Genomic DNA, 56,977 nt, shown 5'->3' with positions numbered 1-56,977 from the left:
GAAGAAGGCACGGGAGAAAAAAAGGAGCTATAACTAAAAGCCACCTTAGAGGCAGGTACCTCTAAGGTGGCTTTATATAGGATATACTTATGAGGGCATTTGCCAGAATCAAGGAAGTTATTGGTCTGCAAAGCATTGAAAATCAGGCGCGTATTTCGTGGGATAAAACTCAATGATTTCATAGCTCGCTATCGCATTTACATGAAATGGGTCTTCTGAAATAATTTCTTTCATTTCAGCTTCATCTTTTGCATTGAACAAAATTACTCCGCCAACACGAGGATTTTTTCTGCCGGAACAGATGAATTTCCCTGCATGATAATACCGATCCAGATACGCAATATGCGCTTCGAGATATTTCTCAACTTCTGATAATGGTTTTAGATAAGTTAAATTTGCGATAAACATTTTTGTATCCCCTCGTATTTGCTTCTCGGTCAACGTCATCTTCTATCCTGAAAAATAGAATCGTCATTGTTTTCCAGTGTGCTTTTTTTCACCAGCTTCCCCTGATAGAACACATATTCAGGTTCAGAGGGCTGTTTCTCCGTTGTGTTCTCTATTTCTGCACTCTCTTCCCCACCTTCCGGCGGTTGAGTGCCTGAAGGCTTTAGTGCCGGGTGAATCATCAGCTTTTCAATCAACGGATAAACGGAAAAGTTGACCAAAAAAGAAGAAAAAGAAAACGCAAAAAACAGTACAAGGAATCCGTTGATCAGAAGAACCAGAGTAGGATTCATATAGTACAGAAAATAATTAAGGAACAGAACCACACCAAAAATAGCCGTTAATAAAATGTTGCGCCACAAGCCGACAATGGCAAAAATAAACGCGTTTTTATATATTTGCTTCAAACTCAGATCAAATGTTACAATCATCAGCGGAATATAGTATTGCATGAAAATGAACACCAGAAATACCGCGATGCTGATTCCGAAGAGAACCATAAACAGCGTACCCTGTGATGCTGCCAGTGTGTAATAAAAGCGGATACAGAAGATAATCAGACTGGCCAGAACATAACAGATGATACCATGAATTGAAAACTGTTTCCAGTTGAGTAAAACGGCGTCTTTAAAATCAGATGCGATGAAAGCATGCTCTTCCCTGGCATAGTTGCGGGTGACAAAAGTAAGACCCGCCGCAAAGGGACTGAGCAAAACGAATGGCAGATTCCACAGAAAAGCCTGCCCGGTTAAGCGGCCTACCAGATAAGAAAGGATGCTCACTGCCGCAAACGGAACTAGAAACAAGAGGTTCAGCTTTACCAGCTCAAAAAATTTGCGAAACAGTATTTCAAAAAATCTTTGTACCGGCGGCTTTTGAGGCGTGTCCTTACTTACGCCGGGCCCCGGCTTCTGGTAGCCGCCGAACAGAGAAAATCCTGACAAGTAGCGTCACTCCTTTTGTGTTACCCTTCTTGCGGGTTCCGTCGTTCTAGCTTACCCCCACCTTAGCCTTGGGATGACAATGGTTGTAAACCTCTTTAAAATGATCGTTCATTAACTGAACATAAACCTGTGTGGAAGAAATATCCGCATGCCCCAGCATCAGTTGAATATCTTTCAGGCTCGCGCCGTTTTCCAACAGATGCAGCGCAAACGAGTGCCGCAGTGTATGTGGAGTAATCTCTTTCGTGATTTGAGCGTGCTCCGCGTATCCTTTAATGATCTTCCAGAAGCCTTGCCTGGTCAGACGCCTGCCGTTCAAGTTGGTAAACAAAGCCTGTCCGCTGTCTGCGCGGATCATCACGCTTCTAACACGGAACAGATAATCGGAGACCGCAGCAATTGCCTTGGAATAAATCGGGATCATCCGTTCTGTTTTTCCGTTTCCCCCACAGCACAGCATCGCCGTGTGCAGGTTAATATCCGTCACGTTCAGATCCACCAGTTCAGATACGCGAATGCCGGTGGCATACAACAGTTCCAGCATGGCTTTATCGCGGCAGCCCTTCGGCTCTGAAATATCTGGCTGATCAAACAAAAGCTCAATTTCTTCACTGCTCAGAATCTGTGGCAGCTTTTTTTGAACCTTTTCCAGCCGTATGTTTTTTGCGGGATTTTCAGACGCTTTTCCCGTCAGAATTAAGAACTGATAAAAACCACGGATAGAGGCCATGTTCCGTGTAACGGTCGATACGGAGCACTTACGGTTGCTCAGAGCTCTGACATATTCCTCCATAACAGACTCGGTCACCTGTTCCGGTCCCCGAAGGTTCTGCCCTTCTACATATTCTAAAAAATGCTCTATATCTCTGGTGTACGAGTCCAGAGTGTTCTGAGAAACCAATTTTTGAAAACGCAGATAGTCCCGGTAGTCGGAACAACATTCTTTCATCTCAATTGTACCCCCTATTTGGCTTTTGGACTCAAAAGGAAAACGCGCCGGTAAAACATACGGTTGTAATCAGATCGATTGCAGCCGCAGCAGCGGAAAGAATTAGAATAGAGCCAAACTGAACCGCATACGCCTTTAATGAAAGCGTTTTGCTTTGCTCCCGTCTTAACGCTTCTAACAGGGCCTCTTTCGAAAATAACATGCCTTCCCTCGCCGCAAGAAGAATGGCAACCATTGATAAAAAGGCGCCCGGTAATACCACCACCGCATTGAATAAAACTCCCTCAAACCCATATGCCGCATACAGGTATCCGGAGGCCAGACCAAAGCCGAATCCTCGAAACAATGGAACGAGCGGGAGGACGAACGCTCCCCACAAAGACATTCCCAATAAAAAGCAAATTACAACAAAGAAAAAAGAAGAACCGAGCGACGCAACAAACGCTGAGCCGGAGGATTGTACGGCCCGGGCCTTAACATCGCTGACAAACATCAAATCAAGCTTCTGCATTACAGAGTCGTTAGCACCTCTGGCAAACAGCGCACCGGAAACAGTTCCAACAAGCAGCAAAAACGCCAGCACTGTCAGCAGAGGATTTTCACGAATCACCTGAAACATGCTTTGCAGATCAAACAGACGAACCCGTGGTTCGCGAACAGTCCGCGCTTTTTTGTGGAATCGATAAAACACCGGTATGATTCTTGTCCTTTTCATGCTCATACAAATCCTCCTGGGGGCAATTGCCTATCCAATTGTATGAGCCGAAAGAGCGTAATATGAATATCAATGAGCAGAACTCTGAGTGGAACTCTGCTTTCATTATGGAGCAAAAAATATCGTTTGAATCAAACCCTTTTGGAAAAGCTTATTTCCCAAGCTCTTCCGCCCGGTGCGTGCAGGCAATCATCGCTTCATCAATAATCGCCTCGAAGCTTCTGTTATAGAAAACATCCAGCGCCTTCAGAGTAGTGCCTCCCGGAGAAGATACCATTTTGATCAGTTCGTCGGGCGTATGGCCGGAATGCAGCAGCATTTCGGCGCTGCCAATCAGGGTCTGGCTGAACAGACGCAAAGCCGCATCTGCGGGGATTCCCTGGCGGTCTGCGCTTTCTGCCGCCGCTTTTGCAAACAGATATACATAGGCCGGGCCGCTGCCGTTGACGGAGGTCGCCACGTTGATCTGGTCTTCCCTCAGAATTTCGACCGTGCCGCATGCCTCAAAGATGGAACGTACGAACGCGAAATCCTCATTTGATACCTTCTCAGAACGGCACAATGCGGTAGCACCCTTGCCTATTAAAAGAGGGGTGTTCGGCATCGCGCGAATCACCGGGCAATCAAGACCCAGTGTGGAGGTAATATAATGAATCGAAATTCCGGCCGCGATGGTAACAAAACGGGTTTGCTCCGTCACCGTCTTTTTGGCATCTTCCAGTACCTCCGCAAAGTTCTGCGGTTTTACGGCAAGGAAAACAATGTCGGCGTCCTTCACAACTTCAGAAACGGATGCGGCGGCCCGCAGACCTTTTTGTTGAAACATCGAACGCTTTTCTTCACTGATGTCAAATACGATCATATCCTTCGCCGGATGAATCCCCGCGCGAAGAATTCCATTCATAATTGCACCGGCCATATTGCCGGCCCCGACAAACCCTACTACCATTACATTCTCATTCCTTTGCACATTAAAATCAAAACTTAAACACCATTTTTTTGACAGATCGGGCCAGTTTTGGCCTTTGATCCCCACTTTTGCGGTTATGAAATATAATATACTATAATACTTTTCCCGCCTCAAAGCAAGGAAAAACAGGAGTAAATGTAAAATTTATACAGTATGCAGAAAAACATGCATCTGAATTATGTAACCCTCTAAATATTATGTCAACTTAAGAGAAGATGCACAAATGCATAATTATGCACACGCCTGAATATTGCCAGCAAGCGTGTGCATAATGAGCGTTTCTATCACGTTTTCCGGGAAAGTTCACACAAAAAGATACCACTGAAAAAGAAGTGTTTACGGATGGGATTTACTCCGTATCCGCCAGAGCAGCTTTCATCATAATGGCACATTCCAAACGCTTTTTCTCCAGCTCGCATGAAATGGTGTGGGGCTTTAGAATATCTCCCTCATACTGCCAGCTGTTGGCATTACATCCACCGCTGCAGTAGAATTTGGCCCAACAGTTCTGGCAATCCTGCTTACTGTAAATATTATATTGTGCAAATTTTTCTTTCATCGAGCGGTCGAAGGTACCCTGCATAATGTTCCCCATCTTCCACTCGTCGTCGCCAACGAATTGGTGGCACGGGAAAATATCGCCCTCCGGAGTGACCGCAACATATTCGTTTCCGCAACCGCAGCCGCGCAATCGTTTGATTGCACAGGGCCCTTGGTCCAAATCAAGCATAAAGTGGAAGAAATTAAAGCCCTTCCCCTCTTTCCTGCGCTGAATGAGGAGCTTCGCCAGATGATCGTATTCCTCGAACACGCGTGGCAGATCCTTTTCTTTCAGGGAGTACTCGAGCTTTTCGTCCGACACCACCGGCTCGATGGAAAGCTGATCAAACCCCAGCTCCGCCATGTGCAGAACATCCTTGGTAAAGTCGAGGTTATGGGTTGTGAATGTACCGCGCACATAATAGTCCTTATCGCCGCGGGTGGAAACCAGCTTTTGGTAATTCGGAACGATCCGGTCGTAGCTGCCGCGACCGTCTGTGCGGACACGAAGCAGATCGTTGATCTCTTTGCGCCCATCCAGGGAAAGAACCACGTTGGACATCTCGCGGTTGATATATTCGATTTTGTCATCTGTCAGCAGAAGACCGTTCGTTGTGATCGTAAAGCGAAAGTTTTTGTTGTGTTGCTTTTCGATGCTGCGGGCGTAATCCACCACCTTCTTCACGACCTCAAAATTCATCAGCGGCTCGCCGCCAAAGAAATCGAGTTCCAGGTTGTGGCGCCCCTCAGACTGTTCAATCAAAAAATCAATGGCTCGCTTGCCAACCTCAAAGGGCATTAGCATCCGGCCGCGGCCAAAGTCGCCCTTGGCGGCAAAGCAGTATTCGCAGCGCAGATTACAGTCGTGCGCTACATTCAGGCACATGGATTTGACCGGGGCATCCCGCAGCATTCCACAGAACTGCTCGTACTCGTCTTTCGAATACAGCAGGCCGGAACGGTATAGCTCCAGCAACTCCTCATACGCCTCGTCTATTTCAGATTCCGAGAACCGCTCTGCCAGAGACTGCTTGATTTCCTCCGGCTGTTGTTCCGGAACGCTGTCCGCCAGATAATCCAGTATCAGGTAGGGCAGTTCGTCAAATACATGAACTGCTCCGCTGTGGGTATCCAGGACAATGTAATAACCGTTCAGGTAATATTTGTGTATCATTCTATCTTTCTCCATCCGCACAAAATTGAAGGGACAGAATTCTGTCCCTTCAATCATTTGTTCTTATCTGACCGCAGTATCTGTCAGAAATTACGCTCTCTGCGCGTTCTCACATTTCTGGTTTGCTACGGTGCAAGAGGTTTTGCAGGCGGACTGACAGGAAGCCTGGCACTCGCCGCAGCCGCCCTTCACAGCGCTCTCTTTCAGGTTGGCTTTATTCAAAGTTTTGATCTGTTTCATTTCAAAATCCCCATTTCACAAGTTTTAATTGCCAATATTATAGCACAAGAATGGAAACTTGAAAAGCCTATTTTCGCCTGGATTTTTTGTTTACCGACAAAATTCCGGCGATGGCACCGGTCAAAAGCATAATAAGGCCCTTTGTGAGCATGAAGGCCGAAACGCTTTCTCCCGTAACAGTGAGTCCTACCAAGAACAGAAGCCCAAACAGTAAAAATGCGGCACCGGAGCCGTACAGCATCCCGCGTTCACCAGACATGCGCGCCGCAATATATCCGGCACAAAACGCACCCAAGGCAGCAATCAGCACGGTAATCGGCTGCAGCAGGCTTTGGGGTATTTGCTTTGCGGCAACCAGGATCAGAGAAAGCACCAGAAGCAGAACAGTGCATACCACTGCTCCGGCCAGAGTGCCGAACACAATTGGACGAAGTATTTTCCAAACCGGATTTTGCATACGTTCTCTGTTTGATTTAACTCTTTTTGGCCTTTTCATATAAAATACCCCTCCTGCATGTTCTCTACATTTCATAGATATTCGCAGAAGGGGTAAAATATACTAGTTTTTCTTTAGCAAGAGAAGGATTGTTTATTTGTCATCCTCATGAACGGTATTGATCTTGCCCAGCGCCCAGCGCTTCACAATGATTTTGGTGCGGTCGATTCCAGTTTCCAGCACAAAACTTTCGCTCTCATCCTTGATGGCTACAATGCGGCCGACAATGCCGCCGATCGTCGTAATTTCATCGCCGATTTGAACGTTCTTGCGCAGAGCTTCCTCTGCCTTTTTCTTCTTCTGCTGCGGGCGGATCATAAAGAAATACAGCGCGCCGAATAACAGCGCGTAAATGACTATAACGCTCCACATAGAATTGCCGGAAGACGCAGCTGCGGTTGCCGCTAAAGGTAATAAATGATTCATAAGAAAACAGCACCTCCATATTAGTAATTCTGATTATATCAATAAAAAAGAAATCATGCAAGCGGAATTAGATTCTTTGTCCAAGTTTTTCAACGTTTTCAAGATAAAATGTGTCGAAGCTTCCCTGTTCTAAAGAGTAGCGAATTTTCTCCATCAGCGTATTGTAAAAATAGACGTTGTGCATTACCGCAAGTCGCATGGCAAGCATTTCACCGGCCTTGAACAGATGGTGCAGGTAGGCTCGGCTAAAGCTGCGGCATACCGGGCAGTCACACTCCGAATCCAGCGGGGTATCGTCCAATGCATATTTGGCATTGAGCAGATTCCGTCTTCCCTGCCAGGTGAACAGGTGGCCGTGGCGCGCGTTGCGGGTAGGCATGACGCAGTCAAAGAAATCGACCCCTCTGCGAACGGATTCCAGAATGTTGTCCGGAGTGCCAACTCCCATCAGGTAGCGGGGCTTGTCCGTGGGCATTTCCGGCTCAACGGCTTCAATTATCCGGTACATCTCATCGGCGCTTTCGCCTACCGCCAGACCGCCAATGGCGTAGCCCGGCAAATCCAGCTCGCGGATCTGCTTCATATGCTCAATACGCAGGTCTTCATATGTGCTGCCCTGATTGATTCCCCACAGCATCTGGTGCGGATTAATGGTATCCGGCAGGGTGTTCAGGTGATCCATTTCGTCTTTGCAGCGGTGCAGCCAGCGGGTGGTACGCGCGCAGGACTGCTTGGCGTAGTCGTATTCAGCAGGATTCTCTACGCATTCATCAAAAGCCATTGCAATGGTAGAGGCCAGATGCGACTGAATCCGCATGCTTTCCTCCGGCCCCATAAAAATCTTGTGTCCATCGATATGGGAGGAAAAGGTGACGCCTTCTTCCCGAATGTTGCGCAGCTTCGCCAGAGAAAACACCTGGAAGCCGCCGCTGTCTGTCAAAATCGGGCCATCCCAGCGGGTAAAGTGGTGCAGCCCGCCCAGCTTGTGAACGGCCTCGTCCCCCGGGCGCAAATGCAGGTGATACGTGTTGCAAAGCTGCACCTGACATTTCAACTCTTTTAGATCCAAAGCGGAAACAGCGCCCTTAATTGCCCCGGCGGTTGCAACATTCATAAAGGCGGGGGTCTGAACCGTACCATGCACGGTTTCAAATGAGCCGCGCCGGGCTCGCCCCTGTGTGGTTTGTATTTTCAGCATAGTGTCTTTATTCCTTTTCTTTGCTTAATCTGCGGCTCTGCACCGCGCAGCGCTATCTTTTACTGAATCAGCATCGCGTCGCCAAAGCTGAAAAAGCGGTATTTTTCCTGCACGGCAATCCGGTAGGCGTTCAAAACATGCTCCCGACCGGCCAACGCGGAAACCAGCATGATCAAGGTGCTTTCAGGCAGGTGGAAATTCGTAATCAGGCCATCCAGCACCTCAAATTGAAATCCGGGGTAGATAAAAATATCTGTAAAGCCGCCGCTTTCTTTGATGCAGCCCTCTTTTTTCGCAACGGATTCCAGTGTTCGGCAGCTGGTGGTTCCAACGGAAATGACTCTGCCGCCGGTTTTCTTCGTCTCATTGATCAAGTCGGCGGTCTCCTGCGGCAGCCAGTAATGCTCGGAGTGCATTTTGTGATCCGTGATTTTGTCCGCGCTGACGGGCCGAAAGGTGCCAAGCCCGACATGCAGTGTCACATACCCAATTTTGATTCCCTTTTCTCGAATTTTCTCCAAAAGCTCCTTGGTAAAGTGAAGCCCCGCTGTGGGAGCGGCAGCGGAGCCGACCTCACGGGAATAAACGGTCTGGTAGCGTTCCTGATCCTCAAGCTTCTTTTTAATGTAAGGCGGCAGCGGCATCTGGCCAATCTGATCGAGAACGGCATAAAAATTCCCCTGGTAAGAAAATTTGACCAGGCGGTTTCCACCCTCTATAATTTCCAGTACCTCGGCGGTCATGAGTCCGTCACCAAAGGTAAAACGGCTTCCGGGCTTGGCCCGTTTTCCGGGACCGGCCAGCACCTCCCACACATCTTCCCCTTGGGCGGCCAGCAGCAAGAATTCCACCCTCGCTCCCGTTCCCTCTTTAATTCCATATATTCTGGCGGGAAGAACGCGGGAGTCGTTCAGAATCAGGCAATCGCCCGGGTTCAGAAAATCGATAATGTCGTAAAAATGCCGGTGCTGGATTTCTCCGCTGTTTTTGTCTAAAACGAAAAGCCGGGAAGCGTCTCGCGGCTCTATGGGAGTCTGCGCAATGAGCTCTTCCGGCAGGTCGTAATCAAAGTCTTTCGTGTTTAAAGTGCTTTCCATTCTGTATCTCCTAGATTACTTCAGATTATTTTTCTGATTCTATTATAAATAAATTGACAACCGATAGCAACCCGTGCTATGATAAAGCAAGATAAAAATTAAGAAGATAGAGGTGCGTCTTTCAAAAGTAGCGGGATGTAGGTTGCCAAAACCGACGAGAGCCTGCGAAAGGGAAAGTCGCCGAAGGGAATGCCCCGGCAGGTATTCGCCTGGTTATGGCTGCGAACAGCAGTATGACTGTCATCATGAAAGTATGGTGGAGAGCTATCACAGATTACAAGCAGAAATTTCTGCATCTGGAATGCTTTTTATTATATTTGATTGATGACCGGTTTTCAACCGGTTTTTTTTATTTTTTATTCCATTTTCTTACATTAGGAGGAACATCCCATGAAACAGTATAAAGTCGGCATTATTGGAGCAACAGGAATGGTGGGACAGCGTTTTGCCACATTATTGGAAAACCATCCGTGGTTCCAGGTGACCGCGCTGGCCGCAAGTGCCCGTTCCGCGGGGAAAACATACCGCGAGGCGGTAGGCAAACGCTGGCTGATGCCTTCTTCCATGCCTGAGAAGATGGCTGATATGATCGTGCTCAATGCCGATACAGACGTAGAGAAAATCGCTTCCATGGTGGATTTTGTATTCTGCGCCGTCGACATGAAGAAGGAAGAAATCAAAGCACTGGAAGAAGCCTATGCCAAGGCGGAATGCCCGGTTGTTTCGAACAACAGCGCGCATCGCGGCACACCCGATGTTCCCATGGTGGTTCCGGAGCTGAACCCCGAGCATACTGAGATTATTGCGGCGCAGAGAAAGCGCCTTGGAACAAAGCGCGGCTTTATTGCGGTAAAGTCTAACTGCTCCCTGCAAAGCTATGTGCCGGCTCTGCATCCCCTGATGGATTTTGGCATTACAAAGGTTTTGGCCTGCACTTATCAGGCAATTTCCGGAGCGGGTAAGAATTTTGAAACCTGGCCTGAGATGATCGACAATGTGATCCCCTACATTGGCGGCGAGGAAGAGAAATCCGAGCAGGAGCCGATGAAGATTTGGGGCCACATTGAGGGCGACAAGATTGTCAACGCCACTTCCCCTTCGATCACTGCCCAGTGCCTGCGCGTTCCGGCAAGCGACGGTCATATCGCGGCTGTGTTTGCTTCCTTTGAGAAGAAGCCCGAAATCGAAGAGATTTTGAACCGCTGGAACAACTTTGCCGGCGTGCCGCAGCAGCTTCAGCTGCCCAGCGCCCCGAAGCAGTTCATTCACTACTTTGAGGAAAACGATCGTCCGCAGACCAAGCTTGACAGGAATCTGGAGGGCGGCATGGCTGTATCTGTTGGCCGTCTGCGCCCTGATTCTCAGTACGACATCAAGTTTGTCTGCCTTTCGCACAATACTCTGCGCGGTGCCGCCGGCGGTGCTGTTTTGCTTGCTGAGCTGCTCTGCGCTCAGGGATATATGGACTAAGCTTTTCCCTATCTTACTTTAAATTATTTGTATAATAGGAGGTTGCTACTATGAAAAAGGCACCTTTTCTCGGCTCCGGCGTTGCGATTGTAACTCCCATGAATCAAGATGGCTCTGTCAATTATGACATGCTGGGCCGTCTGATCGATTTTCAGATTGAAAACGGAACCGATGCGATCATCGCCTGCGGAACCACAGGGGAATCCGCAACATTATCTCATGAAGAACACTGCGGTGTTTTGGAATACTCCATCAAGAAGGTCAATCACCGCGTTCCCGTCATCGCCGGCACCGGCAGCAACGACACTGCTTACGCAGTTGAGCTGGCCGTGGAAGCCAAGCGCTACGGAGCGGACGCTCAGCTGAGCGTGACCCCTTATTACAATAAAACCTCTCAGGCAGGCCTCGTTAAGCATTTCACTCATATTGCGGATCAGACCGATTTGCCGATCATCCTGTATAATGTTCCCTCCCGTACCGGCTGCGGTATTCAGCCTGCCACCTATCTGGAGCTTTCGAAGCACTCCAACATTGTGGCAACGAAGGAAGCAAACGGAGATATTTCTTCTATTGCGCAAACAGCTGCTCTGTGCGGTGATAACCTGAACATTTACTCCGGTAACGATGACCAGACACTGCCGATCCTCTCTTTGGGCGGCAAGGGAATCATCTCGGTTATGGCGAACATCTGCCCCGCTTTGATGCACAATATTTGCCAAAGCTTTTTTGATGGCGACCTTGCGAAGAGCCGCGCGCTTTCTCTGGAATATCTTGACCTGATGAATGCTTTGTTTGTGGATGTGAACCCCATTCCTGTGAAGGAAGCGGTGAGTCTGATCGGATTTGAAAGCGGAGAATGCCGACTTCCCCTCGTGGCCATGAATGATGCAAACCGCGAAAAGATGGTTTCCGCTATGAAAAAGCATGGTCTGATCTGATTCTTTTCAAAAGTGAAAATCAGCATTTCTCCCCCGTCTACGGCGGGGGAGAAATGACAAGCAAATTAAGGATGGAATGATAAAATGACTAGATTTATCATAAGCGGGTGCAACGGAAAAATGGGCAATCAGATTGCCGCCGGGCTGAAGACCCGCCCCGACTGCATTACGGTTGCGGGAATTGACGCTTTTATCGGCGTGGAGAAGGAATTTCCTGTATTTTCTACTCCAGCCGAGATCAGCTGCGAGGCGGATGTTTTGATTGATTTTTCCAATCCCGCTCTTCTCTCTTCCCTGCTGGAGCTGGGGATTTCCCGCAAAATGCCGATGGTCATCTGCACCACGGGCTATTCGAAGGATCAGGTGGCTCAGATCAAAAAAGCCGCTGAAAGCATCCCGATCTTTTATTCCGGCAATATGTCCCTTGGGGTCAACCTGCTGATCGAGCTTGCGAAAAAGGCCGCGTCCGTACTGTGGGGCCAGTTTGATGTGGAAATCATCGAAAAGCATCATAACCAAAAGGTAGATGCTCCCAGCGGCACCGCACTGATGATTGCCGACGCAATTTCTTCCGTAGTAGAAGGCGAACCTCATTACGAATATGACCGGCATTCTCAGCGCAAGAAGAGAAGCAAAACAGAAATCGGTCTGCATTCTGTTCGAGGAGGCACCATTGTTGGGGAACATGAGGTTTTGTTCGCCGGCCCCGACGAGATTTTAAGCATCACCCATTCGGCGCAGTCCAAAGAGATTTTTGCGACAGGCTCTATCAATGCCGCTCTGTTCTTAATTGGTAAGCCTGCGGGTCTATATAATATGAGCGACCTGCTGGCCGATCATAAGGAGGAATCATAATGCCAGGAGCGACGGTTGCTTCGTCCAGTGAGATTACACTAATCACTTTACAGAATTGCTCAGCGAACATTGCCTTTTTGTCGGAAACCTTCGAGAAGATCGCGGCGCTGGGAGTAAATGTCGATATGATTTCCCTGTCCCCCACACAAGGTGCCTTCACCTCGCTTTCGTTTACAATTGCGGATGAAGATTTAGGAAGAATGCTGCAATTCACATCTGAACTGCAGTCTCGGCATGAAATTAAAATGATCGTCAGCAGCGGCAACAGCAAGATTACCGTTACCGATCAGCGAATGAAGCATACACCCGGAATTGCAGCTGCGGTGTTTGCGGCCGCCGCCCGTGTTTCGACCGATGTGCGGATTATCACCACGTCGGAAGAAGAGGTCTCTTTGCTGGTTACCTTTGCGGATTACCCGGAGACTCTGGCCGCCATTGAGCAGGCCATGAGAGAACCGCAGGATTAATTGTTCGGGAGAATTCCGGATTTAAAAATCAAAAAGCACTTGGAGCATCTTTTTTAAGGAAGCTTCAGGTGCTTTTCTTTGCAGTTCAGCTTCAGTTACATAATGGGTATCATTACAGATTCTATTCAAAACTATGCGTACAAGCACAAAACCCTTGCACTGCTATAATCCGCCGTTTTGGGAAAACTGAATACAGAGGAGGGATTTAAAGTGGAGATAAGCTTTGATGCGGTATATTACGAACCGGCAACACTTCATTATGAATTGGGAAAAATGCTCCAATCTAAATATGAAAGCTTGCCTTGGATTGAAATTGAGAGTCATAACCGAATACCGGAATTGACGGCAGCGGAAAACCGGGACTTCCCAAAGCTGAAACAGCATCTGATTATCGGCGTAAGAAAAACACATAAATATGTGCCGAATTCTAAAGTTTCTGACTGGCTGGTGCCATACACATCTTCCGGCTGCAGAGCCATGTGCCTGTATTGCTATCTGGTATGCAATTATAACAAATGTGCTTATCTGCGTTTGTTCGTTAATCGTGAGCAAATGCTGGACAGACTTCTAAAAAAGGATGCCGAAGCACCTGTGCCTCAGACCTTTGAAATTGGCAGCAACAGCGATTTGGTGTTGGAAAATGCTGTTACTGATAATCTGATTGATACTATAGAGCGTTTTGCGCGGGAAGGCCGAGGGCATCTTACCTTCCCTACAAAATTTGATCTGGTAAAACCATTACTGAGTCTTGATCACAAAGGCAAAACCATATTTCGCATGAGTATAAACCCGGAGGAGATTATACGCCGTATAGAGCTGGGTACCTCGCCGCTGCGCGAACGAATCCACGCACTGAATGAAATGGCGGATGCAGGATATCCGGCGGGGATGTTAATTGCGCCAGTCATTCTCGTTCCGGAATGGAAGCGGTTGTATGGGGAACTGATCGAACAGCTGGCAGAGGAACTGAGCCAAAGAGTCAAACAAAACGGGTTTATCGAAATCATACTGATGACTTACAGCTTCGTTCAAAATGCCATTAATACGGATGCGTTTCCCAATGGCGTAAAACTGCTTAATCGGGATACGATGACAGGACGTGGGCGTGGTAAATACTGTTATCGAAATGATATACGCGGAGAAGCTGAGCTTTTTTTGCGGGAAAAGCTGTCTAAAGAGTTGCCAAGTATGTCAATCTTATATATTTCATAGACTATTTACGATGAATGCTGACATTATGCCACCCGATTTTATTGTAGCCGAAAGGGCTTGTTGTCTGTGAAATGCAGACAACAAGCCCTTTCAGCTGCTGGATTTAAAATATCGGTCTCATTTTTAAGGGTCACTTCATTGCGAGTGGCCACTTTTATACGATTCCGTTCGATCATCTGTTTTTGTCGTTTTATCCATACTAAGATGAAAAGCGGCAGCCCTCTGCCCTGCTACCCGAATGCGTAAACAACAAGCGGGAACAGATAAATTCCGGTCAGAATCACAAAGAACAAAATTCGGTAAGCCCACAAAGCCAACGGCTCCATCGGCCTCAAAAAATGATAGCCTTCCCGCTTCAAAAGAATCCAGAATCCCACGAGAGTGAAGATGCCAAAAGCCGAAAGAAGAATGCCAAGTTTCAGGCCCTGCGGTACAAATGTTAGCTGTACCTTGTTTTCTCCCTGTTCCAAAGGAATGGCCATCATGTCGCCAAATACCTGGTATGCTTCGGCGGCCTTTCCGTTAACCTGAACCGAATATCCCTTCTGGTACGAGAGCGGCAGCAGCAAATAGGGATTTTCGCCCGAGGCCTGTACGGTTCCGGAAATGCAGTTCCCGTTTTGAGTCAACTGCACCTTGGGTGCAGAGGCTGCGGCTGTATCGAGCGTTTCCAGGTTCATACCGAATATGCCGAAGGATTTCGCATGGAAATCACGCAGAACCGTAACGCGGATGTCGACGGCTTGATCGGTGAAGGTACCAAGATTCAAAAGGCCGTTTTCCTGCTGAGTTGGGTATTGATACGCCACAGTTTCATCGTTGACCGAAACGCGCAGGCTTTTATAGGCCGGTTCGGTCAGATGGTTGGTGACCTGATCAAAGCAATCCAAATACAAGGTCTGCGTTCCCTCCACCAGTATGTGGTATTCCAAAACGCCGTCCTTTTCGGAATTTTCCCGTAACAGCTCCATCTGAGAGCCGGTGTCGTACATAAACAAATTGGTTGCGGAGGAAGATTCATATTCCTCCGTCAGCTGTTCCTCTGAACCAAATACCTTCGTAAAGAGGTATTGCTGAATCCCGCGGCGGGTCATGTTAGGCAGGTCCTTTAATTCGCTGATGTTGCCGGATTGAATCACAGTCCCAAAGGACAGCAGCTCTTTGTTCTTCACAAGAGCATAGCGATCGTTCTGGTAAATGACATTATCGCGATGGGTCGTTTCGTATTCTCGTTTGACGGTGTATCGGTTTCCCCACAAAGCATCCGTCAATTCGGTGCCGTCATGGGAGCTAACCTCCATCCAGTAAGAGGAATAGCCCATCCGTTTCATCGTGAACATAAAATCTTCGTCTGTCAGAGAAGTATAGTGATTGAGCGTCGGGTAATTGATCCCGCCCAGAAGGTTGACGTCAAAGTATTTATGGCCGTTTTTGACCCGGTACATACTTGTATCGTGTATTTTATCTTTCAGATCAAATACAGAGCTGTAAAAAGACACCGGATTTGCCGCCGAGCCGATAAAAACACTGCCGGAAAACAGGGATTCGCAGCAGGCCAGCAGCAAAAGAAACAGGGAAAAATACCGTTTGGTCAGATATTGGTGCCGGTACAAATACAAAACCAAATAATAGCACAGAATCGCCAGTATGGTGAATAATAGGAAATAGAACACGGCGGTTTCATCCAGCCAAAGGGTACGGGTGTAGATGCTCAGATCACGGTAGCGGTAATAGAGCAGTAGATACGCCACCAAAGACATGCAGGCCAAAAGGAAAACACCGATGCCGATCCCCGGCCAACCCTGATGAAGAAAGCGCCCCTCCTCCTGATTCAGGTCGGAAATCGCCTTGGCCAGAAATAGCAGGCCGAGAAGCGCCGTCATATACCCGTAGCGGGCCGGAAACGCCTGATAACTGCCTGTATGCCACATTTTGTTGATCGGTTCAATAAACAACGGAACAGTCAGAAGCACCCAAAGAATCAGCAGGCTGCGAATGTGAGAGTCGCGCCAGCATTTGACCGGGTTCAAGAATGCCAGTGCCGCAATCACTCCCGAGCTGCAAAGCAAAATGGGTAGTGTGGTATAAAAGCTGGTGAAAAAACTGCCGGAGGAAATGCTTTCGATCAGCCCCACAGCACGTGCGGATGATAGATACTGAAACAGAGATGGCAGCCAAACTGCACCGGTTACCAGAAGCGCGCAGACGGTGGAAATCCCCAATAGTAGAACAGATTGCTTTCTTTCTTCCGTTCTTTCCTGCGTCAGGCGCAGGTAAATCCCGAATGCCAGAACCACAAAGATAACAACCATGTAGGTTAGATAAAAATTCAGAACCATAATGGCTGCAAGGCTTAGTGTATAGCAAAGCGGCCTATGCTGCCGGATCAATCGATCCAACCCAATCATCAGAATGGGAAACATTGCCATTACATCGAGCCATACCATGTTTTGAAAATACAGCATGGTGTATCCGCCGAAGGCATACATGATCGAAAGAGCCAAAAGCTGCGTGGTATTGAGGCTTGAAAAGCGGTGTCGAAAAAAGATCGCTGCAGTCAGCGAACAGAGCGCCATTTTCAGTAGAACGAGGATGTTTGCGAACAAATACATCTGTTCTGCCGGAACCAGCAATACCAAAAATGTAAACGGACTTGAGACAAAAAAGAAGAAAACACCCAAAAAACTCATTCCACCCGCATTCTGCGTGTTTAAGAGAAAATCGGCGTTTCCATTTAATATATTCTGAAAATCGAGCAGAAAGGGAATCACCTGCTGCTTCATGTCACACCAGGCTAAAGTTTGATTCTCGAAAGGATACAAATGAAAGAGGAAGAACAGTAACAGAGTTAGTCCGGCCGTCGCAATCGGAGCGGGCCAGCAGCGTCGTTTCATGGTTCTTCCCCCGTTTCTGTTTCTAAAAATATTTTTCATTCAATACACCTTGTTTCTTCCCCTGCCGAAGGAAGAGGAAGAAACAGCAAATTAAAATGAAACGTTAGTTAGGTGGCTCTCTTTATTTCTGAAGAATAACCTTGTGGAACACTTTTTTGCCTTTTTTGATAATAACAAAGCCTTTTTCAAAATCAGAGGATGTCAGAACATGATCAATTGCGGTGATCTTCTGGTCATCTACCGCAACGCCGCCCTGCTGAATCAATCTGCGGCCCTCTCCCTTTGATGGGATTAAGCCGGATTTCATCATTACTTCCAAAATATTGATCGAGCCGTCTGTCAAATCAGAAACGGAAAGCTCCGTGCTGGGCATATTGTCTGAATTCCTTGTGCCGCCAAACAGGGCGCGCGCGGCCTCCTGTGCCTTTACGGCTTCCTCTTCCCCATGAATCAGCTTCGTCACTTCAAAAGCCAGCACCTCTTTGGCCTGATTCAACTCACTGCCGGTCATTGCCTCGTATTCCGCAATCTTAGAAAGCGGCAGGAAGGTCAGCAGCTTCATGCAGCGGATCACATCCGCGTCGTCAACATTGCGCCAGTACTGGTAAAAATCGAAGGGCGAGGTTTTTTCCGGGTCCAGCCACACAGCGCCTTTTTCCGTTTTTCCCATCTTCTTCCCCTCGCTGGTGGTCAGCAGCGTAAAGGTCATTCCATAGACTTCTTTGCTCTTCATCCGGCGCAACAGCTCTACGCCGCCAATAATATTGCTCCACTGGTCGTCTCCGCCCATTTCCAGAACGCAGTTGTGACGCTCGTTAAGCTCCAGAAAGTCGTAGCTCTGCATGATCATATAGTTTAGCTCAAAAAAGGACAATCCACTCTCGAGCCGCTGCTTATAACATTCCGCAGCCAACATGCGGTTAACAGAAAAATGCACGCCGACCTTACGCAGGAATTCGATATAATTGAGGTTCAGTAGCCAATCACCGTTATTCGCCATAATCGCTTTTCCACCGGAAAAATCGATCAGGCGGGACATCTGCTTTTGAAAACACGCAATATTGTGGTCAATATCCTCTTTGGTCAGCATTTTGCGCATGTCGCTCTTTCCGGAGGGATCGCCGACCATGCCGGTTCCGCCGCCGAACAGCGCGATCGGCGTATGACCTGCTCTCTGCATATGCGCCATCACCATGATCTGCACAAAATGCCCCACGTGTAGGCTGTCTGCCGTCGGATCAAAACCGATGTAAAAAGCGATTTTGTCCTCATTCAGCAGCTTTCTTACTTTTTCCTCATTCGTGATCTGGGCGATCATGCCCCTTGCTTCCAGTTCGTCAAATACTCCCATCTTAATTTCCTCCAATTCAGTTTGTAGGGGGAAAATAAAAAGCCCCCTGCGTTTTTCTCCTGCAGAGGGCGGAAATTCCGCGGTACCACCTCAGTTTACCGCAGCCTCACGGCGGCGGCCTCACGGGTAAAAGCTACCCAAACGCGTTAACGGGCGCAACCCGGACGAACCTAACTCCGGTAAAATTACCGCTTTCTCAGCCCGACAGCTCCGGAATGTATTTCTGGGAAGTCTCCGCCCCTGCTTGCACCAACCGCAGGTTCTCTGTGCCGGCTGTTTTCCCGTACTTTTTTCCTTCTTCGCCATTGATTTGCATTATAACGAATGTTTTTTGCGTTGTCAAGTCCTGGCGCTCCCCGGTGACTGCTTCGCGAGCCGAAGCATTTCGCGGGCATTTTCCCGCATCAGTTCCGTAACCGGGAAACCACCCATGATACGGGCCAGCTCATTGGCGCGGCCCTCGGCATCCAGCGGGGTGATTTCCGTAAAGGTGCGATCCTGTTGCTGCTGTTTTTGAATCAGCAGATGGTTCTGGGCCAGAGCAGCAATTTGCGCCAGGTGAGTCACACAGATCACCTGGCGACCCTTGGCCGCCTGGCGCAGCTTGAGGCCCACCTTTTGCGCGGCGCTGCCACTGATGCCCGTATCCACCTCGTCAAAAATCAGAGTATCTACCTCATCTTTCCCCGCCAGCACAGTTTTAATCGCAAGCATAATGCGCGACAGCTCGCCACCGGACGCAATTTTCGCAACCGGCTTTGGTGGTTCGCCCGGGTTAGTGGAAAGCAAAAACTGAATTTTGTCGCAGCCGGTTACATTTAGAGGGCAGCGCTCCTGCTCCACCTCAAAAGAAACTCCCGGCATATTCAAAAATTGCAACTCCTGCTTAACGCTTTCAATGAATCCGCCGGCAGACTTTTTGCGCTGTGCAGAAAGAAGCTTGGCCAGGCGAATCGCCTCTTCCTTGGCGCTTTCATATTCCTCATTCAGCTTGGCCAAACGTTCCTCAGAAAGCTCGATGTTCTGAAGCTCTGCGCGGCAGTTTTCAAGGTAGTTCAGCATATCCTCTTCGGTTTCGCCGTATTTCAGGCTGAGCCGGTACAGAAAATCGAGCCGATTCTCAATCTCTTCCAGCTCCGCGGGGTCATAGTCCAAAAGCTCCGCAGTTTTGTTGAGCTCTGCACTGCAATCCTGCAGCTCATATTCCACATTTTGAAAACGATCAGCCAGCGATTCGATCGACGGCAGATAACGCACAGCGTCGATTAAAGCGGAATTAATCTGCGACACGGCAGACAGAACGCCGCCCTCTTCTTCCCCATCGAGCAAAGCGCGGGCTCTCTGGAACTGCTCGGCCAAACGCTCGCTGTTGCGGTATAGCGTGCGCTTGGCCGCGAGCTGCTCCTGCTCGCCTGAGCGCAAAGCGGCTTCCTCCAGCTCTTGAATCTGGTATTTCAGCAAATCCATCCGGCGTTCCTTCTGCGATTCGTCCAGATCAAACGCCTGCAGTTCGTCTCGAATGCGGCACATATTCCGGTAAGCATGCTGGTATTCGTCGAGTAACGGCAGCAGTTCACCCACACGGTCTATGTAGCGGATGTGCAGATCTGGTGAAAGCAGCTGGTAGCTTTCATGCTGCCCGTGAATATTGACAAGGAACGGGGCAACCTCTTTCAGCACGGAAACTGTGGCCGGCCGGCCATTGATGCGGCAAGTGTTTTTCCCCGTTTGGCTGATTTCCCTTTGAATCAGGACATTTCCCTCTTCGTCGGCAGAATAGCCGAGCTCCGTGAGCTTTTGCAGTACATGGCCGTTCGGTGCGGAAAACACCGCGCTGACAAAAGCGGAGGAGGCCCCGGTGCGGATCAGCTCGCGCGAGGTTCTCTCGCCCAGAATCGCACCGATCGAGTCGATGAGGATGGATTTACCGGCGCCGGTTTCTCCGGTCAGCACATTAAAGCCGGCGTTAAAATCCAGCCCGCATTTTTCAATGACCGCAACATTTTCAATATATAGCTGCGAGAGCATCTGTTGTCACCTGCCAGCAATCAGTTTTTTGAGGTCCTCCGTCAGCTCGAGCGCTGTTTCCGGTGTTTTGCACACAACCAGTACGGTGTCGTCACCGGCCACAGTGCCCACCACCTTTTCCCAGCGCAGGCTGTCCAGCGCTGCGCAGACAGCGTTGGCCATTCCTGTCAGACACTTGACGACTACAAGGTTCATGGCGTTGTCTACATCCACGGCGGAATCCTCAAACAGCGAATAAAATTTTCCGGAAATATCTCGAGACGGCTCCTGGCTGTTTGCATAACGGTACTTTCCGTCTGCAGACAGAATCTTAACAAGGCGAAGCTCTTTAATATCTCTGGATACGGTGGCCTGCGTTACATCAAAGCCAGCCTCTTTCAGGCGGCGCAGGAGTTCCTCCTGCGTATCGATCTGATATTCGCTGATCAGTTCCAGAATTTTCGTATGACGTCTTGTTTTCATGTCACGCTCTCCGTTCTGAAAGTTTTTCGTTCACGACTTCATAAAAGGTTTGACATTTCAGGTCGATCAACCTGACCGACCGGGCAGACTTTTGGAAGCGCACGCATTCGTCCTCTGTTACAGGAATCGTTGTTTCGCCGTCGAGAGTTAAGAACATTTCACTTTGCCCATTCGGTACAGCGGTGATGTGAAAGGTGGTATCTTCACCGAACACGACCGAGCGTGTCAGCAGGGAATGCGGGCAAATCGGAGTCAGCAGCAGGCAGCGCATCGCCGGTTCGATCACCGGACCGCCAGCAGAAAGGGAATATGCCGTGGAACCGGTAGGCGTTGCGACAATCAGGCCATCCGCGCGGTAGTGGCAAAGATTGTTCCCATTATAAGAAACCTGAAAATCGAGAATTCTGCTTTGTGAGCCTCGGGAAATTACCCCTTCATTGAGCGCGTAATACACCTTTTGGTACTGCTCGCTTTTTAAAGAGGCCTCGAGCATTAAACGACGCTCAACCTTGTAGTTGCCATCCAGCAGCTGACGCAAACGGTGCAGTTGATTCGGCTCCAATCCGGCGACAAACCCGATTCTGCCGGCGTTGACGCCCAGAATCGGTTTGTCGGCTCGAGAGGCATGTTTGGCCGCGTGAATGATCGTTCCGTCGCCGCCTACGGCAATCACAAGGTCGCATGCAGCTATCATGCCGAAAAAGTCCTCAAAAAATTCAATATCGCGGTATGGAAAGCTGCTATACAGAGTGGCGTCCATACAGACGTGGATGCCTAAGCGGCGCAGCTCTTTGACCAGATCCTGCGTTACCTGATCCGCATTTGTTTTTGTCAGATTGGGGATGATTGCTGCAATCAATGTGTATCACCGCCGTTTAGCTGGATATGGGACTGCTCGACCAAGTCCGGCACAGACTGCCCTCTGAGGTCCTCCGGATGCTCCGATTTCTGCAAATAAATCAAATACTCAATATTCCCCTCCGGGCCTTTGACCGGGGAAAAAGTAAGTCCCAGCACGGAAAACCCGTGCGCAAGGACAAAATCTCGAATTTTTAAAATCACCTGTTCATGAACCGCCTTGTCGCGTACCACACCTTTTTTTCCGACATTTTCACGTCCGGCTTCGAACTGCGGTTTGATCAGGCAAAGTGCCCGCGCGTTTTCAGAAAGAAAGGTTCTGGCCACCGGCAGTACCAGAGTCAGAGAAATAAAGGATACATCCACACTAAAAAAATCAAGGATGTCCGGTACCTGCTCCGGTGTCAGGTAGCGCACGTTGGTTCGTTCCAGATTCACTACCCGGGGATCTGTGCGCAGCTTCCACGCCAGCTGACCGTAACCGACATCTACGGAATACACCTTTTCAGCACCGTTCTGCAGCATGCAGTCCGTAAAGCCGCCGGTGGAAGCGCCGATGTCCATACAAGTGAGGCCGGAAAGGTTGAGGGCATACAGCTCGATTGCTTTTTCCAGCTTGAGCCCTCCGCGGCTGACATACTTCAGTCCTTGCCCACGCACCTCTATGGCCGCGTCGGCCGGGAGTATGGTACCCGGTTTATCCGATTTCTGGTGATCCACATAAACGTTCCCCAGCATAATCAGGATTTTTGCCTTTTCCCGGCTTTCCGCAAAGCCCTTTTCAAATACGAGGGTGTCGAGTCTTTTTTTCTCTGTCACTTTTGATACTCCGTTTGAATGCTATTTTTCATGCTTTCACTGTCCAGCTGAAGCTCAGCCAGAGACTGACGCATGGTTGCTTGCTTGACAAAACGGTTTTCCACCGCTTGCAGGGTTGTTTTCCCTGCATAGTTTTTCTGGTACATCAGATACAGAAAATGCTCGCCTACCCCGCCCTGCCGGATGCCTTCTTCAAAAAAGAAGGTGTGCTGCGCGCCCATGCAAGCTTCTACTGCCTGCGGGTCGACCGGGTGAATTCGGTTGAGCTTGATGATCCGGACGGGAACCCCCTCCTGCCGCAGCTTTTTTGCCGCAAGACAGGCCATGGAAAAGAGTCTACCGTAAGTCACCAGTGCCACCGGCGACTCTCGATCACCGTATTCATCAAAGGAATGGCCCGAAACGGTAAAATCTTCCGGCTGATACAGTTGACCCCCTCGGGGATAGCGCACCGCTGTGACTCCGGGACACTCATAAATTGCCTGGTGCAGAAAAAGCTCCAGTTCCGCATGATAGGCCGGGGAAAAAATTGTCATGTTGGGGATGGCGCTGAGCAGGGAAACGTCAAACAGGCCCTGATGGGTTTCGCCGTCCTCCCCCACCACTCCCGCCCGGTCGATAGCAAGCGTTACCTTCAGATTCTGTAAAGCCGCATCGTGAATCACTTGGTCGATGCTGCGCTGCAAAAAGCTGGAGTACACGGCAAACACCGGCAGCATTCCGCCAGCCGCGAGCCCACCCGCAAAGGTGACGGCGTGTTCCTCCGCAATGCCCACATCAAAGAATCGATCGGGGAATGCCTTGTGGAAGCCGGCAAGACCGGTTCCGCTTTCCATGGCGGCTGTAATCGCGCAGAGGCGATCATCCTTCTTGGCCATGGCGCAAAGGCATTTACCGAACACCTTGGAAAAATTCTCGCCGGAGGCTTGGGACTCTCCCGTTTTGATGTCAAAACAGGGAACTCCGTGAAAGGCATCCGGATTTTTCTCGGCAAAGGAATAGCCCTTTCCCTTTGCTGTAATCACATGCAGCAGAACGGGTCGATTGATTTCTTTCGCGCTTTGCAGCACAGAAATCAGCTGCTCCACGTCGTGGCCGTCATAAGGGCCATAATAGGCAAAACCCATATCCTCAAATAGAGTACCTTTATACAGCGCCTGCTTGAGCAGAGTTTTGGATTTTTCCAGAACATTGCTGATCGGGTCGCCAAGCACCGGCAGGTGATCGAGAATCCCTGCTACGGTTCCCTTTGCTTTTAAGTAGCCCGGCTGGGTACGAATATGAGCCAGATACCGAGCAATAGAACCTACATTTTTTGAAATCGACATTTTATTGTCGTTTAGAATGACGATAAAATTTTTCGGGAAACGGCCGGCATTGTTCAGGCCCTCATAGGCCAGGCCGCCGGTCAGGGCCCCGTCGCCGATCACCGCAACCACGTGGCCGGGGTCGTTGTGAAGATTTTTCGCGCTGGCCAACCCCAGAGCAACGGAAATGGAGGTGCTGCTGTGACCCGCATGAAATGGGTCACAGTCGCTCTCTTTGGGGTTGGGGTAGCCGGAAAGTCCGCCCTGAGTGCGGATTGTGTGCAATTGATCTTTCCGTCCGGTCAAAATCTTGTGAGTATAGGACTGATGCCCCACATCCCACACAATATGATCAAACGGAACATCAAAAACATAGTGCAGAGCGACCGTAAGCTCCACAACACCCAGATTTGATGCCAAGTGCCCGCCGTTTTTTGCCACTGTGCGGATAATCTCCTGCCGGATTTCTCTGCACAGTACATTCAGCTCGTCCGTTGTCAAGGATCGCAGATCCCTTGGGGATTCAATGCAATCTAATATTTTTCCCATCCAAGAAACCTCTGTTCATTGTAATGAAGGCGTCATTCGGTAATACCGCTGTGGTGCTTGGCTGCCTGCAATGTGTTTTGAAGCAGCATCGCTACCGTCATCGGGCCAACGCCACCGGGAACCGGAGTCAGGTGCGATGCAACAGGCTCCACCGAGGAGAAGTCTACGTCGCCGCACAGCTTGCCCTCTTCATTACGGTTCATTCCAACATCGATGACAACAGCGCCGGGGCGAACCATGTCGCCGGTAATCAGGCCAGCCTGCCCTACGGCACTCACCAGAATATCTGCCTCTCGGCAAATTTCGGCCAGATTTGTTGTTTTGCTGTGGCAGATGGTAACGGTGGCGTCCGCATGCAGCAGTACCATTGCCATCGGTTTGCCTACAATGTCGCTGCGGCCTACCACAACACATCGCTGCCCGGCCGGATCAATTCCGGACGCACGCAGCAGTTCCATAATTCCTGCGGGAGTGCAGGGAAGAAAAGCGAAGTCGCCGCGCATGATATGTCCAATATTCTCCGGGTGGAACGCGTCCACATCTTTATCCGGCCGAATGAGGCCGACAAACTGGTTTGCGTCCAGATGACTCGGCAGCGGGAGCTGCAGCAGGATACCGTCAATATCTTCCCGATCGTTTAGAGAATGAATTGTATCTTCCAGCTCCTGCTGTGTGGCAGTTGCGGGAAGCCGGTATAATTCAAAGTAAATGCCGACTTCTTCACAGGCCTTCCCTTTGTTTTTCACATACACTTCAGACGCGGAATCTTCCCCTACCAAAATTACGGCCAAGCCGGGGGTAATTCCCTGTTCTTCCTGCAGTGACTGAATTTTCTCCGCGATGTGTTTGCGTACCGAGGCAGAAATTGCCTTTCCATCAATTAATTGAGCCATAGATAGCCTCCCGTATTTCCCCTTATTTTCCGCTTCTCCACAATTTGAAGCACGGTTTATTCTTTGTGTGTATCGGCAGACTCCTGTGTGGGAGCCTCTTCTATTGTAATCTCTGCTGCTTCACCGGTTTTTTCCGGCGCTGCTTCATTGGTATCTGCTTTTTCTAAAGTGTCCTTTTTAGAATCTGTTTCTTCCAAAGCCGTCGTATCTTCTGCCGATTCCTGCAATTCCGCATCCTCAGAAGGCGCTTCTTCCAGCTCCGACAATTCGGGCTTGGGTGTAATGTTGCCAAAAATGGTGCTTTTCCCATCGTCGGACGCACTTTCCACCACGGCAAAGGTAATCCCGTTCAGAGCCATCACCTTGGGCGACCCGATTCCGGTCAGGGTGGTTCTGTTGCGGAACACAACTAACAGTGCAAGGGTGACCAGAACGGTTGTAGCAGCCAGAAGCTGGGAAACCCGCAGGTTCAGAATTGGGGCAATCAGGCTGTCGGTACGCAGTCCCTCAATCCAGAAGCGGCCCAGCCCGTACCACAGCAGATACAGCAGAAAAACCTGCCCGTCGTATCTACGCAGCTTAGTGGCAACCAGGTGCAAAAGGCCGAAGCCCACTAAGCACCACAGGGATTCATACAAAAAGCAGGGATGAACCGGGCCGTCCACGATTAGGCGTGTACGGTCGCTGATCATGCCCCAGGGCAGATCCGTCGAAGTACCGAAGGCTTCCTGATTTACATAATTTCCCCACCGGCCCACAGTTTGTCCAATCAAAAAGCCGAGGGCGGCCAGGTCGAGAACAGCGGAGATTTTCAAGCCGCGTAGCTTCGCCATCAGTGCGCCGCAGAGCAGCCCGCCGATGATTCCGCCGTAAATGGCAAGACCGCCGTTCCAAATATACAGGATGCTCATGGGGTCCTTCACGTATTGGTCCCCGGGATAAAAAACAACATAATACAGTCTTGCGCCGATGATTCCGCCAATCATGCCGACGATCACGGCATCAATCAGCCTGTCCTGATCAACGTTAAATTTTCTGCAGCTGAACATCAGGTACAAAAAAGCCAGCAGAAACCCCATCGCGATAATGACACCATACCACTGAATCGTAAAGCCGCCAATCGAAAAGGCAGTTGGGTTTATGTTAAAGTCGAGCCCCATTTTGGGAAACTCGACGGTATGAACCTGGTACATGAAAGGTTGCCTCCAATTATTTGATAGGGGAAATCACCGACAGTGCAGAATTTTCAGAAAGGAGCTGTTCCTCCAACCGCTTCTGAACATCCGGCAGTTGAACGGTGGCCAGCGCGTCAATATAAGAGAACAGCTCGCGTTCCGCGAAGGTTAGAGAGATCATGGCATTCGCGATGGCCTCTGCACTGTTGAGCGCGGCGACGTTGCGGCCATACACGGCTTTTCTGGCTCTTTCAAACGCCTCTGCCGGGATTCCTTCCTTGCGCAGGCGCTCAACCTCACTGCGAATTTCCTTTGCGACAGCATCCGGATCTTTCGATTCCCCGGAAAAAATTACAGCGGCATAGCCCGGCCCCTCAAAGTATTCACTTCCAAAAGAAGCGGTGTTAATCAGGTTGGCGTCCAGCAGGCGGCGGTACAGCGGAGAAGCGTCGGAGGCCAACAGCTCCAGCAAAATATCCGTCTGGGCCAATTCCTGAACTGTGCGGCGGCGTGCCGGCTCTTTAAAGCCGAACTGGAACAGAGGAATTGTGACAGAAAGCTTCTGTTCCACACGATTCTGCACTACACCAAGAGGTTCTTCTTCAAAAATTCGTTCCACCTGGGTCAATTCGGAGGGTTTGAGCATTTTATCGCACAGCTCCAGTACACGTTCGGGGTCGATATTGCCAGCGACGCACAGAGCCATATTATTCAGATTGTAAAAGGTATGATAGCAGCGGTACAGATAGTCCGGCGTGATCTCGGCAATGCTCTCCACCGTGCCGGCAATGTCGATTTTCACCGGGTGGTGGTGATACAGGGCTTTGAGCAGATTAAACATGACCCTCCACTGTGGGTCGTCGTCATACATCCGGATTTCCTGGCCGATGATTCCCTGTTCCTTTTGAACGGTCTGCTCTGTAAAATACGGCGACTGAACAAAATCCAGCAGGATTTCAAGTGACTCATACACATTCTCGGTGCAGGAGAACAAATAGCAGGTCATATCAAACGAGGTATACGCGTTGGCGGAAGCTCCTGTTTTAGCATAACGGGCAAAGGCATCCCCGTCTTCGCTTTCAAACAGCTTGTGCTCCAGAAAATGCGCGATGCCCTCGGGAACCGTGCTGATGTCCTTTTCATCGGAACGCCGGAAGCTGGTATCCACCGAGCCGTAACGGGTGCCGAAGATTGCATAGGTTGAGTTACTTGCCTCTTTGGGATAAACGAAAATGCGCAGGCCGCTTGGGTGTTTGATGCTGTAATAGCTGTCTTGCACTCTTTTGTTTGTAATCTTTTCCATTCTCATTCCTCTGCCCCCTCCTTTCCTACCATGCGGTAAACCGTATCCAAAACCACATGATTTGCGGCCTGTACAACCTGTTCCATGGTAACGGAGCTGATTTCTTCCGCCGCTTCTTCCGGCGACTGAACCATTTCGCAGAAGGCCTGAGAAACATACCAGCTTTCAAGGCCGCCCAGGTAATCCCCGACTGTGCGGTAGCTGTTGCCAATGCTCAGCTTTGCGGCTTGAAGCTCTTCTTCCGTCACCTTGCCGGCGCGAATTTCATCCAGCTGACCGAGAATTTCGGTCTGCGCCCGGTCAATATTTTCGGTTTCTACACCGCTTTCAATCAGCAGAATGCCCTTGTTCCAGTCGTAACGGGAAGAGCAGTAGTAGCAAAGACTCAGTTTTTCGCGAACGTTCAGGAACAGCTTAGAGCTGGGCGTACCGCCGAACACGGCGGACATCAGCTTTGTGGAAGCCACCGCATCTTTTGGAACTGCGGCTCCGGCGCGAAGCCCCAGAACCAGCTTGGACTGAGCAACATCAATGGTATCGGTAAATTCACGCAGCTTTGCCACTTCTTTGATGATTTCTGTTTGCAGCTCCGGCACCGGTTCACGGTCGAGCTTCTTGAAGGCGTTCAAAAAGCTGTCGTAAATTGGAACCGGGTCACAGTCGCCAAGAGCCATAATTTCAACACGGGAGGTGCGCAGAACCCGTTCCCACACCTTGGTCATCTCTTCTCTTTGAAGTGCGGTAACGTCTTCTCGGCTTCCATAGCGGTTGATTCCAAAGGCTTCGCGGTCACACATTAACTGCTCACAGCGCAGGCGTGCAAAGGTTCGTTTATCATTATAATCAGAATCGATCATTTCAATCGTCTGTCTTTTTTCCTGATCAAAGCCATCCTGGGGAAACAGTCCGCCTACCAGAGGCGGATCAAACAAAATGCTGCACAGCAGATGGGAAAGTTCTGCAGAAATGCTTTCGCCCTCCAGTGTGTAGCGGTCTGCAAGGCCAGCCACCGCGATGGAAAGCACCTGGACTTCTCCCAGCTTTCGCACATCGGCGTGAATTGCTGCACCGTACATCTCCGAAAGGCGCTCATTCAAACGTGTGAAATCCGGGTATTCCCGGCTGGCACGACTCAATAAAAAAGGAAGCAGCGCGTTTGCTGCCGCCGTTTCTTTCTCCAAAGGCAACATGAAATTGACTGCAATACGCAGGGTTTTAAATCTGGTATCCTGAATACTACGAAAATTTATACCATCAGTTACAGGATACTGCTCTGTTTTTATCATTTCTTTCATCTCCCTATCCGGTAATCAGCAGACCCGGGCAAATACCCAATTTGGCCGCAAACCGCCGTTTTTCCTTATCATTCCCAATTTATATTAGTTTTCAGAACAAACAGGATATCAAAAACAGAATACAGCTTTGATGATTATTATATCACAATGCCTGCTTAGATAAAAGCAACAATATTCTAAATATTTTGTGAATCGAATTAAAAAGCCCACCTTTTTAAGGGAGGGCTAAAAATATCTTCCCTTTTTCAACAAAAGCATCAGCAGGAGGTATCCACTAACAATTAGTAAGGAAAAATTATAACGTGACTGAAGTAATACTAAAAATCCGGCCAGTGCAACAGGAAGAATGATAAAAAAAGAAACGATCTCTACGATTTTTTCGCAGGTTTCTGCCGGGTATTTTCTGCACAATAAAGCGTATAGGGTCTGGCCCCCATCCAACGGGCCTACCGGCAGACCGTTTAAAAGAGCAAGCATTAGGTTAGCCACGCCCAAGTTTGCCAGGTACAACGAGCGAGTCAGCTCATACCCCAGCCAGCAGACCACAAAAAAGAACAGGCTTGCCAAAGGACCCGCCGCAGCGATCCAGGCATCCTGATGATAGGTGCGGCAGCTACCGCTTTTCTGGCAGATTTCAAGACCAAATAAATTCATGGAGAGGCGCTCCGGCGGAGTGCCCACCAGCGACATCATCAGCAGATGCCCACTTTCATGCAAAATCACCGCGACCAACCCGATTCCAGCCATTCCGCTTCTGTCGAACAATAAGGCCAGCGTTACCAGCGCCATAAACCAGAACTGTACCGTAACCAGGCAGCCCCCAACCGTAAAGCGCATCAGAGCGTCCTGTTTTTCAGCAGTGGCTGCGGATCATAGCAGACACCCGATAAAATAAGCTCAAAATGCACATGCGGGCCGGTGGAATCCCCGGTGCTACCAACCAGGGCAATGGGCTGGGAGTAGGTAACGGTGTCCCCCTTCTTTACCAGCAGTTTTTCACAGTGGGCATACCGCGTTTCAATGTGAAAGCCATGGTCGATCAAAATGTATTTTCCGTAAGAGGAATTTTCTCCGCTAAATTCCACTTTGCCGGGCATTGCGGGCACAATTTCACTTCCGGCGTCTGCGGCAAGGTCAATGCCCAAATGATTCTTGCCATCCCTCAGACCAAAACCGGAGGAAATTACGCTGTTTTTTACCGGGGTATCGAGAAACACAGAAACAAACACCGGCGTTTTGGAAGAAACGCTGGTGGTATATGCCACTCCTGAAACAGCGGAGGAAATATCCGGCAGTGAGGATGGCGCAGAAGAAGGTGCGGAAGAGGCCGGTGCGGTCGACTCAGGCGCAGAATAGGCGTTCTTCCCCTGCTCCGCCGGAGAAGAAGAGAAAAACTGTACCCAGGTACGGGTAAAATAATTGAAGGACTCCTGCGCAATAATAGAATTTTCTGCATGACTCAGATACCATTCGCGAATCGTCTGGTAGGCGCTGCCGCCTGTAATTTTCAGCAGCATGGCTGTGACCAAAACGGTGATGCAAATCAGCATCTGCAGAAAAATCAGCAGTTTTTTCGGCTTTTTTTTCTGGCGCGGCCGGTAATCCGTTTCTTCCGGATCTTCATATCCTGACGGCTCCACATAATGGTAATCATAATTATATTCATAGCCGTCCTCATCGGTTCGATCCATCCGGTTGTAATTGCCGTTTGCGCTGTCTGTACTGCTATAAATGTCATCCACTTTCCTTATTCTGTCCAAATCGTCGTCCATTCTGCTGTTATACTTGCCTTGCATTTTTGCATCCCTCCTGTCAACTCTATTTATATGACAGCAAGTACCAAAAGAGAACGCCGGAGCTTTGTCCCCCAGAACAGAAAATCCGTATCAATATAAAAACTATGATTCAAAATAAATGTTTTGAATCATAGTTTTTATAGAAAAAGGAGCCCGCTGCTTACAAACAGCGGGCTCCTCAAAGATCAGAATGAGATTACTTTTTGTTTTTGATGTACTCGTCGATAGACTGTGCGGCGTGTTTGCCCTCACCCATCGCCAAAATAACGGTGGCCGCGCCAGTAACCGCGTCTCCGCCAGCGAATACACCCTTTCGGGTGGTTTCCAGCGTTTCTTCATTGACAATCAGGCAACCATGACGGTTTGTCTCAAGACCCTCCGTCGTTCTCTGGAGCAGCGGGTTCGGCGAATTGCCGATGGCCATAACAACGCAGTCCACGGGAATGCGGAAATTTGAGCCTTCCATCTCCACCGGTTTGCGGCGGCCGCTTGCATCAGGCTCGCCAAGCTCCATACGGATGCACTCGATTTCGGTCACTCTGCCATTTTCATCGCCATGAACAGCAACCGGATTGGTCAGCAGACGGAAGTCGATCTCTTCTTCCTTGGCATGGTGGATTTCTTCGCGGCGGGCAGGCATCTGCTCCTCTGCACGGCGATATACAATGTATACGTTTTCGGCTCCCAGACGCTTCGCACTGCGGGCTGCATCCATCGCAACGTTTCCGCCGCCGCACACGGCAACATTCTTCGGGCGAACGATGGGAGTATCATATCCCTCTTTATACGCCTTCATCAGATTAATACGGGTTAAAAACTCGTTGGCGGAATATACGCCGACAAGGCCCTCGCCCGGGATTTTCATAAAGCTCGGCAGTCCGGCTCCGGAGCCGATAAAGATGGACTCAAAGCCCATTTCGAACAGCTCGTCCACAGAAAGAACCTTGCCGATTACCATATCGGTTTCGATGGTTACTCCATTGGATTTCAGCAGGTCGATTTCCTTCTGCACAATTTCTTTTGGCAGACGAAACTGTGGGATGCCGTACATCAGCACGCCGCCCGCGATATGCAAAGCCTCGAACACGGTGACGGAATAGCCCAGCGCGTTCAGGTCGCCAGCGCAGGTCAGGCCTGCGGGGCCGGCACCGATGATGGCAACCTTATGTCCGTTTCGCTCTGTTTTTACGGGTTTTCTCTCCCGATTATTCATGTACCAGTCGGCAACATAGCGCTCAAGGCGGCCGATTCCGACCGGCTCGTGCTTGATGCCGCGCACGCATTTAGCTTCACATTGTGTTTCCTGAGGGCAAACACGGCCGCATACAGCGGGCAGAGAGCTTGTAGAAGTAATCACGTGATAGGCTTGCTCCAGGTCACCCTCTGTAATGCAGCGGATGAATTCAGGAATTTGGATATTCACGGGACATCCACTGACACAAGGCTTGTTCTTACACTGTAGGCAGCGCTGCGCTTCTTCCAAAGCCATTTCGTCCGTGTAGCCGAGAGTAACCTCTTCAAAATTATGATTACGCACCAGCGGATCCTGCTCCGGCATCGGTGTTTTTTTCGGATTCATGTTAGCCATTCTTTGCACCCTCCATCAGATGACAGTTATAGTCGCGGGTCGCGCTCGCTTCCTCTTCCCTGTAAGTTCTGGTGCGAAGGATTGCTTCGTCAAAATCCACCAGATGACCGTCAAAGTCCGGGCCGTCCACACAAGCGAATTTGGTTTCTCCGCCTACCGTTACACGGCAGCCGCCACACATGCCGGTGCCGTCGATCATAATCGGATTCATGCTGATGATTGTCTTGATGCCGTAAGGCTTTGTCAAATTGCTGACGGCCCGCATCATGGGCAGCGGACCAATCGCGACAACCAGATCGTAATTGGCTCCGGCTTCGATCTGCGCTTTCAAAGCATCGGTAACAAAACCTTTATTTCCGTTCGAGCCATCGTCGGTCATCAGAAACAGATTGTTGCTGGCCGCGCGCATTTCATCCTCAAGAATGATAATATCCTGACTGCGAAAACCGGCGATCATATCGACATGGGCGCCCATTTCATGCAGGGCCTTCGCCTGCGGGTACGCAATCGCGCAGCCTGCGCCGCCGCCAATCACCGCAGCTTTCTTGTAGCCCTCCAAATGAGAGGCTGTGCCGAGAGGCCCAATGAAATCCAGAATATTGTCCCCTTCCTCCAACTGATCCAGCAGCAGAGTGGTTTTACCAACCTTCTGAAAAATGATGGTAATCGTACCCTTTTCACGGTCGTAATCAGCAATAGTCAGCGGAATTCTTTCACCGTATTCATTGACGCGCAGGATGATAAACTGCCCGGCTTTCGCTTTTTTTGCGATAAACGGAGCGCCTACTTCCATTAAAGTCATAGAATCGTTTAGTCTACGCTTTTTTAAGATTGGGAACATTCTGCCACTTCCTTTTATAGAGTATTGACCAGTGCAATGTGAGCCACAGTGCGTATGGCAATGATTGCAAAAGATATCCTTTTAACAACTCTATTATAGCGTCCTAGTTCTTTAAATGCAAGAAAACTCATATGGCAGAAGCACCAAAAAGAAACGGGGATTCTTGCATCTCCAAAAGAAACGGGATATAATTGTTATAAAAAGTGCCAAAGTCATTTGGATTAAAAGCAACGAAACCCTTTTTAAAATAGGAGGCTATAATATGAATTTTTTAGAACTCGCCAAGGACAGATATTCCCTTCGGAAATTCAGCGAGAGGCCTGTGGAACAGGACAAGCTGAATTTGATTTTAGAGGCGGGCCGAATCGCTCCCACCGCACATAACAATCAGCCGCAGAGAATTCTGGTGCTGAATACTCCCGAGGAAATGGAACGCCTGACCGCGTGCTGCCCGTTCCGTTTTCAGCAGACCCTGGCTCTTGTGGTATGCTATGAAAAAGAGGCAAGCTGGAAGCGTGCAGAGTTCGACAACGCCGACAGCGGCGAGGTCGATATGGGCATTGTCGGAACACACATGATACTTGCGGCCCAGGAGCTGGGGATCGGCTCCACCTGGGTGATGCATTTTGATCCGAAGGCGGTGCGCCGGGAGTTCCATATTCCCGAAGCGTTTGTTCCCACTGCGATTCTGATGATGGGCTATCCCCGTGAAGACGCAAAGCCCAGCAGGCTGCATAACGACCGCTTCGAGCTTTCCAAAACGGTATTTTACCACACCTTTCAGGGATAATACCGTCGTCAAGTTTTCTTCCCTTGCTTTGACAGGGGATAAAGAAACTGGCATTTTGTTGTGGTGTATGGCTGCAAAATAACAAAGAAAAACCGCGCTTTGCTTTGGCCTGATGATGACCAAAGCAAAGCGCGGTTTTCTCTGTTTGGGGTGAAATGAATCAACTCGCTCCTCGGGAGCGAAGTGATCGCGTTGCGTTATAGAATGATGCAAATGAGTCCGTTGCAGCCGTCGTTGATAATTCGTTCGATCGTTTCCTTCATCTTGTCACGCGCGTCGGCCGGCATGCGGTACAGCTTGTTATGCATTCCCTCGTTGACCAGCTCATGCAGGGATTTGCCGAAAATATTCGACTCCCAGATTTTTCCGGGGCTTTCCTCAAACTCCTTCATCATGTACATGACAAGCTCTTCGGATTGCTGCTCGGAGCCTACGATGGGTGTCAGCTCGGTTGTGATTCTGGTGCGGATCATATGAACCGAAGGTGCGGCTGCTTTGAGGCGGATGCCGTATTTGCCGCCCTGCTTGATGATTTCCGGCTCTTCCAGACTCAGTTCGTCAATCGTCGGCATCACGATTCCGTAGCCGGTATCCAGAACATCCTGGTAGGCGTCGCGAATTTTATCATACTCCATCTTAATCCTTGCCAGCTCCAGAACAGACGAAAGCAGTTCGCCCTCGTTGTGAAGCTCCAGCCCCGTCTGCTCGCCGAGAATACGGTAGAACAGGTCGGTTTTCAGCTGGATTCCAACTCTGGCACAGCCGGTTCCCAGATCAACGGAAAGGGTTTGTGCGGCGCTGACATGCTCACATTTCGAAACATCGTCCACCAGGCCGCCAACCTCGCGGATGCGAGAGATTTTCGTGGCGGACTGCTGAATGATCTGGAAGATCGCAGAGCGCAGCCAATGTTTCTTGTCGAGTGTGGAAAGCCAATGCGGCATTTCAATTTTGATCTCTTTGACCGGGAACTCAAACAAAATCTTTGCCAGAACCTCGCGGATTTCCTTTTCGTTCAGTTCGAGGCAGTTGACCGGCTGCACGGGAACCTTATATTTTTTCTGCATGTTTTCCGCCAGAGCTTGAGACTCCGGCGCGGTAGGATTTGTGCAGTTCAGAAGCATGATGAAGGGCTTTTTGATCTCTTTGAGCTCCGAAACGACACGCTCTTCCGCCTCTTCATACTCTTCCCGGGGAATTTCGCTGATGCTGCCGTCTGTTGTGATGAGCAGCCCGATCGTGGAATGCTCCGTAATCACCTTTTGCGTGCCGATTTCCGCCGCCATATTGAAGGGGATCGGCTCGTCGTACCATGGGGTGCGAATCATGCGTGGCAGATCATTTTCAATATACCCCAGCGCGCTGGGAACGATGTACCCCACACAGTCGATCATGCGCACGCGGAACGTCGCGCTGTCGTCAATATGTACGGTAACCGCCTGCTCCGGAATAAACTTGGGTTCCGTCGTCATAATAGTGCGGCCCGCGGCAGACTGAGGCATTTCATCAATCGCGCGATCACGCCGGCTGTTTTCGTCCATATTGGGGATTACGATGGTATCCATGAATTTTTTGATAAAGGTAGATTTGCCCGTGCGAACCGGACCGACCACACCAATATAAATATCACCGTTGGTGCGTTCCGAAATATCTTGATAAATATTGCGCTCTTCCATTTTACCTCCCCCTCAGGCAGAGAATTTTATTTTTGGGATCGCTTACATTGGTATTAAAAGCATCCCCCTATTCTCAGCAAAATCTTCCTCCAGCTCATTTTCTTTCTGAATTGCAGAGACCGACGTGCAGTAGCGGCGGGCAATCTCCCAAAGGCTTTCTCCCGCGTCTGCAAAATAGATGGTCAAAGCAGCAGAGGTATCTTTTTTGCGCGTTTTGGTTTCGTCTGCGCTTGCACCTGCAATCATTCTGTGGCTGCTGGATTGGAACACGGCGGCGGTCAGCTTCAGCTCGGCTTTTACCTCAATGCCTGTGCCGCCGGTAATACGGAAGCTGATATTGCTGACCTCTACCCGGGGAGCACAGAAAACTCCACCCTCTTTTTTGCGCCACTCATGGCTGCCGGTGAAATCGACGACCCGTTCAAAATAGAAAGGCTTTTCCTGTGCGTTGAGTGCGAGAATACACAGATTCAGCTTACCGGTAAAACGAATTTGGTTCTCTTCTTCCTCTGCGGAAACACTGCTGATTTCATTCCAAACATCGATAACCTTTGTGATTCCGCCTTCGCCGATGTCGAAGCTGTTCTTTTGCGTAACAGAATCGCTGATCATCTCGATCAGCCGGAAGACCGGTTTCGATTGCGCCTGGGTTTCCAGGTCAAACTGAGTGGAATAGGCGTCCGTTACAATGGCGATTTCGGTGTCTTCGTATGCCATCAGGTTGGCAGCCAGGCGGATTTCGGCTTCAAACAGTGTGTTTTCTCCGGATGAGTCACTTTTGATTTGTAGGTCATTGCTCAGCACATTGACGCTGACATCGCAGACGTTCCCCTCCTCCAACCCGTCGCCATCCACCATTTGGCTGTATGGAATCACGTATTCCATCGCCTCGGGAAGCATATCGTCCGATTCGGGAGCATACAAAAGCTTAACGCTCACTTCTCCCTTAACAATCAGCTTGCCGGAAACCACCTTGTAATCCGAAATATTTGCCGTGGCGCCGGAGCGAATGATTGTATTGGCCGGCGGCTTGCTGTCGCTGATCTCCAACACCTCAGAAACAGAAAACTGCTGCTGCGCAATCGACGTCACCTGACTGGCCGGGATTTGCTCCTGCTTTTGCTGAACATCTTCCCCTTCAATATTGCTTACGAAGTCATTGTTTACCTTTTCGGCTACCTTGGCGCAAATGGAAAATGCCCCGTGAATATCCAAACGGCGCGGGCTTGTCGCCCGGCAGTTGATGTATTCCACACGCGAGCTGGTAAATATCACAGCGTTATCGGCCTGCTTTTTCAGCGGGATTGATGCAGAAAACGGTTTGACATTTTCACAGCACCGGATACAGCCACCGCCGGAATCCAGATAGATTACCTTAATCGCTGCAGAGCCCTCTATTTCCAGGTGATCCCCGATGATGCTCCTGCTGGTAATGCGGGGGCAAACCTGGCATTTCAGGATGCGTTGAATATCCGGGCAATAATCAGGAAGGCTGAAATCCAGGTCGATCGGCTGTTCCTGGCAGCCGTCAAATATGATCTCACTTGCGCAGATGGACTGCCGGTTGAGTGTATACTCCATAGAGTTTCTCTCCTTTTCCTGTTTCTACCTAATTTCTATTCGCATCCTGTCCCGGATATGCTAAATCAAAACAGAAAAAGAAGCCCTCAACGTTATTCAGTACATGGTACTGTCTAACAATTGGGGGCTTTGTTCCATTCCGGCCTGAAGAACCTTCTAATCAATCCTTATTTTACTTTCAAAATGAGCTGATTAATATCCACATCATTTTCGATCATTGCGTTCTTTTTCATAAATTGCTCCGTCTTTTTCATGGAGGCGATGTCTGCGTCGGTAATCTCTGAGCTGAAATCATACATGGGGTACATCTCTTTCACCGCGTCGATGCTCAGTTCCGTCGCCTTTGCGGTTATTTTCAAAATTTCTTCAGGATTTTCTTTCATGTAGGACTGAATTTGATCCTCTGCCTCTAAAAAGCGTTTAACCAGCAAAGGGTTCTTGTCATAGAAAGACTGGCTGGTGGCCACGACGATGGTAGCATCTACAAGGCCCTTTCCGGTGGTGACGATTTTATAGCCGTCCTTCGCCATGTTATAAGCGGTCGGGCCAGCCAGCAGCGCGCAGTCTACCGTGCCTCCCACCAATGCAGCCTGTGCATCCGGAATGCTCATGGAGACAAACTCCACATCCTTTTCGGTCAACCCGGCGGTGGCAAGGTAGGCAACCATCAGCTCATGCAGAATCGTGCCCTTGGGGCCAGCAATTTTCTTTCCCTTTAAATCTGCCGCAGACTGAATTTTGCTGTCTTTGCCCGCAAATATGCGGAAGGCTTCGGGAGAACGGCTGTAAGTGCTGATAATCTTAATATCCGCACCGTTGGAGGCGGACAGAATCACCGAGGTGGCACCCACCGCATACAGAAACTGAATATCGCCGGAGGCTAGAGCCTGTGTCTGTTCTGGGCCGGCTGTCAGATTAGAATATTCCACGGTCAGGCCATATTCTTCAAAAGCCTTTGTAAAAATGCCCTTTTCTTTTTCAACGATGGAAGGGACGTTCAGCGGGGATTTGACATAAGTAACACCAATTTTTTTTACGGTAAACTCCGTCGCCGCCGAAGAGACGGGCTGAGAGGTTTCGGCCTGGCTGGATTGGGCGCCGGACGCGCACCCTGCGAGAGAAGCCGCAGCGATTGCCGCGGACAAAAGGACAGAGAGGATTCGTTTCATTGTATTTGCTCCTTTTTTATTGGATTGCCCTGAGAATCTCTTTTTTCCTTCCGATTAATTCAGAGGAAAGCAGATCTCTCGGATAATGATATTGGGACAAAAGATATTCCTGTGCCGCACCGCCCGGGTTCAGCACCAGAATTTTCTGTCCGATCAAAAGAGCCTCATCCACGCTGTGTGTGACGAAGATGATGCTCTTTTTCTGCTGAGAAAAAATTTGGATCAGTTCCTTCTGCATGGATTCGCGAGTAAAATGATCCAACGCGGCGAACGGTTCATCCATTAAAATCAGCTCCGGGTCGTAGGCCAGTGCCCGGGCCAGCGCGGCTCTTTGCTGCATTCCGCCAGAGAGCTGCGACGGATATGCCTTTTCAAACCCGGTTAGCCCGGTCATGCTGATCAGGCGATCAACCGAGGCAGCATCCAGGCGTTCTTTCGGCACGCCAAAGGTGATGTTCTTCCAGACGGTCAGCCACGGCATCAGCCGCGGTTCCTGAAAAACCATCCCGATTTTCTCCTTGGCCGGGGTAACGACTTCTCCGCTGTTCCACGGCTCGAACCCGGCCAAAATCCGCAGCAGGGTCGTTTTGCCGCAGCCGCTTCTGCCTAAAATCACGGTGATGCTTTGCTCGGAAAATTCCGCTGTCAGGTTTTGCAGTACCGGCAGTTCCTTCCCGGCTACCTGAAAGCTTTTGTACAGGTTTTCTACCTTAGCTCCAGCTATTGTCAACACCCCCATGCAGCGTTTTTTTGATGACCAGTGAGAACAGCCGGTCGCAAAGATACCCCGCGATCCCGATGACAAAAATGCCCACGATTACCTTGTCTGAGCGGGACATCTGCTGTGCGTCGAGAATCATGTACCCCAGCCCGCTGGCTGCCGCAATCATTTCCGCGCCGATAATGGCGCGCCAGCTGTATCCCATCCCCACGCGCATGCCGACCAAAATATCCGGCAGAGCATTGGGGAATAGGATTCTTCGAAAGATTTGCCCCTGTGTAAAATTCAGGGAGTGCCCTACCTCTACCAGCTTGGGGTCGCAGGAAGAGAGGCCCTTCTTGATGTTCAGGAACATCGGGAAAAACGAGGCCAGTACGATAATAATGATCTTGGAGGTTTCCCCGATGCCGAACCACAGAATCAAAAGAGCGATGATGCTTAGCGGCGGCACATTGCGTAAAAACTCCACGATATGGTTATAGTACACGGAGGAATTGGGGCGAAGTCCAGCCAGAAGGCCCAGAAGAAATGCCAGCGCAAAGGCAATGGAAAAGCCTGTCAGTACGCGGCAGAAACTGACCCAGATATGCTCAAACAGAACGCCGCTCTGAATCATTGTAGCAAAGGCACGTAATACCCGCTCAGGGCTTGGCAGTACATATTCGCTCCATATTTTGGCTGAGGCGGCCGCCTGCCACAGGGCCAGCAGAACAGCCACGGGCAGAATAGATTTTAGAGCCTGCTTCATTCTGCTCCCTCCCATACTCCGTCGCCATGGTGACAGCCCGCCTTGCAATAGAGCATCTCCAAAAGTGCGGGATGCGCCCCGGGGATTGGTTCAGAAAAGTAGTGGTCAATCTTCTCGCGGCTGTCCAAAATTTTTACCGCATCACCCAGTTCCGAAAAAAAGCCTGGAGGAATCGGACTTGCTTCCAATTGCTTTCTATGTAATGGAATATGGTATCGTGCGGCCAACTCCAGGAAGGTTAGAAATTCCACGCCCGGCAGATGTAGGCTTGTCCCCAGTTCCTTTAAGGCGCTGCATGGTGTGGTGACCAAAAGTTCCCCCTGCCCCGAAAATTGCTGGTGCAGTTCTCTTGCACAATGCAGCAAAATCGGTTCAATGGGCGGGTACTCCAAAAAATCCGGCGCATACCGCTTTTTTACATAGTCCACCGCAAGGGGACATCGCATATCCGCAATACAGCGGTCTGTTTGACTTATAACCTGCCAGTACTTTTCACGGACAGAATCAATGTGATTCAGCCGGCATTCCACCGCTTCTACCCCTTTTGTCTTCAATTGACCGAGCAAATATTCTTCGCCGTACATCGCTACTGATACCGGATTCAGCCATACAAACCTCTTCAACAAATCATATCCTTTCCTTTAGTTAGATATAACTAACTAAAATAATAGCAGAATCTTCCTTGATTGTCAATCTTTTATCAGTATGATCTATGCCTATCTGACTTATAAATTCCCTTTATTCTTTAAGATACAGAGAACCGGGACCCTTGTTGATTTTGCCGCTGAGTCGCAAAGAAATTGCGAATTATTTAGGGATTGCCCGGGAAACGCTTAGCAGAAAGCTGAATCAGCAGGAGTAAGAAAGTATGATATGCCCTGTGGTGGAATAAAAGGGTAACAAAAAAGAGCCGACCGCAGTCTGCTCTTTTTTGTGTTTTTAGTGTTTTCTGTTATGAATCGAAACCTGAAGCTGACGATCATTTTGCCAGGCCGAGGGCTTATTGTTCCTCGCGGGATTTGGGGATTCCAAACATCTTTCTCAAAATGAAACCAAAGAACCCGGAGCTTCTTACTACTACTACTTTCATCGTACAGACCTCCTAATTATGTTCAGCAGCGCAGCAGTGCAATGCCCAGCGCCACCAGCAGAACGGCCATGATAAACATGGTGAGCCCGATCGGCAGAAAACAGGAAAGCACCATACCTAAGCCAAAGGCAACGGAGTAAGCTCCAAGACCGCCTCTGCATTTGCACCCTTTTCGCATACATTCCACCGCCTATATTCAGAGTAAGGCCCTTTTTGATTCCGCCTTACTACAGTATATACGCAATTAGAAATTTGGTTCCTGTACGACAAGGCCACATCAAAATGATATTATTTACTCCCCCGCCTTCGGCGGGGGAGTAAATGCACATTATGCTTCCTCAATCACTATAATTAAAGCAATGCCCGAATGCAGAATGATTTCGGCCAGAGGCTCAGTAATTCGGTTGCTGACGCCGAGCGGATCCTGTGAATACAGGGTGTGGCGGCTCAAAGGATACTCCAGTCCCTGATACGTAACCATACAGCTGGGGGTGCCGAACGGGAATACTGAAATGGTCTGCCCGGCCATGTCACGCAGGCGCAGCCGCCCGCTGGAAAGTACGAACACCTGACAGTGATCGCCAACCAGTACACCGCGGCAATTCTGCATGGCAATAAACTGCAGCGCACAAAGTGCCGCATAAGAATGGTCAAAGCGCTCGCCGCCTAAAGCACCCAAAAGAATCAATTCCTGGTAGCCGCGGCGGATGGCCTCGCGAATGGCAAACATGGTATCCGTATCGTCTTTATGCACCGGCAGACGGATGGTTTCCACGCCCTGCGGCGGCTGTGACTGCGCGGAATCAAAATCTCCCACGAGCAGATCCGGCACAATTCCGTATTGTGCCGCCACGTCCAGTCCACCATCTGCACAGATTACAAAAGCATCGGCGCAGTATTCCTCTATCAGCCTCCGGTTCTCTACCGGAACAGCACCGATAATCACGCAAGTTTTCATTTCAGTTCCCATTCCTTAATGTTTTTGATTTCATCGTACATTGTAACATAGCTTTGATGCCGTGATGCAGTGATTTTACCGTCCCGCAGGGCGGCCAGAACCGCACAGCCTTTTTCTTTTGTGTGGGAACAGGAGGGGAACCGGCATTGATTCAGGTACGGCACGAATTCCCGAAAATCGTATGCCAGATTTTCTTTATGAATCATCTCGGTCTGGAGCATATCCACAGAAGAAAAGCCCGGGGTATCCGCCACGTAGGTATCCGGCCCCAGCTTTAACAGCTCCACCTGGCGGGTGGTGTGGCGCCCACGCCCCAGCTTCTGGCTGATCTCCGCCGTTGCCAGGCCCAAGTGTTCATCTAAGCGGTTTAAAAGGGAAGATTTTCCCACGCCCGAATTCCCAGAAAAGGCAGACAGCTTCCCCTGAAGCAGCTCACGCACTCGGTCCACTCCATCCCCTGTAATGGAAGACACCGTCAGCACCGGGATGCCAGTTTTTTCGTAAATTGCAAGGTATTCGCCGCAATCTTCCAGATCGGTTTTGGAAAACACGATAACCGGCGCAATTCCCTTTTCCTCCACGCCGGCCAGCATTTTGTCCAGTACCAACAGATTCGGAGACGGGTGCAGGATCGACACGACCAGAAACAGTTGATCCAGATTGGCGATTGGAGGGCGGATCAGAAAATTCTTTCTCTCCCCTATTGCTTCAATAGTGCACGTGCCATCGTCCTCAATACTGAGGTCAACAATATCTCCTGCCAAAGGTGTGATCCCTCTTTTTCGAAAAATCCCGCGCGCTTTGGCTTCATAGATTGTATCGGCGGCTTCTACATAATAGAAGCCGCCGATTCCTTTTCGCAATAGTCCACGTTCCATTTTCATTAAGGTGCCCTCGTAATTCCGCTGGCGGAGCTGTTGTCCGGCTCCTGATACGTATAGCTCTCTGTCTGGCGCGGAGTACCCGTGTCGAAATCCAGCAGGAATGTGTTGTATTTCTGGCCGTCCAGCTGAATGATCAGCGTTTTCTGTCCGGAGGTTCCTTTAAAGCTCATCTGGTATACGCTGTTATAGGAGGGATTCACCGTTTTTTCCGAATACAGGGTACCGTCCAGATAAGCTTTCAGCGCAATATCATGCGTGACCTGCGAAGGCAGCTGCACGTAAATATCAATCGTCTTTTCGCTCTTCTTGCCGGAGCTGACGCTGACTTTCACCGGCGTACCCTTGGCAACCTTCACACCCGGAAGCGGAGAGGTTTCAATAACAACACCCTCGGCCTTATCGCTGTCGTCCACATAAGTGATTTCAGAATCCACCGTCAGGCCGACCGCCAGAATATCGGTTTTCGCCGCATCCAGGTTTTTACCGATCACAGACGGAACGCTGACCTCCGTGGAGGAGGGACCCTTGCTGACATACAGCTTAACGACGGTTCCGCTCACCGCAACCTCTGTCCCTTCGGCAGGAACAACATCTTTCACATAGCCTGCGGCGGTCTGGTCGTCCTCTACCTGGTATACTTCATACTGCAGGTTCAGAGCTTTCAGCTTTTCTTCGGCCTCCGCCTGTGTCAGCCCTTTTACCGGCGGAATCGTCACGGTCTGGCTTTCTCCGTTGACGGTCAGTGTAATTTCGGCATTGGCTTTCACTTTTTTTGTTCCCTTGGGGTTCTGATCGAGAACAATTCCGGCATCCTTGGTGGAATCCTCGGAATACTCGATTTTAAACTGGAAATCCTTGTACTTTTCGTCTGACTGAATGTCGGAGAGCTTCTGCCCAACGAAGTCCGGCAGATCGACATCGGCCACCTCCTGCGTGCTGCAGCTACGGGTGAGAGCCATGATGCCAAACACCACTGCCGCCAGCAGAAATGCGGTCAAAACACCGCTGACAACCAGCGTAGCTGTGGACTTTTTCTTCTTTTTGCCGCGGGAATATTCTTCCTCATAGGCATAATTGTCATTATAGTTTGCCATTTCCGTGCCGCGCACCGTATTGATGGCGTCCACGTACTTGGTCGGCTTTTCATCGATAAAATATTTATACTGAAAGCTGATACTCGGATTCCGACGGAACTGCTCAATATCACGCAGCATTTCCGCCGCGGATTGGTACCGTTGAGAAGGATCCTTCTGCATGGCTTTCAGCGTTATTTCCTCGAGGCCGTCGGGAATGGCGGGGTTAATGTCCTTGGGCGGGCGTGGGTCTGCCTGAAGCTGCATGATGGCGACCGAGACCGCGTTGTCCGCCTCAAACGGGAGCTGACCTGTAATCATTTCGTACAGCATTACGCCGACGGAATAGATGTCTGCCTTTTCATCCGTCAGATCTCCCCTGGCCTGTTCCGGCGCGATATAATGCACCGAGCCGATCGCCTTGTCGGTCATGGTGCGCGTTTCATTTCTGGAAAAACGCGCAATGCCGAAATCGGTGACCTTAATAGTGCCGTCCTGCAACAGCATAATGTTCTGTGGCTTAATGTCGCGGTGAATAATGCCCTTTTCATGCGCATGCTGCAACGCACGCAAAATCTGCACGGTAAAATGGATCGCTTCTTTCCATTTGATTTCCTTCTGCTGATCCAGATATTCCCGCAGCGTGATTCCATCGATATATTCCATCACAATGTACTGAATCTGATCCCCAAAGCTAACATCATACACCTTTACAATGTTAGGATGGGACAAAACAGCAATCGCCTTGGATTCATTTTTAAAGCGGCGAATGAAATCCTCGTTCCCTAAAAATTCATCTTTTAAAATCTTAATGGCTACCGTACGGTCATCAATTTGATCGTAAGCACGGTATACCAGCGCCATTCCGCCAACACCGATCAATTCATGGATTTCATAACGGCCGTCCAGCCTTTTTCCGGTATACTTATCCAACAAGTATCACTCCAATCACATGGTCAGTTTTCGATTACGACAACCGTTATATTGTCGCCACCGCCTGCACGGTTCGCAGACGCTATCAACTGATCACAGAAGCCCTTTGCGTCCAGCTCCGTTGACAGCTGAGAAATCTGCTGGGTTCCGACATAATTTGACAAGCCATCTGTGCAAATCAAAAGCCTTGCCCCCTGCGGAAACGACTCTTCCATGTAGTCGACATCCACCACGGGCAGAACGCCGAGCGCTCTTGTGATGATGTTTTTCTGAGGATGTGTCTGAGCCTGCTGCTCGGTCAAATCACCCTTGTCAAGCAGTTCCTGTACAATAGAATGATCGACCGTAATCTGCCGGACGGTTCCATCAGACAAAATGAGATACGCTCGGCTGTCGCCGGCGTGCACAATATAAACCCTTTGCTCTTTGGCCACAACCAGCACAACAGTAGTACCCATGCCGCGCAGCTCTTCCTGCTCTTTGGCAAGGTGATAGACTGCCGTATTGGCTTCTCCGACCGCCTGAGCCATCAGCTCCTTAAAATGGATCTCATCTGTCTGATTCAGGGCCTCGGTGGTCATTGTGTCTGCAATTTTCTGTACGGCGAGACTGCTGGCTATATTGCCGCCGGCCGCGCCGCCCATTCCGTCACAAACAACAGCCCATGCCCGGTCCGGCGCAAAAAGTTCCCCGGCACAGGCGTCTTCGTTGGATTGCCTTACAAGGCCAACGTCGGTTTTACTGAATAGTTTCAAAGACCGGTCACCTCCTCTTGCCGTCTGCGTCTGAGCTGTCCGCAGGAAGCGTTAATATCTGAGCCGAGTGTTCTCCGCACCGTGGCTGTCAGGCCACTCTTTTCTAAAATACGGATGAATGCCCGCTGTCGTTCCACAGACGCGCTGTGGTATCCTGTTCCCGTTACCTGATTGACAGGAATAAGATTGATATGAGAAAGTGTGCCTCGAAGCTTCCCCGCCAGCTCCTTAGCACAGGTGTCGCTATCGTTGACCCCGCTGATCATCGCATATTCAAACGAAATGCGCCGGTGGGTCTGTTCCGAATAGTATTTGCACGCCTTTAGCAGCTCATCCACTCCCCACCTGCGGTTTACAGGCATGGTCTGCGAGCGAATGCTATCGTTCGGCGCATGCAAGGAAACCGAGAGGGTTAGTTGCAGTTTTCGATCAGCCAGATCATAAATTTTGTCCACCACTCCGCAGGTAGAAAGGGAAATGTGCCGCATGCCGATATTCAGGCCATGCTCCGAAGAAACAAGATCTAAAAACCGCAACACATTTTCATAATTATCCAGCGGTTCTCCCATTCCCATGAGCACAATATTAGAGATGCGCTGGCCTGCGTCTTTCTGGGCCGCCTGAATCTGTGCCAGCATTTCGGCCGGCGTCAGGTTCCGAGAAAACCCGCTTTGTCCAGTAGCGCAAAAGGTACACCCCATTTTGCAGCCTACCTGTGTGGAGATGCAAATGGTATAGCCATGGTGGTACTGCATTAAAACGCTTTCCACCATTTCTCCGTCCGCAAAACGAAAGAGATATTTAATAGTATTATCATATTGAGAAACGAGTTTCTTTTCAATAGATGCTACAGAGATGTAATATTTTTCCTCCAGAAGCTGACGGGTTTGCTTGGACTGATCCGTCATTTCGTCGAAGCTTTCAACACCGCGGTGCAGCCACTGGTACACCTGCCGTGACCGAAAAGCCGGCCACCCTTCTGCTGCGAACTCTTGACGTATTTCGTCTTCCGTCATTGAATTGATTTCTTCCCGTGCCATATTCTTACTCCCGTCGGCGGCGGAAGGCCGCAATAAAAAAGCCGTCTGTGCCGTGGACCGGCGGCAACAGCGTTACCTGATGCTCCGGCTCTTGGATAGCCCGCCGGAAGGTGTTCGGCAGGCTGAGAGGCTCGGGCTCAAATTCCGGGTGATCCTTTAAAAAGCGCGCCGCGACCGCGTCATTTTCCGCGGGATTCAGCGTACAGGTAGAATAGAATAAAAGGCCGTCTGGCTCTACCAGCCCGGAAGATCTACAAAGTATAAGGTACTGCAAATCAGGCAGGCTGTCAAGAGAAGCCTGAGGCTTATAGCGAATCTCGGGCTTTCTGCGGATAATGCCGAGGCCCGAGCAGGGTGCGTCACACAGCACACGGTTCGCAGGGGCCAAGGCCTCCCTCGGCTCTGCCGCATCGCGAATACTGGCCCGGATGACAGAGAGCCCCATCCGCTCTGCTCCCTGACGGATCAGCCCGATCTTTCCCCTGTATTTATCAAAGGCGAGCAGCTCGCCCCGGTTTTCCATTCGTTCCGCCATAGTGAACGACTTTCCGCCCGGCGCGGCACATACATCAAGCACCCGCTGACCGGGTTGCGGATCAATCAGCGCGCAGCAAAGCTGCGAAGAAAGGTCCTGAATATGAAACAGACCCTCCTGAAAGCTCTCCAAAGCGGCGACGGAGCCAGTGTTATGCAGCACCAAGGCATCTGGCACAAGTGTAATTGCGTTTGCCTTTACACCTTCTTGTTCCAGCCGTTGAATCAGCTCTTCCGCGGTAATTTTCACCGTGTTCACACGCGCGTAAATTGGCGCTTTTTGGGAAAGACTGTCTAAAATCGAGCGGCACATCGGCTCTCCATAGGCCTTTATCCAAAGAGAAATCAGCCATTCCGGGCAGGAATAGCGAACCGAAAGCGCTCTTAGCGGCTGCCGCTTTTCATCTGGGAGACTGAGAGGCTGTTCTGCACGCAATATAGAGCGTAGAAGCCCGTTAATAAAGCCAGAGGCCTTTACAGCTCCATTTTCTTTCGCGCACTTCACCGCTTCGTTCACTGCGGCTGATTTTGGTATTTTTTCCATATAAAGGATCTGATATACCCCAATCCGCAAAATCTCACGTACAGTAGAAGAAAGAATCTGCTCCGGATTTTGGGAAAAGGTCTCGATTACATAGTCCAGCGTAATACGGCGCTCCAGCACTCCATAAAAAAGCGCGGTGGCCAGAGCGGCATCGCGGGGTTCGAGCGAAAAGCGGCGCAGTGTTTTGTCGATCACAATATTGGAATATCCTTCGTTTTCATCCACATGAAGCAAGGCCTGTAAGGCTGCTGTTCTGGCATTTGGTGTCATGCGTTATCTCCTTCGATTTCCCGCAATCGCCAACAGGCGAAGCAGGGAGAGAATAGAGGCAAAGGCCGCGGCCACATAGGTCATTGCGGCGGCTCGAAGCACTTTGGACGCCCCTTGCAGCTCTTCTTCCGTAAGCATACCGGAACGCTCTAATGCGCTGATGGCCCGGGCGCTGGCGTTAAACTCCACTGGCAGGGTCAAAAGCGAAAAAAGCACCGCCATGCTGTACAGAGCGATTCCGGCATAGATCACAGCCTCAAACTGAAGCGGCAGGAACAGCCCGACCAGGATCAGCGGAATCGCTAACCTAGAAGAGTAATTCACAGCGGGAACAAGAAGTGCCCGTAGCTTGATCGGAACATATCCGTGCGCGTACTGCACCGCGTGCCCCGCCTCATGAGCCGCCACACCAACCGCAGAAATAGTGGTCATGCCGTAAACTGGCTGACTTAGGCTGATGCTGTTATTTCTGGGGTCGTAATGGTCGGTCAGCTGGCCGCTAATCGGCTGAATTGGCACGTTGGTAATCTCATGAAAGCGCAAAACCTGGCGGGCCGCCTCTGCTCCCGTCAGGTTTCTATGATTTGGCATCTGGGAATACTTTTGAAAAGCGGACTGCACCTGCAACTGAGCCATCATAGAAATGATCAGCGCAGGCAGAATAAAGATAAAATACGTTCGGTCATAAAAGAAATAATCCATCGTATCCCTCCGTCAGAATCCCATTTGGGTTTCCGGCGACACCGGATGCCCCCGCAGAAAATCGGAGCCACCCATGCGTTTACCGCCTTCGTATTGAACTGTGATCAGTTTCAGCACTGTGTTTTGTCCGCAGCAGACGAGAAAGTCTTTTCCGGGGAGAACCTGACCCGGGTTGCCGGGTATATCCTCGCAAACCTGCGTTTGATAGATCTTGATTCGTTTTCCCTGGTATATGGAAGAGGCCACTGGCCAAGGAGAAAGTCCGCGCACAAGATTGTGAATTTCGCGGGCAGAACGGCTCCAATCAATTACAGATAAGTCACGGCTAAGCATCGACGCGTAGCTGGCACCTTCTTCGCCTTGCGGCCTGTGTTTAAGGGTGCCGGCCTGAAGCTGCCGAAGCGTTTCCAGTAAAACGCGTGCACCCAGCTCCCGCAGGCGGTCGAACAGCTCGCCGGAGGTCTCATCCTCGCTGATTTTTGTTTCCTCCGTCAGCAGAATGTCGCCGGTATCGAGGCCCTCATCCATTTGCATCGTGGCAACGCCGGTCACTTCATCTCCATTGATGACAGCCCATTGGATCGGCGCTGCGCCGCGATATTTCGGCAGCAGAGAAGCATGAACGTTGATGCAGCCATGTTGCGGAATCTGCAAAACTTCTTTCGGCAGTAACTTTCCATATGCCACAACCACAATCACTTCGGGCTGCAGGGAAGCGATCAACTCGGCAGCCTCCTGTGTACGCAGAGTAGCTGGCTGATATACGGGAATCCCCTGTTCCAGCGCAAGCTCCTTTACCGGCGGCGGGGCCAGTGCATAGCCCCGGCCCTTTGGCTTATCTGGCTGAGTGAATACCCCGCACACCTCGTGTCCGGCATCCAGCAGAGCCTGCAAACAGGGAACCGCAAAATCTGGTGTTCCCATAAAAACGATCCGCATCGGGTATTCCTCCTGTGTGTTTATTCCAGCTCATCCTCAGCCAGAATACGGCTGGCGCGCTGCTTAAATACAATTCCGTTCAGATGATCGGTTTCGTGGCAGAAGGCACGTGCCAAAAATTCAGTGCCCTCAATCTCAAAGAAAGTTCCTTTGCGATTCTGCGCGCGAACCTTTACGTGCATCGGGCGCTTGACCATGCCATACTGTCCCGGGAAGGACAGGCAGCCCTCGGCACCGTCCTGTTCTCCGTCACTCTCAATGATTTCCGGATTCACCAGCTCAATAATACTGTCGTCCTCAATATTTACCACAACGATTGCACGGCGAAGAATTCCTACCTGATTGGCGGCAAGCCCCGCCCCGTTCGCGGTAAGTACCGTTTCCCTCATATCATCTAAAAGGGTAGCCAACTTATCATCAAATTTCTCAACGGGACGGCACACCTTCGTCAGAATCGGGTCGCCATCCTGTACAATTTTACGGATTGCCATGTTATATTCCTCCATTCATCGGCAACTAAAGGGCGGACACAGGATTTGTATCCACAAAAGCCGTAACCTGCGCAAAGCGCCGTTCGGCGGAAAACTCAACGCAAAGACGCGAAAGCATCGCGCGCAGCCGCTTGTCATTTCTGCATTTGATCAGCAGCTGATACCGATATTTATTGCTGACCTTCGTCACCAGTGCCGGTGAGGGGGCCAACACACGCAGCGGCAGGTCCGAATAGTCCCGGCCGGCCAGATTACGCAGCAGATTCATAAAATACAGGCTGGCCTGACACACCTGCTCTTCCTTTTGCCCGACAAAGCCAATCAGTACAAAATCAGCAAATGGCGGGTACAGCATTGCTTGCCGGAACTGGATCTCTTCCCGGTAAAAGGTGTCATAGTCCTGCGCCGCCGCCAGACGGATTACCCGATTTTCGGGCGTAAAGGTCTGGATGATGGCGCGGCCGTGGAACGAGCCTCGCCCAGATCGACCGACCACCTGGGTCAGAAGATCAAAAGAACGTTCGGAACATCGGAAATCATCCCCATAAAGAGACTGATCGGCGGAAAGCACTCCCACCAGCGTTACATTGGCAAAATCCAAGCCTTTTGCAACCATCTGGGTTCCGACAATCATATCGTATTCTCCGTTTTCAAAGCGGCTCAGTTTTTTTTCGTAGGAAAAGCGCCCCATGGTGCTGTCGGTGTCCAGTCGTAGAATTCGGGCCTGGGGGAACAGCTGCGCCAGCTGTTCTTCAGCTCTTTGGGTTCCCGCACCGGAAAAGCGAACCTCATCCTGCCCACAGCTTGGGCAGCGCCGGGTAGCCGGTATGGAATAGCCGCAGTAATGGCACATCAGGCGGTGATTTGCCGCGTGGTACGTTAAGGAAATACTGCAATTCGGGCAGCTTACTACGGAATTGCACGATTTGCACGTAGCAAAGGTATGATACCCACGCCGGTTCAGCAGCAGGATCGCCTGCTCGCGCTTGGCGATAGTTTCCGTTAGGGCCTCCTGAAGCTCCCCGCTGAATACCGAGGAATTTCCGCGAAGAATTTCCTGGTTCATATCCGCAATAGATACCTGCGGCAGTTGAGCCGTGCCATATCTGCTGGGAAGCGGAAGCATCGAATACCGGCCCTTTTGGGCAAAGTAGGTGGTTTCTACCGATGGCGTGGCGGAGCAAAGCAGCAAAAGCGCTTTGTGGTACGCACACCGGAATTTCGCCACGTCGCGCGCATGGTAGCGAGGCGCGGATTCCGATTTATACGTTGCCTCCTGCTCCTCATCCATTACGATCAGGCCCAGGCGCTCAAAGGGCGCAAATACAGCAGACCGGGTTCCCACGACAATCTTAGCCTGTCCGTTTTTGACCCGCTTCCATTCATCGAGCCGTTCTCCCAGAGAAAGCCCGCTGTGAAAGACCGCGACCTGCCTGCCATACCTCTGATGAAACAGAGCCACCGTCTGCGGGGTCAGAGAAATCTCCGGCACCATCACAATCACGGCACGGCCATCGGCGATCACATCCTCAATCAGCCGCAGGTAAACCTGTGTTTTTCCGCTGCCGGTTATGCCATACAGCAAAGACACCGCCGCACCGGAACGATACCGGCTCAAAAGCCCTTCATAGGCGGACTGCTGCTCCGGAGAGAGAGAGACCTCCACCGCTTCGGCAGATTCCTGCCTCTCTTCGTACGGATTCCGGAACTGCTCCTCTTCATAATAGGCTGCCAGACCCTTTTTCACCAAAGCGTCCGGCACAGATGCCGTAACTCCCGCGAAATAACACAGCTCTTTTACCGATACGCAGCCGATCGAAAGCAAAAGCTCGAAAACCTCCCGCTGCTTAGGGGGAAGAGAATCCGGCATTTCTTCCGCACTAAGCCGGATCATTTTCCGCATAGCATCGCCGATCCGGCGGGTAACCGCGCTCTCCTTTTGGATGATGCCAAGAGCGCAAAGGCGCTCCAATACCGAAGGGCCATGTCTGGAGTCCAGAATCTGCAAGAGTTCTTCCTCAGTCGCAGCCTTGTGGGAAAGGCGCTTCAGCACAAGAACCTCTGTGTCGGAGAAATCCTGTTCAGAGAAATCCTGCTTTGGAACAGCCAGAGCATACTGTGTGGAAATTTTAAAATTAATTCCAGCGGGAAGCAGCAGCTTCACCGCGTCAAACAAACTGCAAAAGTAGTGTTCCTTTAGCCAGGGCACCATCAGGATTTGTTCCGCGGAAAGCAAGGGCGTTTGATCCAGCACAGCCGTTACCGATTTCAGCAGCTCGGGCTGTTGGCAGGACTGCACAGAGAGAATCATTCCCTGCCTTTTACGGTTGCCGCTGCCAAAGGGCACCACCACCCGGCAGCCGGCTGCGGCCTGCATCCCCGCCGGCAGAAAATACGTAAACTCTTTGTCAAAATGATATGCCGTGTTCTCAACGGCCACGCCGACCGCGGTCATTTGTTCCATGAAGTTATTTCACCTGCCGCGATTACTCATAAAAAGAAGAATCATTCTTCTCCTGGACTGGTAAAATGATTCTGTATTTATGCCGAATAAAATCCCGCACTGCCAGATCTACTGGTTTTTCGATTAAAATATCTCCTGCCTTTTCGGCATCATCCGCGATTTCTCGTGCACGTTTTGCAACTGCAACTACAATCGAGTATTGGCTCAAATTTTTCGGAGAAAAAGCCTCATGAGATGGTCTTAGCATAATTCAGCATCCTTTCAATATCAGCATCGGCGCGGCTAAAGCGGAGCTTTTCTGAACACAAAATGGCACAAATCTGCTCTACCGCGTGGTCTACTGTATCATTCACAATCAAATAATCGTAGTGCTTTGCCTCCTGAATCTCACCGCACGCGGATGTCATCCGCTTCTGAATCACCTCTTCGGTGTCAGAAGCGCGGTGGCGCAGCCGTGATTCCAGAACCTCCAGCGACGGCGGCAGCAAAAAAACACTGACACAGCCCGGATGTTTCTGTTTGATCTGGGCACCGCCCTGTACTTCGATCTCTAAAATTACGTCAAATCCCTGCTCCTGCCACTTGCGCACAGGCTCAGCGGGCGTGCCGTAAAAATTGCCGCAGTATTCAGCGTATTCCAGCATATCACCGTGCTCGATCATTGCCTGAAAGCGCTCACGGGTCACGAAGAAATAGTCCTTGCCGTCTACCTCACCGGGTCGAGGGCTGCGGGTGGTAGCGGAAACCGATAACCTCGCGGAGTCGTTTTGGTGCAGCAGTTCATGCAGCACCGTATCCTTTCCTACCCCCGACGGTCCCGAAAACACCAGCAACAAACCTTTAGTCATCCTCATCCAGCTCCTCATCCGCGATATCTTCATCCCGATCATTCAGTCGGTTGGCAACCGTTTCGGGCTGAACAGCAGACAGAATCACATGATCGCTGTCTGTGACGATCACCGCACGGGTACGTCTGCCATAGGTTGCGTCAATCAAAGTGCCGCGCTCCTTAGCATCCTGTATAATGCGCTTGATCGGTGCGGATTCCGGGCTGACAATTGCCACCAGACGATTGGCGGACACCATATTGCCAAAACCAATGTTAATTAGTTTCATGCAGTGCTTCCTCCTAAGAATGACTATTCAATATTCTGAATCTGTTCTCTGATCTTTTCAATTTCAGCTTTCATATTTACCACCATATAAGCGATCTGAGAATCAGACGCCTTGGAACCGATGGTATTTGTTTCGCGATTCATTTCCTGAACCAGAAAATCCAGTTTTCTGCCAATGGCCTCAGAGGATTCCAGCATCAGGTTCATCTGGTCAAAATGGCTGCGCAGGCGCACGGTTTCTTCCGCCACAGCAATTTTGTCGGCGAAAATAGCGGCTTCCGTCAACATGCGCTGCTCATCAATATTGCTTTCGTGCAGAACATCCTGCAGGCGGGCCAGCAGCTTTTGCTGGTATTCCTGTACGGTAACAGGGGAACGCTCTTCCACCGCCTGTACCAAAGACAAAATCGTTTGGGCGCGGGCCAGGATGTCCTCCTTTAGACGGGTTCCTTCCCGTTCTCTCATTTGGAGCAGCTGCTCTAAAGCCTGTTTGGTCACCTGAGAAACGATCTCCCAGATCTGATCCTCATCTTCCGGCGTGCGGTGAACGGTAAAGATATCACTGTACCGGGCCAAACCCATCACAGTGATATCATCCCTTAAAGCATACTTGTCGCGCAGCTCTACCAGCGCATTCAAATAGCCCGCAGCCATCGAATGGTTCACAAGAACCTGTGCATCGGCGTCCTCCAGCGTTTCAACTGAAACGAAAACATCCACCTTGCCGCGGGAGATTCCCTGCTGCAGCAGCGCCTTCAGCTTTTCATCCAGAAAGGAATAGCCCCGAGTGATTTTTGAGTTAAACTCGAAATACCGATGATTGACCGATTTGATTTCTACTATGATATATCGCCCATCCAGGGTTCCTTCTGCGCGGCCATACCCCGTCATACTTTTTATCATGGCGTATCATCCCAACGTTAGTAAGATTGCGAAAGCCCAGCTTTCAAAGTATTATCACTTCATTTTACCAGTTTTATTACACAATTGCAACCTTCGTCGTTTGTTATTGCAATGCCACTTTAAAAATAGATTTCTATAAAAATTTTACGTTTTTACACCGATTGCGCAGAGAAGCAATCGCCGGTTTGATAGGAGGAAAAAGGAGCCAGCAAGGAATAACAGCCCCAGCGCCTGAAACAGGCCCTGGGACTGTTATGAATACAATTCAGATTACATCAAACAGGGTGAACCTGCTTCTCTTCGTTCCCAAGCTTGCTGTTAATGCCGTATTTGGCATCGCGGCGCTTACGGAAGAAATCTTCGGCCACCTTCGGGAACTGTGCATAGGACAAAACGTCCTCTTCCTGCTCTGTCCACTGAGCCGCTTCCTTGCGCAGGGTTTCCAGCTCAGGAGAAAGCAGATCCGCCGGACGGCAGGTAATCGGCGTTTCGTTGCCGATAATCTTTTTCTGGAATGCAGGATCAATCTCAACCGGAGTCTTGCCATACTTGCCGGCTACCATATCCTTAAATTCCTTTGTACACATCTTATACCGCTCGCCGGTGATGACGTTGAACACAGCCTGTGAACCGACGATCTGAGAGGTAGGCGTTACCAGAGGCGGATAACCGGAATCCTGACGGACACGCGGAACCTCCTGCAGCACCTCTTCCAGCTGGTCGGCCTTGCCGGCCTGCTTGAGCTGAGAGAGCAGGTTTGACAGCATGCCACCGGGTACTTGATAATGCAGCGCCTTTGTGTTGGTCGCCAGCAGCTGGGGATCCAACAGGCCATTGTTGATATACTTCTCACGCAGAGTCATGAAATACTCGCGAATTTCGTTGAGAAGAACCAGATCCAGGCCGGTATCGTACTCAGTACCTTCAAATGCAGCGACAATCGATTCTGTCGGCGCGTGAGAGGTACCCAGAGCCAACGGCGACATCGCAGTATCTACCAAATCCACGCCGGCTTCCACACCCTTCATTATGCACATGGAGGCAAGGCCGGAAGTGTAGTGGGTATGCAGCTGAATCGGCAGATCCACAGCGGATTTGAGCGCCCCCACAAGCTCTTCTGTACGATACGGAGTCAGCAGAGCAGCCATATCCTTAATGCAGATCGAATCTGCACCGGCTTCTTGAATCCGTTTGGCATAGTCGATATAATACTCATTCGTGAAGACGGGTCCGGTCGTGTAAGAAATACCAACCTGAGCGTGTGCGCCCTCTTTCTTGGCGGCCTTGATGGCTCGCTCAAGGTTGCGCAAGTCGTTCAGCGCGTCAAAAATACGGATGACATCGATACCGTTTGCGACGCTGCGCTGTACGAAATAATCGACAACATCATCTGCATAATGGCGGTAGCCAAGCATGTTCTGGCCGCGGAACAGCATTTGCAGTTTGGTTTTGGGGCAAAGACGGCGGATGGTGCGCAGTCTGTCCCAGGGGTCTTCATTCAGAAAGCGCAGGCAGGCGTCGAACGTGGCGCCACCCCAGCACTCCAGAGAATGAAAGCCCACTTCATCCAGCTGCGGTAGGATCGGGAGCATTTCTTCTGTTGACATTCTGGTAGCAATCAAGGACTGATGCGCATCGCGCAGAACGGTTTCGGTAATTCCTATTTTTTTAGCCATGATTTAGCCTCCCTTACTGGAAGGATACGAGAGCGTCGCCGGGATTCACGGCGTCACCCTTCGATACATGAACACCGGCAATCACGCCGTCCTGCGGAGCCATGATCTCGTTTTCCATCTTCATGGCCTCGAGAATCAGCAGAACCTGCCCTTTTTTGACGGAATCACCGGCAGAAACAGCAATGTTCAGAATTGTACCGGGCATAGGAGCGCTTAGGGAGTTTGCGCCGGCCGCCGGCTTTGCCGCCTTAGGAGCAGCAGGAGCCGGAGCAGGGGCAGCAACAGGGGCCGGGGCCGGTGCAACTGCCACGGGAGCGGGGGCAGCAACAGGAGCCGGAGCAGCTACAGGTACAGCCGGAGCCGCAGCGTTGGTTTCTTCTACCTGCACGTTATAAGCGACACCGTTTACGGTGATTTTGAGATTTTTCATTTTCATATCCCCTTTTCATTCAATCGATAATAAAACGAACTTTTTACATCGGAATATTGCTGTGCTTTTTCGGCAGGGTGGAAACACGCTTGCCGGCCAGCATCTCCAAGTTAGAAACCAGCTTTTGGCGGGTTTCTTCCGGAAGAATAATATCTTCCACATAACCGTCAGCCGCTGCCGCAAACGGCGACGCC

The 56,977-nt window shown here is 50.4% G+C and carries 58 protein-coding genes, 1 riboswitch and 1 other annotated feature (2 of these 60 running past the window's edge); of the genes, 8 read left to right on the top strand and 50 right to left on the bottom strand.

Annotation, left to right across the window (positions count from 1 at the left end; all coding sequences use genetic code 11):
- A protein-coding gene (locus QOS46_RS04255; RefSeq protein WP_283607500.1) for a tyrosine recombinase XerC crosses the window boundary here: on the top strand, positions 1-33 show its end. 1,047 nt of this gene lie to the left of the window's left edge; the window shows 33 of its 1,080 coding nt (coding positions 1,048-1,080); its start codon lies beyond the left edge, outside the window; it ends in the stop codon at positions 31-33.
- Between the two features lie 84 nt (positions 34-117).
- Here the strand turns inward: QOS46_RS04255 and QOS46_RS04250 are convergent, their stop codons facing one another.
- The 11 genes from QOS46_RS04250 to queA form a co-directional block, all read right to left on the bottom strand.
- Positions 118-408, bottom strand: coding sequence for a YciI family protein (locus QOS46_RS04250; protein WP_283607498.1), 291 nt, complete (start codon positions 406-408; stop codon positions 118-120).
- Between the two features lie 35 nt (positions 409-443).
- Positions 444-1,391, bottom strand: a complete 948-nt coding sequence (locus QOS46_RS04245) for a hypothetical protein (protein ID WP_283607496.1) — start codon at positions 1,389-1,391, stop codon at positions 444-446.
- 46 nt (positions 1,392-1,437) lie between these two features.
- Positions 1,438-2,340, bottom strand: a complete 903-nt coding sequence (gene xerD, locus QOS46_RS04240; protein WP_283607495.1) for a site-specific tyrosine recombinase XerD — start codon at positions 2,338-2,340, stop codon at positions 1,438-1,440.
- 31 nt (positions 2,341-2,371) lie between these two features.
- Positions 2,372-3,061 (bottom strand): stage II sporulation protein M, encoded by a 690-nt coding sequence (locus QOS46_RS04235; protein WP_283607492.1) that lies wholly within the window; start codon positions 3,059-3,061, stop codon positions 2,372-2,374.
- Between the two features lie 145 nt (positions 3,062-3,206).
- Positions 3,207-4,004 (bottom strand): pyrroline-5-carboxylate reductase, encoded by a 798-nt coding sequence (gene proC / locus QOS46_RS04230; protein ID WP_283607491.1) that lies wholly within the window; start codon positions 4,002-4,004, stop codon positions 3,207-3,209.
- A 370-nt stretch (positions 4,005-4,374) separates the two neighbouring features.
- Positions 4,375-5,739, bottom strand: coding sequence for a thioether cross-link-forming SCIFF peptide maturase (gene scfB, locus QOS46_RS04225; protein ID WP_283607490.1), 1,365 nt, complete (start codon positions 5,737-5,739; stop codon positions 4,375-4,377).
- Between the two features lie 90 nt (positions 5,740-5,829).
- Entirely contained in the window at positions 5,830-5,979 is a 150-nt protein-coding gene (gene scfA / locus QOS46_RS04220; protein ID WP_009063491.1) for a six-cysteine ranthipeptide SCIFF, read from the bottom strand.
- 67 nt (positions 5,980-6,046) lie between these two features.
- A complete protein-coding gene (locus QOS46_RS04215; RefSeq protein WP_283607488.1) occupies positions 6,047-6,475 on the bottom strand; it encodes a TIGR04086 family membrane protein in 429 nt (142 codons plus the stop codon).
- 93 nt (positions 6,476-6,568) lie between these two features.
- Entirely contained in the window at positions 6,569-6,901 is a 333-nt protein-coding gene (gene yajC / locus QOS46_RS04210; protein WP_283607487.1) for a preprotein translocase subunit YajC, read from the bottom strand.
- 67 nt (positions 6,902-6,968) lie between these two features.
- Positions 6,969-8,099: a tRNA guanosine(34) transglycosylase Tgt gene (tgt, locus tag QOS46_RS04205; RefSeq protein ID WP_283607485.1), complete on the bottom strand. Its 1,131-nt coding sequence runs from the start codon at positions 8,097-8,099 to the stop codon at positions 6,969-6,971.
- Between the two features lie 59 nt (positions 8,100-8,158).
- Positions 8,159-9,196: a tRNA preQ1(34) S-adenosylmethionine ribosyltransferase-isomerase QueA gene (gene queA, locus QOS46_RS04200; protein WP_283607483.1), complete on the bottom strand. Its 1,038-nt coding sequence runs from the start codon at positions 9,194-9,196 to the stop codon at positions 8,159-8,161.
- Positions 9,197-9,295: 99 nt separating this feature from the next.
- Positions 9,296-9,471, top strand: a riboswitch (Lysine riboswitch).
- 115 nt (positions 9,472-9,586) lie between these two features.
- Here queA and asd point away from each other — a divergent pair.
- The 5 genes from asd to QOS46_RS04175 all read left to right on the top strand — a co-directional run bounded on the left by asd (position 9,587) and on the right by QOS46_RS04175 (position 14,138).
- On the top strand, positions 9,587-10,666 hold the full coding sequence (asd, locus tag QOS46_RS04195) for an aspartate-semialdehyde dehydrogenase (protein WP_283607481.1): 1,080 nt from the start codon (positions 9,587-9,589) through the stop codon (positions 10,664-10,666).
- Positions 10,667-10,716: 50 nt separating this feature from the next.
- On the top strand, positions 10,717-11,604 hold the full coding sequence (gene dapA / locus QOS46_RS04190) for a 4-hydroxy-tetrahydrodipicolinate synthase (RefSeq protein ID WP_283607479.1): 888 nt from the start codon (positions 10,717-10,719) through the stop codon (positions 11,602-11,604).
- Positions 11,605-11,688: 84 nt separating this feature from the next.
- Complete coding sequence (gene dapB / locus QOS46_RS04185; RefSeq protein ID WP_283607478.1) at positions 11,689-12,459, top strand: 4-hydroxy-tetrahydrodipicolinate reductase; 771 nt, start codon at positions 11,689-11,691, stop codon at positions 12,457-12,459.
- Entirely contained in the window at positions 12,459-12,926 is a 468-nt protein-coding gene (locus QOS46_RS04180; protein WP_283607476.1) for an ACT domain-containing protein, read from the top strand. The genes dapB and QOS46_RS04180 overlap by 1 nt, the downstream gene beginning before the upstream one ends.
- A 210-nt stretch (positions 12,927-13,136) precedes the next feature.
- Positions 13,137-14,138: a spore photoproduct lyase family protein gene (locus QOS46_RS04175; RefSeq protein ID WP_456298789.1), complete on the top strand. Its 1,002-nt coding sequence runs from the start codon at positions 13,137-13,139 to the stop codon at positions 14,136-14,138.
- A gap of 230 nt (positions 14,139-14,368) precedes the next feature.
- Here the strand turns inward: QOS46_RS04175 and QOS46_RS04170 are convergent, their stop codons facing one another.
- The 15 genes from QOS46_RS04170 to QOS46_RS04100 form a co-directional block, all read right to left on the bottom strand.
- Entirely contained in the window at positions 14,369-17,032 is a 2,664-nt protein-coding gene (locus QOS46_RS04170; protein WP_283607474.1) for a YfhO family protein, read from the bottom strand.
- 121 nt (positions 17,033-17,153) lie between these two features.
- Positions 17,154-18,383, bottom strand: coding sequence for a tyrosine--tRNA ligase (gene tyrS, locus QOS46_RS04165; protein WP_283607473.1), 1,230 nt, complete (start codon positions 18,381-18,383; stop codon positions 17,154-17,156).
- A gap of 61 nt (positions 18,384-18,444) precedes the next feature.
- Positions 18,445-18,692: a binding site (T-box leader), on the bottom strand.
- Positions 18,693-18,722: 30 nt separating this feature from the next.
- Entirely contained in the window at positions 18,723-20,411 is a 1,689-nt protein-coding gene (gene recN, locus QOS46_RS04160) for a DNA repair protein RecN (RefSeq protein WP_283607472.1), read from the bottom strand.
- A 6-nt stretch (positions 20,412-20,417) separates the two neighbouring features.
- On the bottom strand, positions 20,418-20,873 hold the full coding sequence (locus tag QOS46_RS04155) for an arginine repressor (RefSeq protein WP_283607470.1): 456 nt from the start codon (positions 20,871-20,873) through the stop codon (positions 20,418-20,420).
- A 1-nt stretch (position 20,874) separates the two neighbouring features.
- Positions 20,875-21,732 (bottom strand): NAD(+)/NADH kinase, encoded by an 858-nt coding sequence (locus tag QOS46_RS04150; protein ID WP_283607469.1) that lies wholly within the window; start codon positions 21,730-21,732, stop codon positions 20,875-20,877.
- Complete coding sequence (locus tag QOS46_RS04145) at positions 21,729-22,550, bottom strand: TlyA family RNA methyltransferase (RefSeq protein ID WP_283607467.1); 822 nt, start codon at positions 22,548-22,550, stop codon at positions 21,729-21,731. The genes QOS46_RS04150 and QOS46_RS04145 overlap by 4 nt, the downstream gene beginning before the upstream one ends.
- Entirely contained in the window at positions 22,547-24,406 is a 1,860-nt protein-coding gene (gene dxs, locus QOS46_RS04140; RefSeq protein WP_283607466.1) for a 1-deoxy-D-xylulose-5-phosphate synthase, read from the bottom strand. Before dxs ends, QOS46_RS04145 begins: the two co-directional genes overlap by 4 nt.
- Before the next feature lie 32 nt (positions 24,407-24,438).
- Positions 24,439-25,299 (bottom strand): bifunctional methylenetetrahydrofolate dehydrogenase/methenyltetrahydrofolate cyclohydrolase FolD, encoded by an 861-nt coding sequence (gene folD, locus QOS46_RS04135; protein ID WP_283607465.1) that lies wholly within the window; start codon positions 25,297-25,299, stop codon positions 24,439-24,441.
- 56 nt (positions 25,300-25,355) lie between these two features.
- Positions 25,356-26,492, bottom strand: coding sequence for a prolipoprotein diacylglyceryl transferase (gene lgt, locus QOS46_RS04130; protein ID WP_283607464.1), 1,137 nt, complete (start codon positions 26,490-26,492; stop codon positions 25,356-25,358).
- Between the two features lie 16 nt (positions 26,493-26,508).
- Entirely contained in the window at positions 26,509-27,783 is a 1,275-nt protein-coding gene (gene yfmH, locus QOS46_RS04125) for an EF-P 5-aminopentanol modification-associated protein YfmH (RefSeq protein ID WP_283607463.1), read from the bottom strand.
- The gene (yfmF, locus tag QOS46_RS04120; RefSeq protein WP_283607462.1) at positions 27,780-29,063 is read right to left on the bottom strand and encodes an EF-P 5-aminopentanol modification-associated protein YfmF; all 1,284 of its coding nucleotides are present in this window, start codon (positions 29,061-29,063) and stop codon (positions 27,780-27,782) included. The genes yfmH and yfmF overlap by 4 nt, the downstream gene beginning before the upstream one ends.
- 234 nt (positions 29,064-29,297) lie before the next feature.
- Positions 29,298-29,909 (bottom strand): site-2 protease family protein, encoded by a 612-nt coding sequence (locus tag QOS46_RS04115; protein WP_283607461.1) that lies wholly within the window; start codon positions 29,907-29,909, stop codon positions 29,298-29,300.
- On the bottom strand, positions 29,909-30,868 hold the full coding sequence (locus QOS46_RS04110; protein WP_283607460.1) for a M23 family metallopeptidase: 960 nt from the start codon (positions 30,866-30,868) through the stop codon (positions 29,909-29,911). The genes QOS46_RS04115 and QOS46_RS04110 overlap by 1 nt, the downstream gene beginning before the upstream one ends.
- 196 nt (positions 30,869-31,064) lie before the next feature.
- Entirely contained in the window at positions 31,065-32,456 is a 1,392-nt protein-coding gene (gene gltA, locus QOS46_RS04105; protein WP_283607459.1) for an NADPH-dependent glutamate synthase, read from the bottom strand.
- The gene (locus tag QOS46_RS04100) at positions 32,449-33,297 is read right to left on the bottom strand and encodes a sulfide/dihydroorotate dehydrogenase-like FAD/NAD-binding protein (RefSeq protein ID WP_283607458.1); all 849 of its coding nucleotides are present in this window, start codon (positions 33,295-33,297) and stop codon (positions 32,449-32,451) included. Before QOS46_RS04100 ends, gltA begins: the two co-directional genes overlap by 8 nt.
- A gap of 262 nt (positions 33,298-33,559) precedes the next feature.
- Here QOS46_RS04100 and QOS46_RS04095 point away from each other — a divergent pair, with 262 nt between their 5' ends.
- Positions 33,560-34,087, top strand: a complete 528-nt coding sequence (locus QOS46_RS04095) for a nitroreductase family protein (protein WP_283607457.1) — start codon at positions 33,560-33,562, stop codon at positions 34,085-34,087.
- Between the two features lie 197 nt (positions 34,088-34,284).
- On the opposite strand, the gene spoIVA is transcribed toward QOS46_RS04095, so the two are convergent.
- From spoIVA to QOS46_RS04065, 6 genes are all read right to left on the bottom strand, one after another.
- Entirely contained in the window at positions 34,285-35,763 is a 1,479-nt protein-coding gene (spoIVA, locus tag QOS46_RS04090; protein ID WP_283607456.1) for a stage IV sporulation protein A, read from the bottom strand.
- A gap of 42 nt (positions 35,764-35,805) precedes the next feature.
- Positions 35,806-37,344: a DUF3794 and LysM peptidoglycan-binding domain-containing protein gene (locus tag QOS46_RS04085; RefSeq protein ID WP_283607455.1), complete on the bottom strand. Its 1,539-nt coding sequence runs from the start codon at positions 37,342-37,344 to the stop codon at positions 35,806-35,808.
- Between the two features lie 167 nt (positions 37,345-37,511).
- Positions 37,512-38,513, bottom strand: coding sequence for an ABC transporter substrate-binding protein (locus QOS46_RS04080; RefSeq protein ID WP_283607454.1), 1,002 nt, complete (start codon positions 38,511-38,513; stop codon positions 37,512-37,514).
- Between the two features lie 16 nt (positions 38,514-38,529).
- Entirely contained in the window at positions 38,530-39,252 is a 723-nt protein-coding gene (locus tag QOS46_RS04075) for an ABC transporter ATP-binding protein (protein ID WP_283607453.1), read from the bottom strand.
- On the bottom strand, positions 39,224-39,982 hold the full coding sequence (locus QOS46_RS04070; protein ID WP_283607452.1) for an ABC transporter permease: 759 nt from the start codon (positions 39,980-39,982) through the stop codon (positions 39,224-39,226). The genes QOS46_RS04075 and QOS46_RS04070 overlap by 29 nt, the downstream gene beginning before the upstream one ends.
- Positions 39,979-40,605 (bottom strand): hypothetical protein, encoded by a 627-nt coding sequence (locus QOS46_RS04065; RefSeq protein ID WP_283607451.1) that lies wholly within the window; start codon positions 40,603-40,605, stop codon positions 39,979-39,981. The genes QOS46_RS04070 and QOS46_RS04065 overlap by 4 nt, the downstream gene beginning before the upstream one ends.
- Before the next feature lie 104 nt (positions 40,606-40,709).
- Here QOS46_RS04065 and QOS46_RS04060 point away from each other — a divergent pair, with 104 nt between their 5' ends.
- Complete coding sequence (locus QOS46_RS04060) at positions 40,710-40,844, top strand: helix-turn-helix domain-containing protein (protein WP_283610764.1); 135 nt, start codon at positions 40,710-40,712, stop codon at positions 40,842-40,844.
- A gap of 250 nt (positions 40,845-41,094) precedes the next feature.
- Here the strand turns inward: QOS46_RS04060 and QOS46_RS04055 are convergent, their stop codons facing one another.
- The 18 genes from QOS46_RS04055 to QOS46_RS03970 form a co-directional block, all read right to left on the bottom strand.
- A complete protein-coding gene (locus tag QOS46_RS04055; RefSeq protein ID WP_283607450.1) occupies positions 41,095-41,250 on the bottom strand; it encodes a hypothetical protein in 156 nt (51 codons plus the stop codon).
- A 150-nt stretch (positions 41,251-41,400) separates the two neighbouring features.
- Complete coding sequence (locus QOS46_RS04050; protein WP_283607449.1) at positions 41,401-42,030, bottom strand: thiamine diphosphokinase; 630 nt, start codon at positions 42,028-42,030, stop codon at positions 41,401-41,403.
- Positions 42,027-42,914, bottom strand: coding sequence for a ribosome small subunit-dependent GTPase A (gene rsgA / locus QOS46_RS04045; RefSeq protein WP_283607448.1), 888 nt, complete (start codon positions 42,912-42,914; stop codon positions 42,027-42,029). Before rsgA ends, QOS46_RS04050 begins: the two co-directional genes overlap by 4 nt.
- The gene (pknB, locus tag QOS46_RS04040) at positions 42,914-44,920 is read right to left on the bottom strand and encodes a Stk1 family PASTA domain-containing Ser/Thr kinase (RefSeq protein WP_283607447.1); all 2,007 of its coding nucleotides are present in this window, start codon (positions 44,918-44,920) and stop codon (positions 42,914-42,916) included. Before pknB ends, rsgA begins: the two co-directional genes overlap by 1 nt.
- A gap of 23 nt (positions 44,921-44,943) precedes the next feature.
- Positions 44,944-45,675 (bottom strand): Stp1/IreP family PP2C-type Ser/Thr phosphatase, encoded by a 732-nt coding sequence (locus QOS46_RS04035; protein WP_283607446.1) that lies wholly within the window; start codon positions 45,673-45,675, stop codon positions 44,944-44,946.
- Positions 45,672-46,715: a 23S rRNA (adenine(2503)-C(2))-methyltransferase RlmN gene (gene rlmN / locus QOS46_RS04030; RefSeq protein WP_283607445.1), complete on the bottom strand. Its 1,044-nt coding sequence runs from the start codon at positions 46,713-46,715 to the stop codon at positions 45,672-45,674. The genes QOS46_RS04035 and rlmN overlap by 4 nt, the downstream gene beginning before the upstream one ends.
- A 4-nt stretch (positions 46,716-46,719) precedes the next feature.
- A complete protein-coding gene (gene rsmB, locus QOS46_RS04025) occupies positions 46,720-48,063 on the bottom strand; it encodes a 16S rRNA (cytosine(967)-C(5))-methyltransferase RsmB (RefSeq protein ID WP_283607444.1) in 1,344 nt (447 codons plus the stop codon).
- A 3-nt stretch (positions 48,064-48,066) separates the two neighbouring features.
- Positions 48,067-48,765 carry a zinc metallopeptidase gene (locus QOS46_RS04020; RefSeq protein WP_283607443.1) on the bottom strand — a complete coding sequence of 233 codons (699 nt, stop codon included), beginning with the start codon at positions 48,763-48,765 and terminating at the stop codon, positions 48,067-48,069.
- Between the two features lie 12 nt (positions 48,766-48,777).
- Positions 48,778-49,704 carry a methionyl-tRNA formyltransferase gene (gene fmt, locus QOS46_RS04015; protein ID WP_283607442.1) on the bottom strand — a complete coding sequence of 309 codons (927 nt, stop codon included), beginning with the start codon at positions 49,702-49,704 and terminating at the stop codon, positions 48,778-48,780.
- A 20-nt stretch (positions 49,705-49,724) separates the two neighbouring features.
- Positions 49,725-50,195, bottom strand: coding sequence for a peptide deformylase (def, locus tag QOS46_RS04010; protein WP_283607441.1), 471 nt, complete (start codon positions 50,193-50,195; stop codon positions 49,725-49,727).
- 25 nt (positions 50,196-50,220) lie between these two features.
- Entirely contained in the window at positions 50,221-52,659 is a 2,439-nt protein-coding gene (gene priA / locus QOS46_RS04005; RefSeq protein WP_283607440.1) for a primosomal protein N', read from the bottom strand.
- A gap of 22 nt (positions 52,660-52,681) precedes the next feature.
- Positions 52,682-52,906 (bottom strand): DNA-directed RNA polymerase subunit omega, encoded by a 225-nt coding sequence (locus tag QOS46_RS04000; RefSeq protein ID WP_283607439.1) that lies wholly within the window; start codon positions 52,904-52,906, stop codon positions 52,682-52,684.
- Positions 52,887-53,513 carry a guanylate kinase gene (gene gmk / locus QOS46_RS03995; RefSeq protein ID WP_283607438.1) on the bottom strand — a complete coding sequence of 209 codons (627 nt, stop codon included), beginning with the start codon at positions 53,511-53,513 and terminating at the stop codon, positions 52,887-52,889. Before gmk ends, QOS46_RS04000 begins: the two co-directional genes overlap by 20 nt.
- Entirely contained in the window at positions 53,500-53,775 is a 276-nt protein-coding gene (gene remA, locus QOS46_RS03990; protein ID WP_283607437.1) for an extracellular matrix/biofilm regulator RemA, read from the bottom strand. The genes gmk and remA overlap by 14 nt, the downstream gene beginning before the upstream one ends.
- Positions 53,776-53,798: 23 nt before the next feature.
- Positions 53,799-54,677, bottom strand: coding sequence for a YicC/YloC family endoribonuclease (locus QOS46_RS03985; protein ID WP_283607436.1), 879 nt, complete (start codon positions 54,675-54,677; stop codon positions 53,799-53,801).
- Between the two features lie 275 nt (positions 54,678-54,952).
- On the bottom strand, positions 54,953-56,353 hold the full coding sequence (locus tag QOS46_RS03980; protein ID WP_283607435.1) for an oxaloacetate decarboxylase subunit alpha: 1,401 nt from the start codon (positions 56,351-56,353) through the stop codon (positions 54,953-54,955).
- 13 nt (positions 56,354-56,366) lie between these two features.
- Complete coding sequence (locus QOS46_RS03975; RefSeq protein ID WP_283607434.1) at positions 56,367-56,783, bottom strand: biotin/lipoyl-containing protein; 417 nt, start codon at positions 56,781-56,783, stop codon at positions 56,367-56,369.
- Between the two features lie 43 nt (positions 56,784-56,826).
- Positions 56,827-56,977: the final stretch of a carboxyl transferase domain-containing protein gene (locus tag QOS46_RS03970; RefSeq protein WP_283607433.1), read on the bottom strand. The gene runs 1,208 nt beyond the window's last position; only the last 151 of its 1,359 coding nucleotides appear in the window; its start codon lies beyond the right edge, outside the window — the gene reads right to left on this strand; the stop codon is at positions 56,827-56,829.

Source organism: Faecalispora anaeroviscerum, assembly GCF_947568225.1.
Taxonomy (GTDB): domain Bacteria; phylum Bacillota; class Clostridia; order Oscillospirales; family Acutalibacteraceae; genus Faecalispora; species Faecalispora anaeroviscerum.
This window is presented reverse-complemented; position numbering and strand designations above follow the sequence as displayed.

What these genes read in the sequence shown, in the direction of transcription:
- yajC (WP_283607487.1), bottom strand. Translation starts at nt 6,901, where the DNA reads ATGAATCATTTATTACCTTTAGCGGCAACCGCAGCTGCGTCTTCCGGC.
- scfB (WP_283607490.1), bottom strand. Translation starts at nt 5,739, where the DNA reads ATGATACACAAATATTACCTGAACGGTTATTACATTGTCCTGGATACC.
- QOS46_RS04170 (WP_283607474.1), bottom strand. Translation starts at nt 17,032, where the DNA reads ATGAAACGACGCTGCTGGCCCGCTCCGATTGCGACGGCCGGACTAACT.
- QOS46_RS04110 (WP_283607460.1), bottom strand. Translation starts at nt 30,868, where the DNA reads ATGCAAGGCAAGTATAACAGCAGAATGGACGACGATTTGGACAGAATA.
- QOS46_RS04250 (WP_283607498.1), bottom strand. Translation starts at nt 408, where the DNA reads ATGTTTATCGCAAATTTAACTTATCTAAAACCATTATCAGAAGTTGAG.
- yfmF (WP_283607462.1), bottom strand. Translation starts at nt 29,063, where the DNA reads ATGATAAAAACAGAGCAGTATCCTGTAACTGATGGTATAAATTTTCGT.
- QOS46_RS04180 (WP_283607476.1), top strand. Translation starts at nt 12,459, where the DNA reads ATGCCAGGAGCGACGGTTGCTTCGTCCAGTGAGATTACACTAATCACT.
- QOS46_RS03975 (WP_283607434.1), bottom strand. Translation starts at nt 56,783, where the DNA reads ATGAAAAATCTCAAAATCACCGTAAACGGTGTCGCTTATAACGTGCAG.
- proC (WP_283607491.1), bottom strand. Translation starts at nt 4,004, where the DNA reads ATGGTAGTAGGGTTTGTCGGGGCCGGCAATATGGCCGGTGCAATTATG.
- QOS46_RS04155 (WP_283607470.1), bottom strand. Translation starts at nt 20,873, where the DNA reads ATGAAAACAAGACGTCATACGAAAATTCTGGAACTGATCAGCGAATAT.
- tyrS (WP_283607473.1), bottom strand. Translation starts at nt 18,383, where the DNA reads ATGGGAGTATTTGACGAACTGGAAGCAAGGGGCATGATCGCCCAGATC.
- dapA (WP_283607479.1), top strand. Translation starts at nt 10,717, where the DNA reads ATGAAAAAGGCACCTTTTCTCGGCTCCGGCGTTGCGATTGTAACTCCC.
- asd (WP_283607481.1), top strand. Translation starts at nt 9,587, where the DNA reads ATGAAACAGTATAAAGTCGGCATTATTGGAGCAACAGGAATGGTGGGA.
- rlmN (WP_283607445.1), bottom strand. Translation starts at nt 46,715, where the DNA reads ATGGCACGGGAAGAAATCAATTCAATGACGGAAGACGAAATACGTCAA.
- QOS46_RS04000 (WP_283607439.1), bottom strand. Translation starts at nt 52,906, where the DNA reads ATGCTAAGACCATCTCATGAGGCTTTTTCTCCGAAAAATTTGAGCCAA.
- queA (WP_283607483.1), bottom strand. Translation starts at nt 9,196, where the DNA reads ATGGAAAGCACTTTAAACACGAAAGACTTTGATTACGACCTGCCGGAA.
- QOS46_RS04080 (WP_283607454.1), bottom strand. Translation starts at nt 38,513, where the DNA reads ATGAAACGAATCCTCTCTGTCCTTTTGTCCGCGGCAATCGCTGCGGCT.
- priA (WP_283607440.1), bottom strand. Translation starts at nt 52,659, where the DNA reads ATGGAACAAATGACCGCGGTCGGCGTGGCCGTTGAGAACACGGCATAT.
- recN (WP_283607472.1), bottom strand. Translation starts at nt 20,411, where the DNA reads ATGCTCTCGCAGCTATATATTGAAAATGTTGCGGTCATTGAAAAATGC.
- xerD (WP_283607495.1), bottom strand. Translation starts at nt 2,340, where the DNA reads ATGAAAGAATGTTGTTCCGACTACCGGGACTATCTGCGTTTTCAAAAA.
- rsmB (WP_283607444.1), bottom strand. Translation starts at nt 48,063, where the DNA reads ATGACACCAAATGCCAGAACAGCAGCCTTACAGGCCTTGCTTCATGTG.
- yfmH (WP_283607463.1), bottom strand. Translation starts at nt 27,783, where the DNA reads ATGAGAATGGAAAAGATTACAAACAAAAGAGTGCAAGACAGCTATTAC.
- QOS46_RS03985 (WP_283607436.1), bottom strand. Translation starts at nt 54,677, where the DNA reads ATGATAAAAAGTATGACGGGGTATGGCCGCGCAGAAGGAACCCTGGAT.
- QOS46_RS04095 (WP_283607457.1), top strand. Translation starts at nt 33,560, where the DNA reads ATGAATTTTTTAGAACTCGCCAAGGACAGATATTCCCTTCGGAAATTC.
- folD (WP_283607465.1), bottom strand. Translation starts at nt 25,299, where the DNA reads ATGGCTCAATTAATTGATGGAAAGGCAATTTCTGCCTCGGTACGCAAA.
- lgt (WP_283607464.1), bottom strand. Translation starts at nt 26,492, where the DNA reads ATGTACCAGGTTCATACCGTCGAGTTTCCCAAAATGGGGCTCGACTTT.
- QOS46_RS04085 (WP_283607455.1), bottom strand. Translation starts at nt 37,344, where the DNA reads ATGGAGTATACACTCAACCGGCAGTCCATCTGCGCAAGTGAGATCATA.
- scfA (WP_009063491.1), bottom strand. Translation starts at nt 5,979, where the DNA reads ATGAAACAGATCAAAACTTTGAATAAAGCCAACCTGAAAGAGAGCGCT.
- gltA (WP_283607459.1), bottom strand. Translation starts at nt 32,456, where the DNA reads ATGGCTAACATGAATCCGAAAAAAACACCGATGCCGGAGCAGGATCCG.
- tgt (WP_283607485.1), bottom strand. Translation starts at nt 8,099, where the DNA reads ATGCTGAAAATACAAACCACACAGGGGCGAGCCCGGCGCGGCTCATTT.
- def (WP_283607441.1), bottom strand. Translation starts at nt 50,195, where the DNA reads ATGGCAATCCGTAAAATTGTACAGGATGGCGACCCGATTCTGACGAAG.
- QOS46_RS04100 (WP_283607458.1), bottom strand. Translation starts at nt 33,297, where the DNA reads ATGTTCCCAATCTTAAAAAAGCGTAGACTAAACGATTCTATGACTTTA.
- QOS46_RS03980 (WP_283607435.1), bottom strand. Translation starts at nt 56,353, where the DNA reads ATGGCTAAAAAAATAGGAATTACCGAAACCGTTCTGCGCGATGCGCAT.
- spoIVA (WP_283607456.1), bottom strand. Translation starts at nt 35,763, where the DNA reads ATGGAAGAGCGCAATATTTATCAAGATATTTCGGAACGCACCAACGGT.
- dxs (WP_283607466.1), bottom strand. Translation starts at nt 24,406, where the DNA reads ATGGGAAAAATATTAGATTGCATTGAATCCCCAAGGGATCTGCGATCC.
- fmt (WP_283607442.1), bottom strand. Translation starts at nt 49,704, where the DNA reads ATGCGGATCGTTTTTATGGGAACACCAGATTTTGCGGTTCCCTGTTTG.
- gmk (WP_283607438.1), bottom strand. Translation starts at nt 53,513, where the DNA reads ATGAGGATGACTAAAGGTTTGTTGCTGGTGTTTTCGGGACCGTCGGGG.
- QOS46_RS04050 (WP_283607449.1), bottom strand. Translation starts at nt 42,030, where the DNA reads ATGAAAACTTGCGTGATTATCGGTGCTGTTCCGGTAGAGAACCGGAGG.
- remA (WP_283607437.1), bottom strand. Translation starts at nt 53,775, where the DNA reads ATGAAACTAATTAACATTGGTTTTGGCAATATGGTGTCCGCCAATCGT.
- QOS46_RS04215 (WP_283607488.1), bottom strand. Translation starts at nt 6,475, where the DNA reads ATGAAAAGGCCAAAAAGAGTTAAATCAAACAGAGAACGTATGCAAAAT.
- dapB (WP_283607478.1), top strand. Translation starts at nt 11,689, where the DNA reads ATGACTAGATTTATCATAAGCGGGTGCAACGGAAAAATGGGCAATCAG.
- rsgA (WP_283607448.1), bottom strand. Translation starts at nt 42,914, where the DNA reads ATGAAAATGGAACGTGGACTATTGCGAAAAGGAATCGGCGGCTTCTAT.
- QOS46_RS04020 (WP_283607443.1), bottom strand. Translation starts at nt 48,765, where the DNA reads ATGGATTATTTCTTTTATGACCGAACGTATTTTATCTTTATTCTGCCT.
- QOS46_RS04235 (WP_283607492.1), bottom strand. Translation starts at nt 3,061, where the DNA reads ATGAGCATGAAAAGGACAAGAATCATACCGGTGTTTTATCGATTCCAC.
- QOS46_RS04055 (WP_283607450.1), bottom strand. Translation starts at nt 41,250, where the DNA reads ATGCGAAAAGGGTGCAAATGCAGAGGCGGTCTTGGAGCTTACTCCGTT.
- QOS46_RS04115 (WP_283607461.1), bottom strand. Translation starts at nt 29,909, where the DNA reads ATGCGCTTTACGGTTGGGGGCTGCCTGGTTACGGTACAGTTCTGGTTT.
- QOS46_RS04070 (WP_283607452.1), bottom strand. Translation starts at nt 39,982, where the DNA reads ATGAAGCAGGCTCTAAAATCTATTCTGCCCGTGGCTGTTCTGCTGGCC.
- QOS46_RS04075 (WP_283607453.1), bottom strand. Translation starts at nt 39,252, where the DNA reads ATGGGGGTGTTGACAATAGCTGGAGCTAAGGTAGAAAACCTGTACAAA.